Below are 57,030 nucleotides of genomic sequence, written 5' to 3' on the forward strand. Positions count from 1 at the left end.
GAGAATACCAAGGCGCTTGAGAGAACTCGGGTGAAGGAACTAGGCAAAATAGAACCGTAACTTCGGGAGAAGGTTCGCTCTTGACAGTGAAGTCCCTTGCGGATGGAGCAGTTGGGAGTCGCAGTGACCAGATGGCTGGGACTGTTTATCAAAAACACAGCACTCTGCAAACACGAAAGTGGACGTATAGGGTGTGACACCTGCCCGGTGCCGGAAGGTTAATTGATGGGGTTAGCGCAAGCGAAGCTCTTGATCGAAGCCCCGGTAAACGGCGGCCGTAACTATAACGGTCCTAAGGTAGCGAAATTCCTTGTCGGGTAAGTTCCGACCTGCACGAATGGTGTAACCATGGCCATGCTGTCTCCACCCGAGACTCAGTGAAATCGAATTCGCCGTGAAGATGCGGTGTACCCGCGGCTAGACGGAAAGACCCCGTGAACCTTTACTACAGCTTGGCACTGAACATTGAACCTACATGTGTAGGATAGGTGGGAGGCTTTGAAGGCGTGACGCCAGTTGCGCTGGAGCCGTCCTTGAAATACCACCCTTGTATGTTTGATGTTCTAACGCAGGGCCCTGAATCGGGCTCGCGGACAGTGCCTGGTGGGTAGTTTGACTGGGGCGGTCTCCTCCCAAAGAGTAACGGAGGAGCACGAAGGTTGGCTAATCCTGGTCGGACATCAGGAGGTTAGTGCAATGGCATAAGCCAGCTTAACTGCGAGACGGACAGGTCGAGCAGGTACGAAAGTAGGTCATAGTGATCCGGTGGTTCTGAATGGAAGGGCCATCGCTCAACGGATAAAAGGTACTCCGGGGATAACAGGCTGATACCGCCCAAGAGTTCATATCGACGGCGGTGTTTGGCACCTCGATGTCGGCTCATCACATCCTGGGGCTGAAGTCGGTCCCAAGGGTATGGCTGTTCGCCATTTAAAGTGGTACGCGAGCTGGGTTCAGAACGTCGTGAGACAGTTCGGTCCCTATCTGCCGTGGGCGTTGGATGATTGAAGGGAGTTGCTCCTAGTACGAGAGGACCGGAGTGAACGAACCTCTGGTGTTCGGGTTGTCACGCCAGTGGCACTGCCCGGTAGCTAAGTTCGGAATCGATAACCGCTGAAAGCATCTAAGCGGGAAGCGAGCCCTGAGATGAGTCATCCCTGACCCCTTGAGGGTCCTAAAGGGCCGTTGGAGACCACAACGTTGATAGGCGGGGTGTGTAAGTGCAGCGATGCATTGAGCTAACCCGTACTAATTACCCGTGAGGCTTAACCATACAACACCCAAGAAGTGTTCTAAGGCTTGTAGCAAATAGAACGAACTACTCAAAATTCAGTGATAACGACAAGCCACGAGCAACATCGTTATTCACGTCAGCTTTCTGGATTAAGAATTTGCCTGGCGGCCATAGCGCCGTGGAACCACCTGATCCCATGCCGAACTCAGAAGTGAAACGCGGTAGCGCCGATGGTAGTGTGGCATTCGCCATGCGAGAGTAGGACACTGCCAGGCACCCAATTTCAAGATTACGCCCAGCGTGGTCTTTACCGGTTAGTGTGCTGATATGGCTCAGTCGGTAGAGCGCATCCTTGGTAAGGATGAGGTCCCCAGTTCGATTCTGGGTATCAGCACCATTAAATAGAAAGCCTCCCTGAAAAGGGAGGCTTTTTTTCATCTGTCAGTTTTCTTATATCCCCCTACATTCCCTATTCCCGCAACCCCCTCTGCCTGCAGTCGACACAGTTTATCTGCTGATTTGAGTCCCGGTGTGTTACTCATGTGACTGCTATTGAGGGTTTTATCCAGATATTTAACCATGATTGATTGATGTAAAACGTTTTACATGTAAAATCCGGCGCGTTTTGCCTATTACGTGGAGAGAGAGCATGGCGCAGGATAACGAATACTGTTTGGGGGCGGTACCCGCCAAAGGGCGCAAAGGTGTGCTGTCGCTGATGCTGGTGATGCTAGGCCTGACCTTCTTCTCTGCCAGCATGTGGACCGGTGGTGCGCTGGGCACCGGGCTGGTGTTCGATGACTTCATCAAGGCGGTACTGCTCGGCAACTTGCTGCTGGGTATCTACACAGCCTGTCTCGGTTATATCGGTGCCTCAACCGGTCTCTCTACCCATCTGCTGGCTCGTTACTCCTTTGGGGTGAAAGGTTCCTGGCTGCCATCCCTGCTGCTCGGCGGTACTCAGGTCGGCTGGTTTGGCGTTGGCGTGGCGATGTTTGCCCTGCCGGTGCAGAAGGCGACCGGCATACATGTGAACTGGCTGATCGCCATTTCGGGCATTTTGATGACGGTGACCGTCTACTTCGGCATCTCCGCCCTGATGGTGCTGAGCTTTGTGGCCGTACCGGCCATTGCACTGCTTGGCGGCTACTCGGTCTGGCTGGCGGTGACCTCGACCGGTGGCATGGCTGCACTGCAGCAGGTACAACCAAGCAATCCCATCGAGTTCACCACGGCGTTGACCATGGTGGTCGGTTCCTTTATCAGTGCAGGAACCCTGACCGCCGACTTTGTCCGCTTTGGTCGCAAACCCTGGGGTGCCGTCATGATTACCATGGTGGCGTTTTTTTTGGGCAACACGCTAATGTTCGTGTTCGGTGCAGCTGGTGCGGCGGTAACGGGGCAGGCCGATATCTCGGAAGTGATGCTGATGCAGGGGCTGTTGATCTCCGCCATCCTGGTGTTGGGCCTCAATATCTGGACCACCAACGACAACGCGCTCTATGCCTCCGGCCTCGGTTTTGCCAACATTACCGGCCTCAAGAGCAAGCCCCTCAGCGTGATCAACGGCCTAGTCGGTACCGCCTGTGCCCTCTGGCTTTACAACAACTTTGTCGGCTGGCTGGCCTTTTTGAGTACGGCAATTCCGCCGATCGGTGGCATTATCATCATGGATTTCCTGCTCAATCGTGAGCGTTACCGTCAATTTGCCGATCAGCTGTTCGAGACGGTCCGCTGGCAGGCGCTGGTCGCTACGGCAGTCGGGGTGGCTGTCGGCAAGTGGCTACCGGGCATAGTGCCACTTAACGCGGTATTGGGCGCCGCCTTCACCTATTTCATTCTGGTTCGCCTCACCCAGCGGCCGGTTCTGGTACAGGAAGCTAACAAATGCTGATTCAACATATTCGTTTGGCCGATCGGGAAGGGTTGTGGCAGATCCGCTGTCAGGATGGGGTCATCACCGCCATCGAGCCCCATGACGAGCATGCCGTCGCCGGTCGGGTGCTGGACGGGGAGGGCGGTCTGGCGATCGCCCCCTTTATCGAACCCCACATTCACCTCGATACCACCCAGACAGCGGGCGAGCCGAGCTGGAACCTCTCCGGCACCCTGTTCGAGGGGATCGAGCGCTGGGCCGAGCGCAAGGCGCTGCTGACCCATGAGGATGTGAAACAGCGTGCCATCCAGACGCTGAAGTGGCAGATCGCCAACGGCATCCAGTTCGTCCGTACTCATGTCGATGTCTCCGACCCCAATCTGGTGGCGCTCAAGGCGATGCTGGAGGTGCGGGAGGAGATGAAGGAGTGGGTCGAGCTGCAGATCGTTGCTTTCCCGCAGGAGGGGATCCTCTCCTACCCCAACGGCAAGGCACTGCTGGAGGAGGCGCTCAAGCTGGGGGCCGATGTGGTCGGTGCTATTCCCCATTTCGAGTTCACCCGGGAATATGGTGTCGAAAGTCTGCACTACATCTTCGATCTTGCCGAGAAGTATCAGGTTCTGGTCGATGTGCACTGTGACGAAATCGATGACGAGCAGTCCCGTTTCATCGAGACGCTGGCAACTCTGGCCTACGAGCGGGGTATCGGCCACCGTGTCACTGCCAGTCACACTACCGCAATGCACTCCTACAATGGCGCCTATGCTTCCCGCCTGTTCCGGTTGCTCAAGATGGCAGACATCAACTTTGTGGCCAATCCGCTGGTGAACATTCACCTGCAGGGTCGGTTCGATACCTATCCCAAACGCCGCGGCATTACCCGGGTGAAGGAGATGCTGGAGGCGAACATCAACGTCTGCTTCGGTCACGACGACGTGTTCGATCCCTGGTATCCCATGGGCACCGCCAACATGTTGCAAGTGCTGCACATGGGGCTGCATGTCTGCCAGATCATGGGTTACGAGCAGATCAACGACGGTCTGAAGCTGATCAGCAGCCACAGCGCCCGCACCCTGAATGTGCAGGATCGCTATGGTATCGAGGTGGGCAAACCGGCCAACCTGTTGATCCTGCCCGCCGAGAACGGCTTCGATGCGGTGCGCCGTCAGGTGCCGGTGCGTTACTCGATCCGTCACGGCAAGGTGATTGCCCAGACCCGCCCGGCCCAGACCGAGATCGTGCTGGGTCAGCCCGAGTCCATCGATTTTCGCCGCTGAGATTTCAATCAGGCTGGATGTCGATTAGTTCCGCCTCTGGGCACAAGGGCCGCCATTGCGACATAATGGCGGTCTGACCCTGAGGGAGTGACACCATGCAAACCTGGTTCTATGTTGCTGCAGGGGGCGCCATCGGCGCCTGCCTTCGTTTTGGGATCGCCGAACTGATGGCCTTGCTGCTGGGGCGCCACTTTCCTTACGGGACTCTGGTGGTCAACGTGGTGGGCTCTTTCATCATGGGGGTGGCATTTGCCCTCATCAGTCACGGTCATGTGGTAGAACACCCGATGAAGCCGCTGCTGATGGTGGGGATCCTCGGTGCCCTGACCACGTTTTCTTCCTTTGCCCTCGATACGGTAGTGCTGGCTCAACATGGGGCCTATCTGAAAGCGCTGCTCAATATCGGTCTCAATCTCTTCCTCTGTCTGGCCATGGTGGTGCTGGGCATGCAGTTGGTTGCGAGCCGGGTTTAAGGTGTCCGGACGCCAGTGGCTCTGGTAAACTGGCGGCCATTCTTTGCTCTATGGGTGTTTAAGGGATGTCAGAACAAGCAACGACAACGCATTTTGGCTTTAAAACCGTGGCCGCGACCGAGAAGGAAACTCTGGTAGCAGGTGTCTTCCATTCGGTGGCAGCCAAGTATGATCTGATGAACGATCTGATGTCGTTCGGCATCCACCGCCTGTGGAAGCGCTTCACCATCGACTGTTCCGGTGTGCGCAAGGGTCAGAAGGTGCTGGATCTGGCCGGTGGTACCGGTGACTTGACCGCCAAGTTTTCCCGCATCGTAGGCGAGACCGGTCAGGTGGTGCTGGCGGATATCAACGACTCCATGCTGAAAGTGGGCCGCGACAAGCTGCGCAATCTGGGGGTCGCCAACAACGTCTCCTACGTGCAGGCCAATGCCGAGGCGCTCCCTTTCCCCGATAACCACTTCGACGTCATCACCATCGGCTTCGGTCTGCGCAACGTCACCGACAAGGACAAGGCGCTCGCCTCCATGTTCCGGGTGCTCAAGCCGGGTGGCCGTCTGCTGGTGCTGGAGTTCTCCAAGCCGGTCAGTGAAGTGATCGCCAAGCTCTATGACCTCTACTCCTTCAAACTGCTGCCGAAAATGGGCGAAATTGTCGCGAACGACAGTGAAAGCTACAAATATCTGGCAGAGTCCATCCGCATGCACCCGGATCAACAGACCCTGGCCGGCATGATGGAAAATGTCGGTTTCGAGCAGGTGGAGTACTTCAATCTGACTCAGGGTGTGGTCGCCCTGCACCGCGGTTACAAGTTTTAAGGTTGCCTATGCCGATGGATGCCATGGTCACCGCGGTGATCGAAACCAGCCTCAACCAGTTGCTGGCGCTGGACAAACAGAGCCCGGAGCGGCTGCGCAAACTGGTGGGCAAGGTGCTCAAGCTGGAGCTGCGTGAACTCAAGCCACTCTGGTTTGTCTTCTCCGAGCGTCGGCTGGATGTGCTGGCCCAGCATGAAGGGGAGGCCGATGCGGTGCTCAGCCTGTCGCTGACCGCCCTCGGTCTGCTGAAAGACCCGTCCGCCCTGACCCGCTATATCCGCGAGGAGAAGCTGGATCTGAGCGGTGATCCCCAGCTGGTACAGGCATTCAGCGTGCTATTGGGTGAGCTGGATATCGACTGGGAAGAGGAGCTGTCGCGCTATACCGGCGACGTGCTGGCCCACACCCTGTTCAGCGGTGCCCGTCAGGCCCGTCGCCTGCTCGGTCGCGAGCTGTGCCGCACCCGCAGCCAGCTGGCGGAATATCTGACCGAAGAGGCCCGCCTCGCCCCCGGTCCGCTGGAGGTGGCGAGTTTCAACGATGACGTCGAGGTGCTGGCCCAGCAGCTCAAGGCCGTCGAACTGCGGCTGGCCCGCTTCGAACAGCAGGTGACCTGATGACCCCGAAGGAGTTCAAACGCCTCTATCGCATCATCACCATCCTGCTGGAGCAGGGCATCGACGAACTGGTGCCGGCCCGCTATCAACCCTGGCCGGGTCGTCTGGCCCGTCGCTCCCTGTTCTGGCTCAAGAACAAGCAACCGGATCTCAGCCGCGGTGCCCGCATCCGCCTCGCCTTCGAGGCCCTTGGCCCCATCTTCATTAAGTTTGGCCAGATGCTCTCGACCCGCCGCGACCTGTTGCCGCCGGATATCGCCGAGGAGCTGGCCCTGCTGCAGGACAGGGTGCCCCCCTTCTGTGGTCAGGCGGCGCGCCAGCAGATCGAGCTGAGCCTGGGTTGTCCCATCGAAACCCTGTTTGACGACTTCGACGAGACGCCGCTGGCGTCGGCTTCCATCGCGCAGGTGCATACCGCCCGCTTGAAGGAGAGTGGTCGCGAGATCGTCATCAAGGTGATCCGTCCCGACATCGAGCCTGTCATCGAGGCTGACCTGCGGTTGATGCAGGCGCTGGCCCGTCTGGTGGCCCGCTTCGTGCCCCAGAGTGCACGACTGCGCCCCATCGAGGTGGTGGAGGAGTATCGCAAGACCATCCTCGACGAGCTGAATTTGATGCGCGAAGCGGCCAACGCCATCCAGCTACGGCGCAACTTCACCGGCTCCGAAGCGCTCTATGTGCCTGAAATCATCACTGATCTCTGCCGCGAGCAGGTGCTGGTGATGGAGCGCATCTACGGTATTCCGGTCTCCGACATTCCAGCGCTGGAAGCCAACGGCACCAACATGAAGCTGCTGGCCGAGCGCGGGGTAGAGGTTTTCTTCACCCAGGTGTTCCGCGACAGCTTCTTCCATGCCGATATGCACCCGGGCAACATCTTCGTCTCTTACGAACATCCGGAAAACCCGCTCTGGATCGGCATCGACTGCGGCATCGTCGGTACCCTCAATCGGGAAGACAAACGCTATCTGGCGGAGAACTTCCTCGCCTTCTTCAACCGAGACTATCGCCGGGTGGCAGAGCTGCACGTGGAGTCGGGCTGGGTGCCGGCAGATACCAAGGTGGACGAGTTCGAGTTCGCCATCCGCACCGTGCTGGAGCCCATCTTCGAGAAGCCGCTCTCCGAGATCTCGTTCGGTCACGTGCTGCTCAACCTGTTCAATACCGCGCGTCGCTTCCATATGACGGTGCAGCCGCAGCTGGTGCTGCTGCAAAAGACCCTGCTCTATGTGGAAGGGTTGGGGCGTCAGCTCTACCCGCAGCTCGATTTGTGGCAGACCGCCAAGCCGTTCCTCGAAAACTGGATGCACGAACAGGTCGGGCCCAAGTCGGTATTGAACGCTATCAAGGAGAAGGCGCCATTCTGGGCGGAGAAGCTGCCGGAGCTGCCGGAGCTGGTCTATGAGACTCTGCGTCAGACCCGTCATCAGCAGCGCCATTTCGACCAGATGTTTGCCGAGTTCCGCCGTCACAGCCGTCGGCAGGGGCAGGCCCGCTACCTCTTAGGGGTTGGAGCCAGCCTGCTATTGGCGGGTGTATTCTTGCTAACCCAAAAACAACACATTGAGTGGGGACAAGCCAGTCTCGCCGGTGCAGCCCTCTGCTGGCTGGTCGGCTGGTTGCGAACCCGTTCCCATTAATCAACAACCGCGCCGTCAGGCGCCTGTTCTGGAGAGAAAATCATGGGTGGTATCAGTATTTGGCAATTGTTGATCATCGCAGTCATCGTCGTGCTGCTGTTCGGAACCAAGAAACTGCGCGGCATTGGCGGTGATCTGGGCGCGGCGGTCAAAGGGTTCAAGAAAGCCCTCTCCGACGAGCCGGCTGATGCCAAGGCCGAGCAGAAAGATGCCGAGTTTCCCCCGAAACAGCTGAACGAAGCGGCCACTCAGAGCAGTGAGACCGCCAAGCAGAAAGACAAAGACCAGGCCTAAGCCATGTTCGATATCGGTTTTTGGGAGCTGGTCGTTATCGGTGTGGTAGCACTGGTGGTACTGGGGCCCGAGCGGCTGCCGGTTGCCATCCGCACGGCTACCCACTGGATCCGCCTCATTCGTTCGACCGCGAACTCGGTCAAGTCCGAGCTGGAGCAGGAGCTCAAGTTGCAAGAGCTGCACAACGACCTGAAGAAGGCGGAACAGTTGCAGATGAGCAACCTGAGCCCCGAGCTGCAGGAGTCCATCGAACAGCTCAAAGCGGCGGCCCAGTCGGTCAATCGCCCCTATCAGGTGGAGAACGAGATCCGTCCGCCGCGCCCTGAGCCGGTCGCCCAGGCTGAGCCTGCCACGCCGGTGGAGCCTGCGGTGCAACTGAGCCACGACGTGCCACCGGTCAATAGCCAGCGGGAGAGTGAGCCGGTGCCGGTCAGCGATTCCGCAGTAAAAGGGGAGGTGAAGCCATGAGTCAGGCCGAACAACCCCTGATCAGCCATCTGGTTGAGCTGAGAACCCGTTTGCTGCGCTCCATTACCGCCATCCTCGTGGTGTTTCTGGCTCTGATCTACTTCTCCAACAACATCTACGACTTCGTGGCCCAGCCGCTGCTCAGCCAGTTGCCGGAAGGGACCAGCATGATCGCGACGGATGTGGCGACCCCCTTCCTGACGCCGATCAAGCTGACGCTGGTGGTCTCCTTCTTCGTGGCGATCCCCTATCTGCTCTATCAGGCTTGGGCTTTTATCGCCCCCGGTCTGTACCAGCATGAGCGGCGCCTGATCATGCCGTTGGTGGTCTCCAGTGCCCTGTTGTTCTATGCGGGGATGGCGTTCGCCTACTACGTGGTGTTCCCGCTGGTGTTCGGTTTCTTCACCAGTACCGCCCCTGCCGGGGTGACGGTGGCGACCGACATCGCCAGCTATCTGGACTTCGTACTGACCCTGTTCTTTGCGTTCGGGGTGGCGTTCGAAATTCCGGTGGCCACCATACTGCTCTGCTGGACTGGCGTGACCACACCGCAAAACCTGAAGGAGAAACGTCCTTACGTTGTCGTCGGGGTGTTTGTGGTCGGCATGCTGCTGACACCGCCTGATGTCTTCTCCCAGACCCTGCTCGCCATTCCGATGTGGGCGCTGTGGGAGATAGGTCTGTTCTTCGCCCGCTTCTACGTGAAGAAAGAGGATGAAGAACAACAGGAACAACCGGATGGGGAGAGCTGAGGCTCTGTTCGTCACCTGTTTGCCGGACGGCGAGAGGATGACGACGTCCGCAGGAATAGCAGAGCGAGGGGAGCTGAGGCTCCCTTCCTCTTTTCATGCTCCCGTTCGAGGCGTATGGTAAGACCCCATTCGGTAGATGGTTTTCAAATACCTGATATGTATTCCTTTTGTTCGGAACGTCTCATTCCATGATCGATATCGGTTTAAACCTGACCAGCAGCCAGTTCGCCGGTGAACAGCCTGAGCTGGTGGCCCGTGCCCGTGCCGCCGGGGTGGAAGCGCTTATCCTCACCGGTACCGATCTGGCTGGCAGCTGCGAGAGCGCCGAGTTGGCCGCCCGCTGGCCGGGCTACTGCTTCTCCACCGCCGGGGTACACCCTCACGATGCCAAGAGTGTCGATGAGGCGACCCTGCCCGCCTTGCGCGAGCTGGCAGCCTTGCCGCAGGTGGTCGCTATTGGCGAGTGCGGCCTCGACTACAACCGCGACTTCTCCCCCCGTCCGGTGCAGGATGCGGTATTCGACGCCCAGCTGGCACTGGCCGCCGAGCTCGGGATGCCGGTGTTTCTCCACTGCCGCGATGCCCACGCCCGTTTTATCGAGATCCTCCGTCCCTGGTTGCCGAAACTACCGGGAGCCGTGCTGCACTGCTTCACCGGTTCCGATGAGGAGCTGGACGAGTGTCTGGCGCTGGGGCTGCATATCGGGGTGACTGGCTGGCTCTGCGACGAGCGCCGTGGTCAGCTGCTGCGCGAACAGGTAGCGCGTATTCCGGCCGGTCGGCTGATGATCGAGACCGATGCCCCCTATCTGGTGCCGCGAGATCTGAAACCGCGCCCGAAACGCAACGAACCCGCTTTTTTGCCGCACATCGCCCAGGTGGTGGCGGCCTGTCGTGGTGAAGCGCCCGAGGCCTTGCTGGCCCATACCCGGGCCACCTCCGCCGCGTTCTTCCAACTTCCTCTCCAGGAGTGATTCATGGCTACAACTCTTCCGGGCGCCTTTCCGGGCCGCCGCCTGCGCCGTCTGCGCAAACATGATTTCAGCCGTCGTCTGGTGCGCGAGAACGTACTGACCGTCAACGATCTCATCTATCCGGTGTTCGTGCTGGAGGGGGAGAACCGTCGGGAAGCCGTTCCCTCCATGCCGGGGGTGGAGCGTCTCTCCATCGATCTGTTGCTGGAGGAAGCAGCCGAGCTGGTGGAGCTGGGCGTACCTGCCATTGCCCTGTTCCCGGTCACTCCGCTGGAGAGCAAGAGCCTGATGGCGGAAGAGGCCTACAACCCGAACGGACTGGCCCAGCGCACCGTGCGTGCCCTCAAGGCCCGCTTCCCGGAGCTCGGGGTCATCACCGACGTGGCGCTCGATCCGTTCACCACCCACGGTCAGGACGGCATCATAGATGACGAAGGCTATGTGCTGAACGACATCACCACCGAGATCCTGATCAAGCAGGCGCTCTCCCACGCCGAAGCCGGGGTCGATATAGTCGCGCCGTCCGACATGATGGATGGCCGCATCGGTGCCATCCGCGCCGCGCTGGAAGAGAACGGCTTCATCAACACCCAGATCATGGCCTACTCCGCCAAGTACGCCTCCTGCTACTACGGCCCGTTCCGCGATGCGGTTGGCTCTGCCGGCAACCTCGGCAAGAGCAACAAGGCCACCTATCAGATGGATCCGGCCAACAGTAACGAAGCCCTGCACGAAGTGGCGCTGGATATTCAGGAAGGGGCCGACAGCGTGATGGTCAAGCCAGGTATGCCCTATCTGGACGTGGTTCGTCAGGTGAAGGATCAGTTCGGCGTGCCGACCTTCGCCTATCAGGTGAGCGGCGAGTACGCCATGCACATGGCAGCGATCCAGAACGGCTGGCTGAAAGAGAAGGAGACCATCATGGAGTCCCTGCTCTGCTTCAAGCGGGCCGGGGCCGATGGCATCCTCACCTACTTCGCCAAGCGCGTGGCGCAGTGGCTGAAGGAAGATGCCCGTTAAGCCGGGTTGAAGAGAGAAACGAGAGGGGGAGCCGATGGCTCCCCCTCTGTCGTTATGGCTCTCTTTTGGTCACGAGCGGCTGATTACAGCTTGGTCCAGGCATCGCTCCAGTGGCTGCCGGTACCCGGGGCATAGTGGCTGGTCGAGCCGCCACACCAGCCGCTGTACGGCCAGGGTTTGCACTCGTAGTCGCCACCGGCATTGCTGACCCGTTCACCACTCTGATAAGCGGTGCCCGCAACATAGGCCGGGTAGCTGCCGTTACCACCGTCACTGTCACCACCTGGAGCCTGTTCCACCAACGTCAGGGTGAAGCGGCGCTCGAAGCCCTGCTTGCTCCCCTCCGCCATGCCCGCCAGCAACAGCTCGTAACTGCCGGCCGCTAGGCCTGACTGCGTCAGCTGCAGGGAACCCTGACCATCGATCAGAGCGCTGCCGGTAGCGACCGGATTGCCATCCTGCAACAGGGTCGCGGTGACGGTCACCGGGTTGGCGGTGGTCAGCGTCAGGCTGAAGTCGAGCGCGCCGTTAACGATGGAATATTCAGACGCCAGGTCGGTGACGGTGAAGTCACTGCTGCTACCGGTCGTGGGCAGGATGAAGTCTCCGCTCAGGTAGGTCAGACCGGTCCAGCCGGAGCTGGTCAGCCAGTGCTTGCCATTGGTCTGATAGACGTTGGGCAACTGGGTGCACTGTTTGTTGTCATTGACGAAGCCGATACCGTAAAAGCCCGCCACATTCTTGTAGCAGAGCTGGCGACCATTCTGGTGCAGCACTGGTTGATCCAGCTTGCCCTTGTGGTGGAGTGACAGCCAGTCAAACTGGTTGATGGCCGAGACCAGCGGCACAAACTGGCCATCGGGCTGACGATAACGGATCAGGGATCCGGCATCACAGAGCAGACCATCAGCCTGCTGTTCGACGTAGCCGTAGTACTGCTCGCCATCCTGGAAGGTGAACCGGCAGAGATTGCCTTTCTCCGACTCCTTGGGGATCCAGCCCATCAGCAGTCGCTCCTGATTGTTCAGGGCCGCCAGCTGCCCGGCACTGAAGTCGCTGCCGTTGGCTACCCAGCCTTGCGGCATGGTGGAGAATTGCATGAAGTAGTGGTCGGTATAGTACATGTGGCTGTCAGCGCGGTGCTTGCGAGCCCCCTGGCTGACCGAGTTGTAGCGATAGATGTCGTTTTCCGGCTTGTGGAAACCGTTGAGATCATCGTCCAGATAGGGCAGGTCGCCCTTGCGGATATGGTAGTTGGCCATACCCGTCATCAAGGGATGCCAGCCGTGGCTGCCACGGGCAAACGCGCTCTCATGGCTGTAGGACTTCCCATCGAAGCCGTGGCCAAATTCGTGGGCAATGATGCCCCAGCCGCCGTAGTAGTGGCTGACAAAGTTAAAGGTATCGACCCCGGTGATGCCACCACTCCCCAGCCCACCCCCCATGGCGGTGATCCCCAGGTTGAGGTAGGGGCGCTTCATCAGGCTGTGGTAGTAGTAGTCATAATCGGCTGCCGTAAAGATCCCGTTCGGCACATAGCTGTTGCCGCCATTGCCGAACATCTCGTAGCCGTTCACCGCCTTGAAGTTGTACCAGACGTGTTTGAACTCCTCGGTCGAGACCATGTAGGCCAGGTTGGTGGCGATGATCAGCCATTCGCGGGCGTAGAGGGCATTGATGGGGCGCCAGGAGCCGCTGGTGTTGGTGGCGAAGCGCACGTTCCAGCTTGGCTTGAGGCGTGCCAGCTTCTGGGCAAACGGATCCGAGTTGGAGCTGAACCTGTGCTCGAACTGGGCGGGCAGATTGATGCTGTTGTCGAGCAGGTTGTTGAGATCAAACACACCATCGCGGCTGGCGCTGTTGAAGCGTCCCTGCTCGCCAAAGGCGCTCAGTGGCAGTGTGATTTGGGCATAGGCGGGCAGGCGATCGAGCTGGCCCAGGATCAGCCACTTGTTGATACCGTTCAGGCGTGACTCGATATTGATGTCATGCAGCTCTCTGGCGGCATAGTTGGTGATGCGCACCGTGTCGTTATCAAGCAGCTCGGTCTTGACCAGCGAATTGATGTTGACCGAACGCTGGGCGCGATCGATCAGCACCTCGTAGGGTTCGTCATTGCGCAGTATGTAGCTGACTGCGGCCGGCATCAGCTGATCGAAGATCAGCGGGCGAGCCGGCAACTGCTCGTCGGCCGTGAAGCTGATCTCCTTGCTCAGCAGCTGGTTGAAACCCAGGCCGCGCTCGTTGGCGGTGACAAGCGCCGATCCCGCCAGCTGGAGATCTTTCAGCGCCGCCACGGGCTGCTGGTTGATCTCCCGGACAGTAAAGGTCGGGTTCTTGAACTGAAAGTCGTTGGCGATCAGGGTATCGGCATCATGCCACTCGATGCGGTCCTTGAAGTTCACCACCAGCCGATCGCCATCCATGTCGATTTTTTGCAGATTGCTGTCGGCGATCACCTGCTCAGGCGCCAGCGGTGTGTTGCTGGCGATGGCATCAGCCAGTTTGCGCAAGTCATAGATGTAGTAGTTTTTGCCGGCGGTGTGGGCCAGGAGATAGTCACCCACCTGATGGAGTTGCACCAGACGGTGGCTGTATTTTCCTTCAAAGGCGAGCCGACCGGCGATGGGGGTCTTGAGGCTGTTCTCCGGCGTCACATCCTGCTGGCGGTAGACCTTGATCTCGCTCAGCGCATCTGCCACCAGCACGTAATCCTGATTGGCAAAGACGGCCTGGGCGCGGTGCAGGCTGTTGCTGCCGGAATCCCGACCGGTTCCCAGGGTGGTGACATGGCGATGTTCATCGGCCAGATCGAAGATATCGACCCGGTGCGAGTAGCGCGAGACCACGTAGAGCAGGTTGTTGCGGACAAACAGTTCGCTGACCTGGTTGTAGGCCGTGGCACTGCCGGTTGCGGTGCCGCGGATCTCGCCAATCTGCTGGCGGTTCGGGATATCGATAATGGCCACATGGCCCGGATTGCCGTTCTGGCTGACATAGAGCCGATCCTGATAGCGCTCGACCGCCGTAATCAGGCTGGCGTCCAGCCCCAGCTGGTCGGCCGTCAGCTCCTCGCCTTTGTCCAGATATTGCAGCGAGGTGGCAAACGAGTTGACGCTGCAGGAGCTGGTCTCCATCACCACCTGGGTGCGTTCGCCATTCTGGATCTGGCCGTGGGGGAAGTACTCCAGCAGACAGCCGTTGCCGTAGTCATAGTTGCCAAAGCGTTTGTTGACTGCTACGACCCCACCGTCGTACCAGGTCAGCTCCCACTCCTCATCGAAGAAATCAAAGACGTTACGAATGGCTGTTTCGTCGAAAAAGTGGGGTTTGGGCAGATCGAACAGGATGTGGTTATCCGCTGTCAGCGGGTAGAGCAGGCCGTTGATGGCAAGGTGTCGCTTGCCATCCTTGATGATCACGTTCTGCTCGTCAGCCGCACTCTGGTGCAGCGCGGCGAGGCGCGCCGTCATCTGTTCGTAGTGCTCCTGATAGGTTTGTTTGAAATAGGCTTGTTCGCGCTCATCGGCCACGACATGGGCCGACAGCAGCAAACCGAGCAGGGTGGCAAGCTTGGTGGTTCTTGGCATGGTGATTTCCTTATCTTGGTTGTTGTTGGACGTTTTTTGGTGCTTGGCAAGCATGTAAAAGAGAGGGGCTAACCCGTCCGGGTCAGTGCATCCTGCCCATCGGCAGCGTGGCCGACGGGCAAGATATGGGCGGGGGCCTGTCGGCCCCCGTTAGTGGTTGGGGCAAGGTCAGAGCTTGATCCAGGCATCGCTCCAGGCGCTGCCGGTACCCGGTGCATAATGGCTGGTCGAGCCGCCACACCAGCCGCTGTAGGGCCAGGGTTTGCACTCGTAGTTGCCACCGGCATTGCTGACCCGATCACCGGCCTGATAGCTGGTGTTGGGGGCATAGGCTGGGTAGTCACCTTCGCCACCGCCGCTGTTCTCTTCGGTCAGGGTGACCGGGAAGCGTTGCACCACCGGCTGCTGGCCATCTGCCAGACCGGTGATGACTACTTCGTAGCTGCCATCGGTGACATTGCTGCCCTGCAGTACCAGAGTGCTGGTGCCGTTCACTTGGCTGCTGGTGGTGCCGTGGCTGCGGCCGTTCTGCTCCAGGGTCGCGGTGATTTGGACCGGGTTGGCGGTCGTCACGTTGAAACGGATGCTGACCTGACCGTTGACTATGGTGTAGTCGGAGCCCATGGCGCTGACGGTGAAGTCGCTGCTGCCTTCGGCGGGTGGCGTTGTGCCGCCGCAGTCGCTGTCGCCCTGTACGCGCCAGACGCCCCAGTCACCCGTGGTGCCCGGCTCTTCGTTCTGGGTCCACCAGCCTGCCAGCCAGTTCTTGCCGTTGTGGCTGACGATGTCGCCACCCACGTAGACCTTCTTGGCATCCCAGCTGTTTTCACAGACGGCGCCCTGCTCCCTGACGGTCACGTTGCGCTGCTGGGTTACCTGCTGACCGGAGCTGTCGCTCACCTGATAGGTGAGGGTGTAGCGGCCGACCTTGCTGCTGTCGACGTTGCCGCTGACCTTGATTTGGGCGGTCAGGTCGCCATCTTCTTCATCATGGGCGCTGACGCCTGCCATCGGATCGAAAGCGGTACCCAGCTCCAGCGTGGTGTCGGTGACGCCGCTGAATACCGGCTTCATGCTGTAGACCTCGATGGTGCGTACCTGCTCGGTGACGTTGTTGTCGCGATCGCTCACCTTGTAGGTGAGGGGGTAGAGGCCGATGCGCTGGCTGTCTACCGAACCTTCCACCTGGATCTGGCCAGTCAGGTCGCCATCTTCCTTGTCGTTGGCGCTGACACCTGCCAGCGGATCAAAGGCGGTACCCTGCTTGATGCGGGTATCGCTCAGGCCGCTGAACACCGGCTTGCCGTTGTCGACCGGAGGCGTGATATCCTGATCGTGGATGAAGGGGCCGTAGCTCTTGATGAAGGATTCGTTGTAGGACTGACCGGCGGCGTTGCGGCCCATGTCCCAGTTGATGGACCAGGTCATCACGCCGCGCAGTGGTTGCCCCTCGCTCTTCAGGCGGTTGAAGGCGTTGTAGAGCTTCTGCGGATCCTGCACATAGCCGGTGGCGGCGGCGTCAATGTTGGTCGGAATACCGAACACCAGCTTGTCATGGGGGATCTTGTAGAAGCCGCGGGTACCGTTGCTCAGCGAATCCGCCATGTAGTAGATGAACTCTTCTTTCAGGGCATCGTTGTTCTGGGCAATCCAGCCGATCCCATCGATGTAGATACCGTCGCCACCCTGGTTGTAGAACTGAGGGTTGATCCAGTCGTAGTACCCTTCCAGATTGCGGATATAGGGGATGTAGGCGCCAGTCTGGGTCAGATAGGGGAACTCCGGCGCCATGGTGATGAGGAAGTTTTTCCCCTGGGCGCGGTAGTGATCCTTGACCAGACGCAGGGCCGCCGGGATCACGGTCTGGTTGTCGGCGGCGGTGATGGCGGCCTGTTCCAGATCGATATCCAGCCCGTCGAAGCCATAGGTCTCCACCAGACGGATGATCTCGTCGGCAAAGGCCTGCTCCTGACCCTTGCGCAGCTCGATGTGCGCATCGGCACCGCCCAGCGCCAGCAGCACGGCACGGCCCTGACGGTTCAGCTCTGCGATCTGCTCGATAAACTGGCTTTCGCTCATGCCGATGGCCGGGTCGAGCTTGAAGGTGGGGATGGGATCGCTGCCATAGACCTTCATGAAGGAGACATCGACCACGTTGTATTGCGGGTTGACCTGATCGAGCTTGACGCAGGGGGCGATACCGCCCTTGTAGCCCGAGCCGTCACACCAGTTGTGCCAATAGCCGACCACTACGCCGGACTGGGGGTTGACCATCGCCTGACCGGCACTGGCGGCATATGCCATGGGGGCGCCCATGCTGAGCAGGCAGCCAAGCAGGGATAATTTGAGTTTGTTCATCGTCTCTCCGTACGGTGCAAATGGGGCGTCGGTTGTGACCGGACGTCCCCGGGGGCAGCCCCGCTGTCATAGGTGTTTTCCCTTAGACCGGTGGCTTTGCGTCGCGCCCTTTCGGGTCACTTTGCCTTTTTCACCCGATTTCTGTGCAGCACAGAGAATCAAGTGACCTGCATGGCAGGTTGCCTATGATAGATGCTTGAAAATAAATTAATCAATAGTTGGTTTTGATTCTAATTGACTGAAAAATATTGATAATTTGTTACAGCTGCCACATTTTGTCCGTTTCCATGATTGAGCATGACGGTACTTGGCTGGCAGCTGTGGCGCCGGTAAATGGCGACTATTTGCCCCTTGAAAGTAGCGGTAAGAGCCAAAAAAGGCCCACAGATTCATCCTGTTACTGGCTGTTGATGGCAAAACTGCAGCAACGGCAGAGATCCGGGTCGCAATGGCTGGAAAAGTACAGGGTTGCGGCGGATTCCCGCTTGATTATTGCGTGGCTTGGCCACATGTTAGAAAGCCATACAGAGCTGCTAAAGCGGTCTGTTCAAGACCAAACAAGAGGTAACCGGGATGAATAACCCTTTGCTGACAATGGATTCGCTGCCCCCTTTCAGCCAGATCAAGCCGGAGCAGGTTCAGCCTGCCGTGATTCAGGCGATTGCTGACTGCAAGCAGAAGATCAGCGATGTGCTGGCCCAGCGTGATCCCCATACCTGGGATAGCCTGATTGCCCCGCTGGAAGAGGTAAATGACCGTCTGTCACGGATCTGGTCACCGGTCAGCCACCTCAACTCCGTACTCAACAGCGAAGCACTGCGCGAGGCCCATGACGCCTGCCTGCCGCTGCTCTCCGAATTCCAGACCTATGTCGGTCAGCATGAAGGGCTCTATCAGGCCTATCTGGCCCTCTCCCAGAGCGATGATTTCCCGCTGCTGAGCGGCGCCCAGCGCAAGGAGATCCAGAATACCCTGCGTGACTTCCGCCTCTCCGGCATCGGTCTGCCTGCCGAGGCGCAGCAGCGTTACGGCGAGATTCAGGCCCGCCTCTCCGAGCTGGCCTCCCGTTTCAGCAACAACGTGCTGGATGCGACCCAGGGCTGGCACAAGCTGGTGGTCGATGAAGCCGAATTGGCCGGTCTGCCCGACAGCGTGCGTGCCGCTGCCCGTCAGATGGCTGAACTTAAAGGCAAAGAGGGGTGGCTGTTCACGCTGGATATCCCCTCTTATCTGCCGGTGATGATGTATGCCGACAACCGCGAGCTGCGGGCAGAGATGTACGAAGCCTTCACCACTCGCGCCTCCGATCAGGGCCCCAATGCGGGCAAGTGGGACAACTCCGCCATCATGAGCGAGCTGCTCACCCTGCGCCGCGAACTGGCTCAGTTGCTGGGGTTCGCCAACTATGCCGAGCTCTCCCTGGCCACCAAGATGGCGGACAAGACCGAACAGGTGGTGAGCTTCCTCACCGATCTGGCGGCCAAATCCCTGCCGCAAGGCAAGGCCGAGCTGGAGGAGATTCGCGCCTTCGCCGCCGAGCAGCATGGTCAGAGCGAGCTGGCCGCCTGGGATCTCGCCTACTACGCCGAGAAGCTCAAACAGCACAAATTCTCCATCTCCGACGAGCAGCTGCGCCCCTACTTCCCCGCCAGCAAGGTGGTGAAGGGGTTGTTCGAAGTGGTGAAGCGGGTGTTCGGCATGAAGGTGCGCGAGCGCCTCGGCATCGACACCTGGCATCCTGACGTGCGCTTCTACGACATCTTCGATGCCGACGACGAGCTGCGCGGCAGCTTCTACCTGGACCTCTACGCCCGTGAGCACAAGCAGGGCGGGGCCTGGATGGATGTCTGTCTGGGTCGTCGCTACCGTCAGGATGGCTCGCTGCAAAAGCCGGTGGCCTACCTGACCTGCAACTTCAACGGCCCGGTGGATGGCAAGCCAGCGCTGTTCACCCACAACGAAGTGGTCACCCTGTTCCATGAGTTTGGCCACGGTATCCACCACATGCTGACCCGCATCGATGTGGCCGGTGTCGCTGGTATCAACGGCGTGGCCTGGGATGCGGTGGAGCTGCCGAGCCAGTTCCTGGAGAACTGGTGCTGGGAGTCCGAGGCGCTGGCCTTTATCTCCGGCCACTACGAGACCGGCGAGCCGCTGCCTGCCGATCTGCTGGAGAAGATGCTGACCGCCCGCAACTTCCAGGCGGCCATGCAGATGCTGCGCCAGCTGGAGTTCGCCCTGTTCGACTTCCGTCTCCATCAGGAGTTTGACCCGGCCAATCCGGCGCAGCTTCCGGCGCTGCTGGATGAGGTGCGCAGTCAGGTAGCAGTGATGACGCCACCGGCGTTCAATCGCTTCCAGCACAGCTTCTCCCACATCTTCGCGGGCGGCTATGCGGCGGGCTACTACAGCTACAAGTGGGCCGAAGTGCTCTCTGCCGATGCCTTCTCCCGCTTCGAGGAGGAGGGGATCTTCAACCCGGCGACCGGCCAATCCTTCCTGAAGAATATTCTGGAGAAGGGTGGCTCGAATGAGCCGATGGAGCTGTTCCGAGCCTTCCGTGGTCGTGAGCCCAAGGTGGATGCGCTGTTGCGACACAGCGGGATCGCTGCCTGAGATTCCTGACCCGCCGCCTGTGTGAGCTTCAACCAGGTACACTATTTTGCGGCATAGTGGGATCGAGTCGTGATTTCTGCGACAAAAAGGGACCTTTTGGTCCCTTTTTTCAAGGCTTTTTAATATCTTGCTGATTGCATATTTGCACTGCTCACAGCTCTTCAGTAGAGTCGTGTTCTAACCTTCAAGGAGAGAAAGCCACTTGCCATGAGGCGAGCACTCGATTCCGTCTATCAAATCATCTCAAGTCTGGCTCATTCGAGCGGCCAGGGATATTTCGATACCTTTGTGAGTGAAATCGCCGCTGCTGTGATGGCTGATGTCGTCCTGATCGCCAGCAGGGAATCAAATGCTACCCACCTGACGGTTCAGGCTGCCCATCCCTCCTCTCTTGACCCCGATACCCTGACGCTGCCAATCACTGACTCTCCCGATGCCATTACCTGGCAGGAGGGGGAAGCCTGGTTCAGCGATCGTCTGTTGCAGCTGTTCCCCGCGATGCCGCTTGCCGATGCGTGGCAGGCCCAGGCCTACGCCGGGATCGCCCTCAAGGATGCGGATGGCGAGACCATAGGCATCTGCTGCCTGCTCTATCGTCAGCCGCAGGCCAATATGACCAAGGTGATGGGGCTGCTCCGGTTGCTGGGGCCGCTGGCCGGTCGCGAACTGGCGCTGATGCTGCAACGCCAGCTGCCGCAACTCTTGCCTGATACCCCCCATGTGCTGCAGAGCATGCTGTTTCAGGCCCCGGTGGGGATCGGCAAGCTCGATCTCACCGGCCGCATTCTCTGGGCCAACCCGGCCATAGAGAAGATGTTGGGTTATCCCCTCGACGAGCTGCTTCATCGCTCCATCTCCGACATCAATCACCCGGAGGATTGGCAGCGCAGCCTTGAGTGCTACGAAGAGATCCGGCGCGGCGAGCGCAGCAGTTTCACCCAGGAGAAGCGCTACTTCTGCAAGGGGGGCGAGATCCTGTGGGGACGGGTGACTGTCACCCTGATCCGCGACGAGCAGCAGCAGCCGGACTACCTGATGGTGCTGCTGGAGAATATCGATCCCCTCAAGCGCCATGCGGAGCAGCTCAAGCTCTCCCACCGGGTCTACGACAACCTCTCCGAAGCGATTCTGGTGTGCGATGCCGACAGCCGCATCATCTCGGTCAACCCGGCCTTCGAGCAGATCACCGGCTACAGCAGCGATGAGGTGCGGGGCCAACGTCCCAGCATGCTCAAGTCCGGGCTGCACGATCAGACCTTCTATGCCGACATGTACCATGCGCTGGAGCGGGTGGGGGTGTGGCGTGGCGAGGTGTGGAACAAGCGCAAGAACGGCAAGCTCTATCCGCAGCAGCTGATGATCAGCACCCTGCGCGAAGCCGGCAAAATTCAGCAATATATCGCCATTTTCAGCGATCTTTCCCAGACCAAAGTGGCCGAGCAGAAGATCGCGACCCAGGCCAACTACGACAACCTCACCAGCCTGCCCAACCGCTGGTTGTTTGGCCGCTGCCTCACCCGCTTCTGCGAGCGGGGCGAGCGCTTCGCGCTCATGGTGCTCGACCTCAACAACTTCAAGGCGGTCAACAACAGCATGGATCACCATGCTGGCGATGCCCTGCTGCGGGAGGTCTCGGATCGACTGGTGAGCCGGGTGCGCACCGAAGATCTGGTGGCCCGCATCGGTGGCGACGAGTTCGCGTTCCTGGTGCCCGGCATCGTCACCCGCCGTCAGGCCGAGGTGTTTGCCAAGCAGGTGATTGGCAGCTTCGCCCGCCCCTTTATGCTGGCCAACCAGCATCTCTATGTGACCGCGACCATCGGCATGACCCTCTGCCCGGTCGATGGCAGCGAGAGCGACGAGTTGCTGCGCAACGCCGAACAGGCGCTGTTTGCGGCCAAGCGGCAGGGACGGTTGCTCGGTGCCTACTGCTCATCCATGCGGGAAGAGGTGCGCCAGCGCCACCAGATGCAGCAGGATTTGGCCGAAGCGATCAAGCTGGAGCAACTGACCATGGCCTACCAGCCGATCTGGGACAATCGCAGCGGACGGGTCGCCAAGCTGGAGGCGCTGGTGCGCTGGTATCACCCCCACTGGGGGCAGGTCTCCCCTGCCGAGTTCATTCCGCTGGCGGAAGAGGCTGGTCTGATTCAGGGGCTGGGGGCGCTGGTATTGTGGCAGTCGTGCCGGGATCTGGCGCGGTTGCAGCAGTCCGGTTTCCCTGATCTGCAGATGTCGATCAACCGTTCCACCATGGAGTTTCAGACCATCGACCCCGAGGCGAGTGAGTGGCTTAAGGTGATCCAGCACTTCGGGCTCGATCCTGCCGACATCGTCATCGAAATCACCGAATCTCTGCTGATGGAGAGCAGCGATCAGCACAGAGTGCGGATCGATGCCCTGCGCGAGGCGGGGTGCAAGCTGGCCATCGACGATTTCGGTACCGGCTACTCGGCCCTCAACTATCTGCGCACCTTCCCGGTCGATCTGGTCAAGATAGACCGCTCCTTCGTGCGCCATATCCCCTTCAATGAGCAGGATCGGATGCTGCTCGACGGCATCATCAACATAGTGCACAACCTCGGCATGCAGGTGGTGATCGAGGGGGTAGAGACCCGCGAGCAGCTCAACTTCCTCTGCCAGAAGGGGTGTGCCTTCACCCAGGGTTATCTGCTCAGCCGCCCGCTGGCCTATGACGATCTCATTGATTACCTCGCTCTCAACCGTCAGGGGATGAACCTCACTGTCGTGAGCTGATCCACCGCTTCTGTTATCATGGCCGCTTCTGTACGTGCCATGAGTCTGTCTCCTATGCCCCATATTCAGGTTTTCAGTGAAGTCCCCGCCCGTGATGGCGAGCTCGACGCCCTGCGTTTACGCCTTGCCGACGTGGAGTTTCCGGCTCCGTTTGCGCTGGTACTGACTGAAGATAGACTGGAACTGCGCAAGCTGGACGAGCCCAAGCTGGGTGCCGTCTATGTGGACTTCGTGGAAGGGGCGGTGGCACATCGTCGCAAGTTTGGTGGCGGTCGCGGTCAATCCATCGCCAAGGCGGTGGGGCTCAAGGCCGGTGCCACACCAACCGTGGTGGATGCTACCGCCGGGCTGGGGCGCGATGCCTTCGTACTCGCCTCTCTCGGTTGCAAGGTGACCCTGATCGAACGCAGCCCTGTGGTGGCTGCTCTGTTGCAGGACGGGCTGGCGCGGGCGGCACAGGATCCCGAGATTGGCCCCTGGGTCAGCGAGCGGATGCACCTGCTGCAAGGCCCGGCGGTGGACAACTTGCTGGCGCTGCCGGAGCGGCCCGAGGTGATCTACCTCGACCCCATGTTCCCCCACAAGCAGAAGTCGGCGCTGGTGAAAAAGGAGATGCGGGTGTTCCAGTCGCTGGTGGGGCCGGATCTTGATGCGGATGCCCTGCTGCCTGCCGCGCTCAAGATGGCGAACAAGCGGGTGGTGGTGAAACGCCCCGACTACGCCGGCTGGCTCAATGAACAGAAGCCCAGCATGGCCATCGAAACCAAGAGCAACCGCTTCGATGTCTATGTGATGGCGGCGCTGGCAGCGGGTTAACGGCCGGTGTGAGCCGCAGATGCAAAAAGGAGGGCCAACGTCATGTTGGCCCTCCTTTTTCATACTGGATTCAGTTGGTTGGCGCGAAGTGGATCAGCTTCTCTTCCCCTTGCCAGTTCAGGCGCAGGGTCGCCAGTTCTGCCAGACTGAGCCGCTCGCCACTGTGCAGCAGCAGATACTCGACCCCTTCGCTGGCTTCGATAGTGCGGATCTTGTCATCCCATTGGCGATCATCGCGGCTGGTGAGGGTCACCGGCAGTTGCCAGCTGGCAGCAATTTCGAGCCAGTCGTAGAGATCGCAGCTGATGGGTTGATAATCCGGCATGATCGGCTCCAAAACAGGCAGGTTGCTGAGTCAGGCTTCCTGTACGCGGGTCGGCCAGCCCATCTTCTGCTGGCGTTCCACTTCAAAGCGCAGCTCGCTGGCGCGCAGGTAGTGTTCATCCATCCAGCCCTTGGGCAGGGTCAGGGTCAGTGACTCCTCTTCTGCCTGCAGGGTGAAGCTGGGCACTGTGCCCTGGGTGCGGCGCATGCAGAGGATCAGCGCGATGCGCAGGATACGGGCCAGCCGGATCGCCTGACGACCGGTGACTGCACCCTGTTTCTCCAGCGGTTCCAGCTTGAATTCGTCCCGCTGGTTGAACAGCAGGGCCGACAACAGCTTCTTTTGCGCGGGAGTAAAGCCCGGCATGTCGATGTTGTCGATGATGTAGGCGGCGTGTTGCGGCGCCTTCTTGTACTCGATACAGAGGCCGATCTCGTGCAGCAGGGCCGCATAACGCAAGATCGGACGACCGTAGCGTTTGGAGAGTCGCCAGGCCGGTTGCAGCTGGTTGAACGCATCGACGGCGGTATCGCGTACTCGTTCGGCGTGCTCTTTATCCAGCTGATAGCGGCTGATCAGGCTGTCGGCGGTACGATCCCGGGCATCACAGTCGTGATTGTTGCCAAGCAGACCGTAGATCAGCCCTTCACGCAGGGCGCCCCCCGCGAGGGTCATGCTCTCGATATCGAGGGTTTCGAAGATGGCGATCAGGATGGCAAGACCGGAGGGGAATACGGTCAGCCGCTCGGCCGCCAGTCCTTCCAGTTGCAGCCGGTCGAGCTTGCCGCAGGCGATGGCCTGACCCATCAGCTCCTGGAGCTTGGGCAGGGTGACCCGCTCGCTCTTCCCTTGCGCCAGCATGATCTCTTGCAGCGCCTGCACCGTGCCGGAGGCGCCGACACAGGTACGCCAGCCGAGGGCGCGGTAATCGTCCGCCACCTTCTCCAGCACCGCCTTGGCGGCAGCAATCGCCTGCTCGAAACGGGCTTCGGAGAGCTCGCCATCACCGAAGTGATTGTTGAGCCAGGTGACGCAGCCCATGTGCAGGCTGTTGAGCAGTTTTGCTTCGCTATGTTCGCCGATCACCAGTTCGGTACTGGCACCGCCGATGTCGATCACCAGCCGGTTGCCTTCTCCGGCAGAGGTCCAGGAGACCCCTTCATAGATGGTCTTGGCCTCTTCCTCGCCCGAGATGATCTCGATGCTGTGGTTGAGTACCCGTTCAGCTTCGCTGAGGAACTCGTCGACGTTGGTGGCAAGGCGCAGTGTGGCCGTGCCCACCACTCGTATATTGTCGGCCGGAATGTCCTGCAATTGTTCGGAGAAGAGACGCAAACAGTCCCAGCCCCGCTCCATGGCGGCACGGCTGAGACGAAATTCCGGATCGAGCCCGGCAGCGAGGCGAACCTTGCGCTTGACCTTGGCGACGGTGCGCAGGGCACCGGCGACCTCGCGCACCACCAGCATATGAAAGCTGTTGGAGCCGAGGTCGATAGCGGCATAGAGAGGCGAGTTGTGCAACGGGCCTGTCCTTAGCTCTTGCGCGGCGGACGACGACGGTTGTTGCTGTTGCCACCGCCCTGACGATCCCGCATGTTGCGGTTCACCGGCTGACGGTTGCGGAACACCCGTTTCGGCGGGGTCACGTCATCCAGCAGCGCTTCACGGTCGTACTTGCTGACCGGAATGGCGTGGTGGATGTACTCCTCGATGGCCGGCAGGTTGAAGGCATAGTCTTCACAGGCCAGGCTGATGGAGTGACCGCTCTTGCCGGCACGACCGGTACGACCGATACGGTGTACATAGTCTTCGGCGTCGTCGGGCAGGTCATAGTTGAAGACGTGGGTCACGTCAGGGATGTGCAGACCACGGGCGGCCACGTCGGTGGCGACCAGAATATCGAGCGCACCCTTGGTGAAATCCTCGAGGATCTTCATCCGCTTTTTCTGCGGCACGTCACCGGTCAGCAGACCGACGCGGTGGCCGTCGTTTTCTAGCCAGGCATGGACGTCTTCACAGACATGCTTGGTGTTGGCGAAGACGATCGCTTTTTCCGGCCACTCCTCTTCCATCAGGGAGAGCAGCAGCAACATCTTGTCTTCGTTGGAGGGGTAGAACAGCTCCTCCTTGATCCGCACGCCGGTCATCTGCTCCGGCTCTACCTGCACATGTTCCGGGTGGTTCATGTGTTCGTAGGCCAGCTCCTGCACACGCAGGGAGAGGGTGGCGGAAAACAGCATGCTCAGGCGCTCGGTCGCGGGCGGCATGCGGCGAAACAGGAAGCGGATGTCCTTGATGAAGCCCAGATCGAACATGCGATCCGCTTCGTCCAGTACCACGACCTGAATGTTGCTCAGATCGATCACCTTGGACTTGAAGTAGTCGATGATGCGGCCAGTGGTGCCGATCAGGATGTCGACGCCCTGCTCCAGCACGGCCAGCTGCTTGTCGTAACCTTCGCCACCGTAGGCGAGGCCGAGTTTCAGGCCGGTAGAAGCGGCGATGCTGTCAGCATCGTTATAGATCTGTACTGCCAGTTCCCGGGTGGGTGCCATGATGATGGCTCTGGGTTGGTTAACCAGACGGGGCTTGGTCAGCGGGTGAGTCAGCAAATAGTTGAATGTCGCGGCCAGGAAGGCAATGGTCTTGCCGGTTCCTGTCTGGGCCTGACCGGCGAGGTCATGACCTTCTACCAGCAGTGGCAGAGACAGTGCCTGGATGGGCGTGCAATAGTGAAATCCCTTTGATTCCAGACCAGCCAGAACTTCGGGTTCGAGGCCCATTTGGGCGAATTTGTCGGTCGTTAAGTGTGTTTTGCTCATGGCGGTAGGTTATCAGGTTAGGCTTGCAATAATAAACAGGATCATTTCAAATAGGGCAACTATTGCCTTTGTTGATATGTCAATAAAGCCTTAATTACTGACTGGAGTTGGAGATGAGTGACAAGATTGTTCAGCTGAGCGATGCCAGCTTCGAGGCAGATGTAATCAAAGCCGATGGCGCCGTTCTGGTCGACTTCTGGGCCGAGTGGTGTGGTCCGTGCAAGATGATTGCCCCGATCCTGGAAGAAGTTGCCCAAGAGTACGAAGGTCGCGTGACCGTAGCCAAACTGAACATCGACCATAACTCTGATACTCCGCCCAAGTACGGCATTCGTGGTATCCCGACCCTCTTGCTGTTCAAGAATGGCGAAGTGGCAGCGACCAAGGTCGGTGCACTGTCCAAGACTCAGCTGAAAGAGTTCCTGGACGGCAACCTGTAATAATTAAAGAGGAGCGCATTGCAATAATGCGCTCCTTGTGTTTTATCACCTAGACGCTCATCCCGATTGGTGCTAGTTTATCGCTCGTTTGCTAACCTTTTTGCCTGACTCTTTGCTAACCACAGCCTGGCAATCAAATCCGATCAGCATCAATCCAGCAGACTGTCTCCTCATTTCAATCCTTGCTTACAGACTTTCACCACTATGAATCTGACTGAATTAAAGAACACTCCTGTGTCCGAGCTGGTCAAGCTTGGCGAATCCATGGGGTTGGAAAATCTGGCTCGGGCGCACAAGAAAGATATTATTTTTGCAATCCTCAAGGCGCACGCCAAGGGTGGTGAAGATATCTTTGGCGACGGTGTGCTGGAAATCCTGACCGATGGTTTCGGCTTCCTGCGCAGTGCAGACGGCTCCTATCTGGCAGGCCCTGACGATATCTACGTCTCCCCGAGCCAGATCCGCCGCTTCAACCTGCGTACCGGCGATACCATCTCCGGCAAGATCCGGCCACCGAAAGAGGGCGAACGCTACTTCGCACTGCTCAAGGTCAATGAGGTCAACTACGACCGTCCGGAAAACTCCCGCAACAAGATCCTGTTTGAAAACCTTACCCCCCTGCATGCCAACGAACGTCTGCGTATGGAACGGGGTAACGGCTCTACTGAAGATATCACCGCCCGTGTACTGGATCTGGCTTCCCCCATCGGTAAAGGCCAGCGTGGCCTGATCGTGGCGCCGCCCAAGGCCGGTAAGACCATGCTGCTGCAGAACATCGCCCAGAGCATCGCCTACAACCACCCGGACTGTGAACTGATCGTTCTGCTGATCGACGAGCGTCCGGAAGAAGTGACCGAGATGCAGCGCATGGTGAAAGGTGAAGTGATCGCTTCCACCTTTGACGAACCTGCTTCCCGTCACGTTCAGGTTGCCGAAATGGTGATCGAGAAGGCCAAGCGTCTGGTCGAGCACAAGAAAGATGTGGTGATCCTGCTGGACTCCATCACCCGTCTTGCTCGCGCCTACAACACAGTTATCCCGTCATCCGGCAAGGTACTGACCGGTGGTGTGGATGCCAACGCCCTGCACCGTCCCAAGCGCTTCTTCGGCGCCGCGCGTAATGTTGAAGAGGGCGGCAGCCTGACCATCATCGCCACCGCGCTGATCGATACCGGCTCCAAGATGGACGAGGTTATCTACGAAGAGTTCAAGGGTACCGGCAACATGGAACTGCACCTCTCGCGCAAGATTGCCGAGAAGCGCGTCTACCCGGCTATCGACATCACCCGCTCAGGCACCCGTAAGGAAGAGTTGCTCACCTCCGGTGACGAGCTGCAGAAGATGTGGATCCTGCGCAAGATTGTCCACCCGATGGGCGAGATCGACGGTATCGAGTTCCTCATCGACAAGCTGGCGATGACCAAGACCAACGACGAGTTCTTCGACGCCATGCGGCGCCAGCAGAAGTAAGTCCGGTCAGAAAATGACGAAACCGCGGCCCTGGTCGCGGTTTTTGTTTATCTGTTTTCCGGTCGCCCTAGTAGTATGAGATCCCGATGTCACATGGATGGAGACGTCATGAAGCCTGTTTTCTGGTTATTGCTGGGGTTGCTGAGTGCAATGCCAGCCTGCGCGCAGAGTGCACCGGTCGGGGTGACAGCCGAGACGTTGCAGACGCACCAGCGCTATCTGGCGGGCCGTCTGCAGGAGGGGCAATTTGCAGCCATCGACTCTCTGCTGGCGACCCTGAGTCGCGAGCGGCGGGAGTTCCTGCTGTTGCAGCTGCTGCGGGATATTCCCGCTACCACCCCTGCATCCCCTGCGTTGCAACAGTGGGTCGAGGCTCAGGCCGACAAGGCCCCCGAGTGGCTCATGGAGCAGCAGGTCGACGGTTTTCTGGTGCAGCAACCTGTCTATGATTTTGCCGCGCAGGCCCGTCAGTTGCTGGGGGAGTGGCAGTTGCAATCACTGATGCATCGCTATCGGCAGCTGCTTGCCCAGGGCAGCTTCCAGCTAAAGTCCATCTACTACAGCAGTAACCCCGATCTCGCCATGCAGCAGCAAGCCCTGTTGCTGGCCCTCGACACCTTGCCGCAGCCGATCTGGATGCGGGAGGCGCAAGCGCTGGCCAGCCAGAATATCTATCTGCCCGACAATCACCTGTTGTTCCATCTGTTGCAGCGCACCGGCGAACCGGCGCTCTATAGCATGCTGTGGCGGCGGCCGGCAGATCAGGATGCGCTGCGCGCACTCTCCACCATTAACCGCTTTCATCACGGCAGTGCTGCCAGCGATCTGCTGATTGCCGCCAGTGGCAACGAGGGGTTGAAGGGAGCCGCCCTGCGGCAGCTGAGCGCACTCTCCCCCTTGCCGCCGCAAGCCCAGAAATACCTGCTGGCGGAACTCTCCAACCGTCAATACGGGGCGCTGGTGGCCGGTCTGTTGATGGAGGTGGACGAGCCCCAGCTGCTCTCTGCACTGGCCAGACGCCTCGGCCATCGTGACGTGCCACCCATTGCACCGAGTCTGCTACCCGATTCGGGTACACCCGATGGGCAGCCAGGGTTATAATGCGTGACCTCCTGAACCCGGTTGGGAACTTGCATGAAATACAAGGATTTGCGTGATTTCATCGCGCAGCTGGAACAAAACGGACAACTCAAGCGGATCACCCGCGAGATAGATCCCTATCTGGAGATGACCGAGATCAGCGATCGCACCCTGCGTGCGGGTGGCCCGGCTCTGCTGTTCGAAAATCCCAAAGGCTACACCATGCCGGTGCTGACCAACCTGTTCGGTACCCCGGATCGGGTTGCCATGGGCATGGGCCAGCCCGATGTGGGCGCCCTGCGTCAGGTCGGGGTCTGGCTCTCCTATCTCAAGGAGCCCGAGCCGCCCAAGGGATTCAAGGAGCTGATGGAGAAGCTGCCGATCTTCAAGCAGGTGCTCAACATGCCGACCAAGCGCCTCTCTTCCGCCCCCTGCCAGCAGGTGGTGCAGGAGGGAGAGGCGGTCGATCTCGACCAGATCCCGATCCAGCACTGCTGGCCCGGCGATGTGGCGCCGCTGGTCACCTGGGGCCTCACCATCACCCGCGGCCCCTACAAGAAGCGCCAGAACCTCGGCATCTATCGCCAGCAGAAGATCGCCAAAAACAAGCTGATCATGCGCTGGCTGGATCACCGTGGCGGTGCCATCGATTTTCGCGAGTGGCAGGAGGCCCATCCCGGTGAGCGATTCCCGGTGGTGGTGGCGCTCGGTGCCGATCCGGCGACCATTCTCGGCGCGGTGACGCCGGTGCCGGATACTCTCTCCGAATATGCCTTTGCCGGTCTGCTGCGCGGCAGCCGTACCGAAGTGATCAAGGCCATCAGCTGCGATTTGGAGGTACCCGCCAGCGCCGAGATTGTGCTGGAAGGGTATCTGGAGCCGGGTGAGATGGCGCCGGAAGGCCCCTATGGCGACCACACCGGTTACTACAACGAGGTGGACGAGTTCCCAGTCTTCACCATCACCCACATCACCAAGCGGCGCGATGCCATCTATCACAGCACCTACACCGGCCGTCCGCCCGATGAACCGGCGGTGCTGGGTCTGGCGCTGAACGAGGTGTTCGTGCCGCTGCTGCAGAAGCAGTTTCCCGAGATTGTGGACTTCTATCTGCCGCCGGAGGGGTGCTCCTACCGGATGGCGGTGGTGACCATCAAGAAGCGTTACCCGGGCCACGCCAAGCGGGTGATGCTGGGGGTCTGGTCCTTCCTGCGCCAGTTCATGTACACCAAGTTCGTGGTGGTGTGTGATGACGACGTCAACGCCCGCGACTGGAAGGATGTGATCTGGGCCATTACCACCCGGATGGACCCGGCACGGGACACCACCTTGATCGAGCACACCCCGATCGACTATCTGGACTTCGCCTCGCCGGTCTCCGGCCTCGGCTCCAAGATGGGGCTGGATGCCACCAACAAGTGGCCGGGCGAGACCAATCGGGAGTGGGGTCAGCCCATAGTTCAGGATGAGGCGGTGAAGCAGAAGGTTGATGCCATCTGGGATGAGCTCAATATCCTCGGATGAGGCAAACATGACAGCTTTGCTGCAAAAAGTGATGCGATCCGCACTGATTTGAGTATTCTCGACTGACGGGGCCAGGGCTGCTGGTCGTCACTCCATAGTGAAACAATGAGCGAAGCGGGCCGAGCGAGCCCGCCACAAGGACAAGAATGCAACGTATCAAATGCCGCGTAGAGGAACTGCGCGAATATGTCGACACCATCTGGCATGTGGCCCTGACGCCGCAGCAAGCTATCAGCTTCAAGCCGGGCCAGTATCTGCTGGTGGTGATGAGCGATTCGGACAAGCGCCCCTTCTCCATCGCCAACTCGCCGACCCGCCCGGGCGTGCTGGAGCTGCAAATTGGTGCCACTCCCGAAAACGCCTACGCCGGTCAGGTGCTTGCCCGCATGCGCGAGCAGGGGGAGATCGAGGTCGAATTGCCGGCTGGCAAGGCGTTCCTGCGCGATGAATCTCCCCGTCCGCTGATCCTGATGGCGGGCGGCACCGGCTTCTCTTACGCCCGCTCCATTCTGGAGTACCTGATCGACACGGGCAGCAAGCGTCCGGTGTTCTTCTACTGGGGTGTGCGTCAGGCTCACTGGCTCTACGAACTGGAGCAGATGCAGCAGTGGGAGCGTGACTATGCGCCGCTCACCTTTATCCCGGTGGTGCAGGAGCCTGACGCTGACTGGACTGGCAAGAGCGGGCTGGTGCACAAGGCGATCATGGATGACTTCGTCAGCCTCCACGACTACGACATCTATGTCGCCGGCCGTTTCGAGATGGCGGGTGCCGCGCGGGAGGAGTTCAAGATCCTCGGCGCCGAGCCGGAGCGCATCTTTGGTGATGCCTACGAATTTATCTGACGGGATCCCCGCTTGGATGACGCAGCCCCCGGTTTTGCCGGGGGCTTTTTTTTGTGGCTGCCGCAGTATCGGATCGCCCTGAATGGTTGGATTATCGCGGCGTTATCCCATTATTTTTCAATATTTTGACTATGAATGGCTACTAATCAAACGTAGCTGATGGCATCTTTGTGGGGGATTGACAAGAGCATCCATAGAGCAAGCACAAGGAGGCGCAGTGTTGAGTGAAGAGGGCAGGGCATCTGCGGAGGATGACAGGGGAGAGACCGGCTCTGTCGAGCGGGTCGCAACGCTGATCCCGTCCCCTCATGGCGGTGAAATGGCTCGTTTGCAGGCAGAGATCGCCGCTTTGCAGCATGAAAACGGCCTGTTGCAGGAGAAGCTCAGTGCCGCCCTCGATGGCACCGGCATCTGTCTCTGGCAGGGCACCATTCCCACCGGCGAGCTGCGGGTCTTCAATCTGCAGAACTTTCAGGCCGGTGACATGGCTCCTCATTTCGATCAGTGGAGCGCCAAGCTCCATCCCGACGATCGCGCCCATGCCATGGGTAGCTACTTTGCCCACCTTGAGGGGAAAACCCCCTTCTATGAAGCCGAATACCGCACCATCAGCCCGGCCGGAGAGATCACCTGGCTGTGGGATAGGGGACGGGTCGTCGATCGGGATGGCGATGGCAAGCCGCTGCGGATCATGGGCTCCCATATCGATATCACCCAGCGCAAGGCTTATGAGCAGCGACTGGCGGAGCGTGCCAACAACGACGCGCTGACCGGCTTGCTCAACCGGCAGGGGTTTGGCAAGGCGTTTGCCCAGCTGCAGCCGCAAGGAGCGGGGGCGCTGCTCTTTATCGATCTGGATGATTTCAAGGGGATCAACGACCAGCTGGGCCACGCCTGCGGCGATCTGGTGTTGCAGCAGATGGCGGACTGGTTGCGCCTTATTATGCCTGGCTCGGCGCTATGTGGCCGTTACGGCGGCGACGAGTTTGTGGTGCATCTGCACCGGGATGTGTCGAGCCATGGCCTGGCGCAACTGGCTGACGCCCTGATCAGCCGGATGCACGGCTATGTGCCCAAACCCGGTTGCCCGCAACGGGTGGGGCTGAGTATCGGCATCGCCCTTTGGGAGGAGGAGCCATTGAGCTTCCGACAGGCATTGGAGGTGGCCGACCGTGCCATGTATGAGGCCAAGGCACGCGGCAAGCGGGCCTGGTATCTGCTTCAGGTGTGATGCTTTTTACAGGTTCAATTCAAAGCAAAAACCCCAGCCGAGCTGGGGTTTTTGTTATTCGCCTTTGGCGCCGAGCTGCTGCTCGAGCTGAGCCAGCTTGCTTTCGAGGGCGGCCAGTTTTTCACGGGTACGCAGCAGCACCTTGGTCTGCACGTCGAACTCTTCGCGGCTGACCAGATCCAGCTTGCCCAGCTGGGCCTGCAGTACCTGACGCATCTTCTTCTCGGCCTCTTCACCCATGCTGCGAATGCCGGGCGGCAGGGAGTTGTGCACCTGCTTGGCGATCTCTTCCAGTTTCTTCGGGTCGATCATGATGTCCTCCTTAAGCGTTGGCGGACATTCTACCGACAATTCCCTCACTTTGCCGAGATCGCGGCGGCTTTTTACCATTTGTGCTGGCAAGCAAACGCCGCCCTTCGGGGCGGCGTTCTCGTTTCTGCGGCTGCTGAAAAATCAGCCCGGCTGGTGGTTGCGATCCAGCCAGCCTTGCAGCAGGCCGACCAGCAGGCCGGTCAGGTGGGCGATGTTGGCGGTGCTGGTGCCGAGCATGTCGAAGAAGCCGAGCACCATCCAGAACAGCATAAAACCCATCAATGCCGGTGGCAGAGTGAGGCCACAGGCGGGTTGCAGCTTGCTGCGCAGCCAGCAGTAGCCGAGCAGGGCATAGACCACGCCGGAGAGGCCGCCAAACAGCGGGCCGCTGGCAAAAAACTCGGCGATATTGGGCAGGGCGGCGCCCACCAGCAGCAGGATCAGCAGCTTGCCGCTGCCGAGGCGCTGCTCGATCTGGCCTCCCAGATACCACCACCAGAGCAAGTTGAACACCAGATGGAGCACCGAGAAGTGGATCAGGGCGGGGGTGAAATAGCGCCACGCCTGCCAGTCGGTGAACTGGGCTAGCGTCGGGTGGAATGCCAGTTCATCGTAGATGGGCAGGCCGATGGCCTCGATCCCGTAGATGGCGAGACAGGCGATGATGACCACCAGCGTCAGTGGCCCCGCCTGATGGAGGAAATCGGTGATGGGGTCCGTCATCCCCTTGCTGTAGTCGATGCGGGCATCGGCGCGGCCGGATTGCCAGGAGGCCTCCATGTAGCGCGGGTGGCCCGGCTCGGCCAGAAAGCGCTTCACCTCCAGCTGGGCCTGAGCGAGGCGTTGCTCGTCCGCCAGCCAGATGGTGACCCCCAGCTCGGACTGGGTCAGCTCGCAGGAGATGCCCAAGGTCGCCAGATAGTCTACCAGCGCCTGTGCCATGCGGGCGTTGTCGAGCACCAGCAGCTGGATCATGCCTCGCCTGCCTCGATGGGAAACTCCCGGCGCCACGCCTCGAAGCCGCCATCCAGACTGTAGACCTCGTCATAACCCTGTTGCAGCAGGTATTGGGCCGCCCCCTGACTGCTGTTGCCGTGATAGCACATCACGATGACCGGGGTATCGAAATCCACTTCATTCATAAAGCGCACCAGCGTGCCGTTGGTAAGGTGGAAGGCGCCGACCGCGTGGGCCGCTTCAAAGGATTGCGGGTCGCGAATATCCACCAGACGGGCTTCACCCGAGCTCAGTTTCTGGTAGGCATCATGGGCATTGATATGGGCAAACTGGTCCATCGGGATGTCCTGCGAATAGGTTGATTACGGGCCAGTGTACCGCAAGCTTGGGCGCAAACTAACCCCACAAAAGATAAGGGAGCCAGCGGCTCCCTTGTTGATATGGCATGCGGGGCAGTGGGTTAACCGCCCAGATAGGCCTGCCGCACTGCCGGGTTGGCCAGCAGGGCGGCGCCCGTGTCTTGCAGCACCACGTGGCCGTTCTCCAGCACATAGCCGCGGTCGGCCAGCTTGAGCGCCTGGTTGGCGTTCTGCTCCACCAGAAAGATGGTCATCCCCTTCTGCCGCAACTGTTCGATGGTGTCGAAGATCTGCTGGATGACGATGGGGGCCAGCCCCAGCGAGGGTTCATCCAGCAGCAGCAGGCGCGGTTTGCTCATAAGGGCGCGGCCGATGGCCAGCATCTGCTGCTCGCCGCCGGACATGGTGCCCGCCCGTTGTTGCAGGCGCTCGTGCAGGCGCGGGAACAGGGTAAACACCTGATCCAGCAGGCCATGCTGCTCGGCCTTGTCGACGAAGAAGGCGCCCATCAGCAGGTTCTCCTCCACCGTCAGGCGGGCGAAGATGCGACGCCCCTCCGGCACCACGGCGATATCCTTGCGCATGATGCGGGCGGTGGTGAGGGAGCTGATCTGTTCCCCCTCAAACCAGATGGAGCCGCTGCTGGGCTTGGGTTCGCCGCAGAGGGTCATCAGCAGGGTGGTCTTGCCTGCGCCGTTGGCGCCGATCAGGGTGACGATTTCCCCCTCTTTCACCTCGACGCTGACATCGTGCAGTGCCTGAATTTTGCCGTAGTGGGTCGATACGTTGCGAAGTTCTAACATCTTTTTGTCCTTACGACTCGCCCAGATAGGCCTTGATCACTGCCGGGTTGTTGCGGATCTCATCCGGCTTGCCGTGGGCCAGCGGGGTGCCCTGACTGACCACGAAGATGCGGTTGGAGATGCCCATCACCAGCTTCATATCGTGCTCGATCAGCAGCACCGAGACCCCGAATTCGTCCCGCAGGCTCATGATGAGCTCGTCCAGCTCGTCGGTCTCCTTCGGGTTGAGACCGGCGGCCGGTTCGTCCAGCATCAGCAGCTCGGGACGGGTCGCCATGCAGCGGGCGATCTCGAGGCGGCGCTGCTGACCGTAGGCCAGATTACCGGCGGCGCGGTTGGCAAGATCCTTGAGGCCCACTTTATCCAGCCAGAAGGCGGCCCGCTCCAGCCCCTCCTGCTCGGCACGGCGGAAGGCCGGGGTCTTGAACAGACCGGCGATAAAGCTGGTGTTGAGGTGCTGGTGCTGGGCAACCAGCAGGTTCTCCACCGCTGTCATCTCCTTGAACAGCCGCACGTGCTGGAAGGTACGCACAATCCCCTTGCGGGCGATGAGGTGGCCGGGCAGCCCCTGGATCTCCTCACCCTTGTAGCGGATGGTGCCGCCGCTCGGGCTGTAGAAGCCGGTCAGGCAGTTGAAGATGGTGGTCTTGCCCGCGCCGTTGGGGCCGATGATGGAGATCACCTCGCCCTTGTCGATATCCAGTTTGACCCCGTTGACGGCCAGCAGGCCCCCGAAGCGCATCGACAAATCAGAGACTTCCATTAACTTCTGATGAGTACTCATTTCTTCAACTCCAGATGCGGACGGGTCATCGGCAGCAATCCTTGTGGCCGCCAGATCATCATGAACACCATCAAGAGGCCGAACATCAGCATGCGATACTCGTTGAATTCGCGGGCCAGCTCCGGCAGCACCGTCATCACGATGGCAGCCAGCACCACCCCGATCTGGGAGCCCATGCCACCCAGCACCACAATCGCCAGCACAATGGCCGATTCGATAAAGACGAAGGATTCCGGGCTGATAAAGCCCTGCCGCGAGGCAAAAAAACTACCCGCAAAACCGGCGAAGGTAGCGCCTATGGTGAAGGCGGTCAGCTTGATGATGGTGGGGTTGAGTCCCAACGATTTGCAGGCGATCTCGTCTTCCCGCAGCGCTTCCCAGGCGCGGCCAAGGGGCATGCGCAGCAGGCGGTTGATGACGAACAGGGTCACCACCACCAGCACCAGCGCCATCAGGTAGAGGAAGATCACCTTGTGGTTGGCGTTGTAGGTAATGCCGAAGAAATTGTGGAAGGTATCAAAGCCCCCATCCTTGACGGTGCGGTTGAACTCCAGACCCCCCAGCGTCGGCTTGGGGATGCCGGAGATCCCGTTCGGGCCGCCGGTCAGGGTAGTCATGTTGTTGAGCAGGATGCGGATGATCTCGCCAAAACCCAGGGTGACGATGGCCAGATAGTCCCCCCGCAGCCGCAGCACCGGGAAACCGAGCAGGAAGCCGAAGGTCGCGGCCATCAGCCCGGCGATGGGCAGGCACTCCCAGAAGCTCAGTCCGAAGTAGGTGTTGAGCAGGGCATAGCTGTAGGCGCCGACCGCGTAGAAGCCGACATAGCCGAGATCGAGCAGACCGGCGAGGCCGACCACCACGTTCAGCCCCAGCCCCAGCATGATGTAAATCAGGGTGAGGGTGGCGAGATCGATGGCGCCGCGAGAAGCCATAAAGGGCCAGCTCACCGCGAACAGCAGCACCAGCACGGCGGTGAGGTTATAGAGCTTGGGCGCCTCTTCCGGGCTCGGCAGCACCAGCTTGGTGAAGCCGACCGAGAAGCCGCTGATGGAGGCCTGAAACAGCTTGGCGATCTGGCCGCGCAGCATCTGGAACCAGAAAACGAGGGTGGCGCCCCCCAGTAGCCAGGCCAGCGACACATCGAGGCGGCTCACTACCTGCAGGCTGGAGCCATCGGTCTCCAGCTTGAAGCCGAGCAGCCAGAAGGAGAGCACCAGCAACACCAGGCTGGCGATACAGGCGTGGATAAATTGATGTTTCATCACACTTTCTCCACTTCCGGACGACCCAGAATGCCGGTCGGCATAAAGAGCAGCACAAAAATGAGCAGGGCAAACGCCATCACATCCTTGTACTCGGTGCTGAGATAACCGGCGGTGAGCGCTTCAACCACGCCGAGCAGCAGGCCGCCCAGTACGGCGCCCGGAATGCTGCCGATACCGCCCAATACAGCGGCAGTGAAGGCCTTCAGACCGGCCATAAAGCCGAGGTAGGGGTTGATGACGCCGTAATACATGCCGAGCAGCACCCCGGCGACGGCGGCCAGCGCGGCCCCCAGCACGAAGGTGATGGAGATGACCACGTGGGTGTCTATCCCTAACAGGTTGGCCATCTTGATATCTTCCGAACAGGCGCGGCAGGCGCGGCCCATGCGGGAGCGGCCGATGAACTGGGTCAGTGCCAGCATGGTGATGAAAGTCACCACGAAGATAATCAGCTGCATATAGGAGAGGCTGGCCTGAAAACCATCTTCACCCCCCAGGGTCCAGCCACCGGAGATCAGGCTGGGCATGGCGATATCCCGTGAGCCCTGCGCCATTCGCATCATGTTCTGAAGGAAGATCGACATGCCGATGGCGGAGATGAGGGGGATCAGCCGGTTGCCACCGCGCAGTGGCCGGTAGGCGACCCGCTCGATGCTCCAGCCATAGGTGCCGGTGATGATGATACTGACCAGGAAGGCGCCCCCCAGCAGTAGAAAGGTGCTGTCGATGCCCATCATCATGAGCCCCGCCATCACCATAAAAGCGACATAGGAGCCGATCATGTAAACCTCGCCGTGGGCGAAGTTGATCATGCCGATGATGCCATAGACCATGGTGTAGCCAATGGCGATCAACGCATAGGTGCTGCCTATGGTTAATCCGTTCAGCAGTTGCTGAACCAGATAGAGGAGGTGTTCGGACATACTGCGTTCCCTGTACTTGCCCGCAAAGAGAGGAGGGGGTGAGCGTACTCACCCCCGATCGGCAGATTATTTGACTTGGCTGGAAGTACCGTCAGCGTGCCACTGGAACACACCGAATTCGAAGCCTTTCAGGTCACCGTTCGGTGCCCAGGTCAGGGGGCCCATCACGGTATCGATCGGCGCAGCCTTGATGGCGGTGGCAACGGCAGCCGGGTCATCTTCACCCGCCTTGGCGATACCGGCTGCCAGGGTTTGCACCGCTGCATAGGTGGTCCAGACGAACGGGCCGGAGGAGTCCTGACCCTTGGCCTTGAACGCCGCCACCAGCGGGGCGTTGGCAGGTACCAGATCGTATTTGTTCGGCAGGGTCACCAGCAGGCCTTCGGAAGCCGGGCCACCGATGGCGGAGATATCCTTGTTACCCACCCCTTCCGGGCCCATGAACTTGGCTTTCAGCCCCTTCTCGCCAGCCTGACGCAGGATCAGACCCAGCTCAGGGTGATAGCCGCCGTAGTAGACGAAATCGACGTTCTCTTTCTGCAGCTTGGCGATCAGGGCGGAGAAGTCCTTGTCACCGGCGGTGATCCCTTCAAAGGCCACCACTTTCACGCCAGCCTTGTCGAGCGCCGCTTTGACGCTGGAAGCGATCCCTTCGCCATACTGCTTCTTGTCGTGGATAACGGCCACGCGCTGGGGTTTGACCTGCTCGATGATGTACTTGGCGGCAGTCGGGCCCTGATCGCTATCCAGGCCTATGGTGCGCAGGGTCAGCTGGTAACCGCGCTCGGTGATCTTGGGGTTGGTGGAGGCAGGGGTGACCATCAGGATCCCCTCGTCTTCATAGATGTCGGAGGCGGGCAGGGTGTTGTCGGAGCAGAGGTGACCGACCACGAACTTGACGCCGTCGTTCACCACCTTGTTGGCAACGGCCACCGCCTGTTTGGGATCGCAGGCATCGTCATAGACGACCGCTTCGATCTGCTTGCCATTGATGCCGCCAGCCTTGTTGATCTGCTCGACCGCCATCTTGCCGCCGGTGAACTGCATGTCCCCGTACTGGGCGACCGGGCCGGTGACCGGGCCTGCGATACCTATCTTGATGGTGTCTGCCGCGTGGGCGATGGAGATCGATCCAAACAGAGCCAAAGAAACCGCTGCGCCAACTGTGATTTTGCTCAACTTATGCATTGATTCGTCCCTTAATCAGTGGATTGTTTCATTTCCGTGTGCCATTCCGGATCTACATCCCGTGCATCCGGCTATAGGTATGGTTCTATCATTCCTCACGGGGCAATAACAAGCTGTTAAAGATACTAACCAGAGGGGGTTGGATGGGTGGATTTTGAAATAAATGACCTGTTATTTTCGGCTAATTAGAGCTTAATTTTGATTTGTTGACTTAACATCTTGGTAACGAGAGGCGATTGCGACAAACGCCAGAGGATTAATCTGGCGATATTTTACTCTGACAGCGCTCCCATTTTGACCACAATCCATTTGCGCAAACAGAAATGAGCGCCTAAATTAGCCGGCATTGACAATTCCGTGGCAGAGCTCGTTAAAACCAAGCCTTTATTCGGGAAATCTGCTAATGTTCCGCCTTTGACAGTCAGGAGACAGAGATGGCCACTATCAAGGATGTCGCCTCGCGCGCAGGCGTATCCATCTCCACCGTCTCACATGTGCTCAACCACACTCGGCGGGTCAGCGAAGACGCGACCCAGAAAGTGATTGAGGCGGTGGCAGAACTCAACTACGCGCCCAACTCGGTAGCGCGCAGTCTTAAAATAAATTCGACCAAGACCATTGGCATGCTGGTGACCACCAGCGTAAACCCCTTCTTCGCAGAAGTGGTGCAAGGGGTTGAAGCGTACTGCTTCGAACAGGGCTACAGCCTGATCCTCTGCAACACCGAAAACCAGCCGCCTCGCCAACAGCATTACCTGAGAATGCTGATGGAAAAACGGGTGGATGGCCTGCTGGTATTGGGTACCGATATCGACACCCCGTTGCGTGACATGCTGCGCATCCACAAGAACGTGCCGCAGGTGGTACTGGATTGGGGCACGGAGTGCGATTTCGCCAACGTCATCAACGACAACGCCCGCATCGGCGCCCGCATGGCCGTACGCCATCTGCTGGAGCTGGGGCACCGCGATATCGTCTGCATCACTGGCCAGCTCTCCAAGCCGACCACTCAGCAGCGACTGGACGGGGTACGTGATGCGCTGGGCGAGCACGGTCTGACCCTCAAAGATGAACAGGTCTTCGAAGGGGACTACGAGAGCCAGAGCGGCTTCGATGCCATGCAGCGCATCCTGGCCCTGCAGCCTCGTCCGACCGCGGTCTTTGCCTTCGACGATCCCATGGCGATCGGCGCTATTTGCGCTGCCTGGGAAGCCGGAGTCAAGGTGCCGGACGATATCTCCATCATCGGCTACGACGATGTGGAGATGGCGCGCTTCTCCAGCCCGCCGCTGACCACCATCCGTCACCCGAAGGCCGAACTGGGCCAGCTGGCGGTGAAGCATCTGGTCAGCCGGATCCGCAACAAGGAGCTGGAAGTGGAATCGATGACGGTACAGCCCGAGCTGATTGTCCGTCGCTCGGTCAAACCGCTGCGTTAATCCGCACCCGTTGCCAAAACGAAAAACCCCCTCTGTCACGAGGGGGTTTTTGTTTATGGGCGGGTTACTTTCAACCTGTGGCTCGCAGTGCCGAGCTCGGCCTTGTGAGTGAATATTCCCCCCGTTTGACCCACCTCGCATTTTGCCTGTTAATCGTTTGATCAATATCAACAAAGGGTTAAGTTCTGATGGACTCCCGACTTAACCGTTCCATCCTGTAGGTTGGGTATGACTGTCAAGGATGGTGTCTTATGTTCCCCCCTCGCAAGCTGGGTCACCAGATCACGCTGCTGGCAATTGGCGGCATCGTATTGCTCGCCGTGGTGCTGCTTACCTTTAATCTGTTTGAAAATCGCCAGCGGGCGCTCGCGGCCGAGCAGGCTGCACTGCGTAGCCAGCTCCAGAACGTGGAAGCGGTGATCAAAAACACCAGCCATGAAACCGTGCTGGCGGCGACCCTGATCGCCCAGCGGCCGGATGCAGCCAAAGCGGTGGCCGACAAGGATTGGCAGACCCTCGCCAATCTGTTTGATCCGCTCTGGCCCGCCATCAAGGTGCAGGGGATCGAGCAGTTCCAGTTCCACCTGCCGCCAGCAACATCTCTTTATCGGGTACACAAGCCTGAAAAGCACGGTGATGACCTCTCTGCCATTCGCCCCACTGTGGTTGAGGTGAATCGCGAGCATCATGCCGTTGGCGGACTGGAGATTGGCGTGGCGGGTACCGGTTTGCGCGGGGTCGTGCCGGTCACCTTCAACGGGCAGCCGGTTGGTTCGGTGGAGTTCGGTCGTGCCCTGGATGAAAAGCTGTTTGGCCAACTGCTGGACAAGCAGGTGCAGCTCGCCATCTATCTGTTTGAGCAGGGCAAACTGGTGACGCTGGTTGGCACATCCCGGCTTGGTGAGGCGATGGAGTGGTATCAGCCGGTACTGGCCGGTGAGGAACGTTTCGTCAATATGACGCAGCAGGGGAGTGATTTGCTGGTGATGGCGGCCCCCCTGCGCGATTACTCCGGCAAGGCGGTCGGTATCATCGAGTTGACCCGGGATCACAGTCTGGTCGCGGCCGATCTGGCTCGTCAGGGCTGGCAGATGGCGATCATCTCTCTGGTAGGGGCTCTGGTGATTGCCATGGTGATGGCGCTTGCACTCAATCGCATCAATCGACCGCTGCTCGACAGCGTCAAGGCGCTGGAGGCGCTGGCCAATGGCTCCGGCGATCTCGGCAGCAAGCTGCCGGTGGCGGGGCCGGAGGAGATCCGCCGCCTCGGGTCGGCGTTCAATGGCTTTGTTGCCAAGATCCGCGACACCATCAGCCAGCTCACCGCCACTCTGGGCGAACTGGCTGGCGAGAGTGAGCGGTTGTCGCGCAGTGCGGCGGGCAACCTTGGCAGTATGACGCGCCAGCAGGAACAGACCACCCAGCTCGCCACCGCCATGACCGAGATGACCAGCACGGTACACGAGGTGGCCAACAACACGGCACAGGCGGCCGAAGCGGCCAACGAAGCGGACAATCAGGCGGTCACCGGTGATGAGGTAGTGCAGCAGAGCGTCAACATGATCGAACAGCTGGCGGAGGAGATCGCCAGTGCGGGCAACACGGTGAAAGAGGTTGCCAAGGCCAGCGAGCAGATTGGCTCTGTGCTGGCGGTGATCCAGTCCATCGCCGAGCAGACCAACCTGCTGGCCCTCAACGCCGCCATCGAGGCGGCCCGGGCCGGTGAACAGGGGCGCGGTTTTGCGGTGGTGGCCGACGAGGTGCGCTCGCTGGCCGGGCGCACCCAGCACTCCACCGCCGAGATCCGCGGCACCATCGAGCAGTTGCAACGGGCGGTGGGCACCACGGTGACCCTGATCGAACACAGCGTCTCGCGAGCGGGGGCGTCGGTGGAGCGGGCCAATCAGGCGGGAGAAGCCCTCGGCCGGATCAAGGGGGCGGTCAACAGCATTCGCGACATGAACACCCAGATCGCCGCCGCTTCGGAGGAGCAGTCCTCGGTGAGCGACGAGATCACCCGCAATATCGTCAGCGTCCACGAGATCTCCCAGGCCACCACGCTGGTGGCGCGGGATACCGCCCATATTGCCAGCCATGTGGCGACCCTGGTGGACAAGCTGGGGGATCTGGCCGGGCAGTTCCAGGATGGTTCCAACGTGCGGATGGTGCTGAGTCGCGCCCGCGCCGCTCACATGGGCTGGAAGACCCGGGTGCGCGCCTATCTGGATGGGCAGGAGGGACTGTCGCGCAGCGAGGCGGTCAGTGACAAGGAGTGCCGCCTTGGCCACTGGTACTTCAGCGAAGGGCAGGCATGCTGCGGCGATCAACCCGCCTTCAGGGCGATGGCCGCCCCGCACGCCAGACTGCATCAGGTGATCCAGCAGATTATCGAGCTGAAAAATCAGCACAAGCATGAAGAGGCAGAGGCTCTCTATCGCGAGATCGAGCAGAACTCAGAGCAGGTAGTGGGCTGCATCGATCAGCTGCTGCGGGAGATGACCAAACCGGAGCGTTAATGACGAGCGGATCGGATAGCCAAAGGGCTGACAGCGATGTCAGCCCTTTTTCATGGTGCGGGTCTGGGGCGAGGTTACTGCTCCTGACTCTCATCCTGATAACGGGCGGCGGTGATGAACTGGCCGAAGGTTTCACACCAGACGATCACGCTGTTGTAGCGGGCCGGATCGATCGTGGCGGGCAGCGGCACGATAAAGTTGTCGAAGGTCTTCACCGGCCCGACTCGCACCATCTGATCCTTTAGGCGGGCAAAATCGGCTTCAGTCTCGACAAACTCGGGGGAGAGGTAGAGCTGGTAGTCCGGCCCAGGGGCCAGCTTGCCCATCAGGCTGACGGCATCCGGCCCTATGCTCACCTTGCCCTCCCCCCAGTGCAGCCGATCGCTGTCTTTCAGCTCCCGGCGAAAGGTGCCGTGGAATCTCGCTTGCTGCTGGCTGGCCGCGACCTGCTCGGTATCAGGGGCGGGTGGCGCGATCAGGATCGGCAGGGTGTAGACACCGGCGGCAAAGCCTGCCGCCGCGACCAGCAGATGGGTGCCCAGCAGCAGGGCCATGGTTTTGCGTTTCATGATATCTCGGTCGTTGATGAACAGGTGCCAGCATCATAGCAGTGGTGCTGGCTAAACCGCTTGTCATCCAGCGCTATGGAGCCGGATGTTTGCGCAGCCGCAGTTGATATGGCTTACAAGCTGGCGAAATCCACTTCGGGCAGGGTTTCGAAGCCGGGGCGGGCAAACAGATAGCCCTGCATCAGGCTGATGCCCATCTCCCGCAGACAGGCCATCTCTTCGCGGGTTTCGATCCCCTCCGCCAGCGGGGTGATCTGCAGCTCGGCAAACAGTGCCATACAGTGGCGCACTATGGCTTGCCGGGTCGGGTCATGGTCGATGCCGCGCAGCAGGTGCATATCGAGCTTGACGATGTTGGGGTGAAAATCGGCCAGCAGGTTGAGGCCCGAGTAACCGGCGCCAAAGTCATCGATCGCCGTCTTGAAGCCAAGCGCCTGATAGTGATCGACGATACCGCGAAGATGCTGGCTATCCTGCACCTGCTCCACCTCGGTCAGCTCGAACATGATCTGCTCGATGGGGAAGTGGTGCTCGCGGGCCGCCTGCAGGGTGGTGCGGATGCAGCGCTCCGGGCGGTAGACCGCATTGGGCAGAAAATTGATGCTCAGCATCCCCTTCATCCCGAGCCGTGCCGCCAGCGCGATGGCCTTGATGCGGCACAGCTGATCGAAGCGGTAGCGGTTGTCGTCGTTGACCCGGGCAATCACGCTCTGCGCCGGTTCGTTGTTGAGCCCTCGCACCAGCGCCTCGTAGCCGAAGATGGTGCGCTGGCTGCAATCGACGATGGGCTGAAAGGCCATGGTGAAGTCGAAGTCGAGATCTGCTTTCTCCTGACATCGCTGGCAGATGGCGGGGGACGGGGCGGCAGGTATATCCATGACGTTCCTCTGATTGGGCGTGGCGGCGCTGGGGACTGTCTCAAATGATAACAGCTCATTACCCCCTGTAGGTTCGATTAGCGAAGCGTAATCGGACGATCGAGAGGCTTTGATTGCGGTTGTTGCTGTGAAGCCGGATCGGCCAGCTGGAGGGGAAATTCGGCTGGCTGTTATCGCGGGAGAATCGATTTACGCGAATGTCCGATTACGCCTGACGGCTAATCGAACCTACGGTCCTAAAGTAGCGTAAACAAGACACCGGTTTGAGGCCGGTGTCAGGTGATAACTAGATCTGTACATACGAGGTGAAGGCTATTTTCCTGTAGTAAATTCCTGTATATCAAGAAAGGTGGTTTCTTGTTGTTTTTGGTGTTCTTCCAAAATAGCTCTACTTCTTTTTGCTTGAATATTCCCCCAAAGAAGGAAACTAGGTGATGTTAATGTTGACAGTACAATGGCTAAGGCTATTTGCCAAAATGAAAATGCTATCTCTGGTAAATAACCAAGGCAGGACAACAAAAGCATTATTGCTGAAGTTATTAACAGGCCAACAATTTTTGCAATTTGAGATAGTTTTTCTAAACGCTGAAGTTGCTCATTCTTTTTCTCTGCAAATTTTTGTGCGCATCGACTATCTTTATAATTAACACCTAAATTCAGCTCAAGATTTTTCTCAAGTTCATCGGATATTTTTTTCAAGCGCTCAACGGCTTGATTTCTCAGGCTATCCCACATGGAAAAAACAAGATTAAGACCAACCGCGACTTCAAATAATGAGGAAAAGTTACTAAGCAAATATAGCGTTGATGTGCTAGCTTGGCTCATTTTTTGAACTCTCCACCATTGAGAATAAAGTCCTTTAATCCATTAAAATAGTTATTTAATAGTTCAGAACTATTTACATCAAAAAAATTAACATATAGAGACTCTGTGAAATCTGGTGATGTAAAATCACCTACAATAAGAGTCTCGTTATCTCCTAGTAGTAAACTTTTAATTTTATGAGGTTTCCCTTCCTCAAGAGTACTTATCATTTTTTGATTAATAGAGAGGATCTCTATCTTACTTTTATTCTCTTTATGGTAGATGGTAGATGATTTCACTCTCTCTTTTTCATTCGTTATGATTGATATTTTTGCATCTTTTTCAGATAAGAAGTCAACAATGTTTCTTTCTACATCGCTATGTGTAAGTGAATTAAACAGAGTGTTTGGGTTTTCATTATTAAATATCAGCACTGATTTTATATGTTTATCACTTCTATTGAATGTCAAACTAATTGCTAATTTTAAAGCATCAACACTTTCAATTCTGATTGGTAGATTTTTGTTTTCTATAGAGCAATTCTTCATCATTGCAAGTCGCTCAGGATTACCCATTTCTATTACCTGCTCATTGAGTTATTAACACCACAATCATATCAGAATTTAGCACGATAAAAGAATAGTGAAAATTAGAACATTCTCATTTTTCATCGTATGTAAGAGCCAAAATCGATTATATCTTAAGTGCGCATGTAGCGATCATTTTCCTTAAATTGTGGTTCTATTGCATTTCTAATCGCTGTGTATTCAATAAAAAAACGGCGCCTTAACGGCGCCGTTTTTTATATCACTCACCCAACCAAGATCACTGCAGCAGGGAGATATCCGCGACTTGCAGGAACAGGTTGCGCAGGTTGTTCAGCAGCGCCAGACGGTTGGCCTTGAGGGCCTCGTTATCGGCCATCACCATGACTTCGTTGAAGAAGGTGTCGACCGGCTCGCGCAGGGCGGCCAGACGGGTGAGGGCAGCCTGATAGTCACCGGCGGCGAACAGCGGGGCCAGTTCGGCTTGCAGTTCGGCAACCTGGGTGGCCAGTGCCTTCTCGGCGGCATCGACCAGCAGTTCCGGTTTGACGGCAGTCGGCAGTTCGCCTTCGACCTTGGCCAGAATGTTGCTCACGCGCTTGTTGGCGGCAGCCAGTGCCAGTGCGGCATCCAGCGTGCGGAAGTGGCTGACGGCCTTGACGCGACGGTCGAAGTCGAGCGGACGGGTCGGGCGGCGGGCCAGTACGGCCAGCACCACGTCGGCACCGATGCCTTCGTCCTGATAGGCGGCGCGGAAGCGGCCCAGCATAAAGTCGACCACGTCGGTAACGACGGTTTTGTTGGTCAGCTTGTCGCCGTAGACGCGTACCGCTTCTTCAACCAGTTCAACCAGATCCAGATCCAGCTGCTTTTCGGTCATGATGCGCAGGGCACCGATGGCGGCGCGACGCAGGGCGAACGGGTCTTTGTCACCCTTCGGCAGCATGCCGATGCCGAAGATACCGGCCAGGGTGTCGAACTTGTCGGCCAGCGCGACGGCGCAGGCAACCAGACCGGACGGCAGGGCATCACCGGCAAAGCGCGGCATGTACTGCTCGTTGAGGGCCACGGCGACCGCTTCGTCTTCGCCATCGTGACGGGCGTAGTGCATCCCCATGACACCCTGGGTGTCGGTGAACTCGCCGACCATGTTGGTCATCAGGTCACACTTGGAGAGCAGACCGGCACGCTTGGCCTGAGTGACATCGGCGCCGATACGCTCGGCGATAAAGCCGGCGACGGTTTCGATGCGCTCGACCTTGGCCTTGACGGTGCCGAGCTGTTGCTGGAACAGCACGGTTTCAAGGCGCGGCAGGCGGGAGGCCAGGGTCTGCTTGAGGTCGGTCTTGAAGAAGAACTCGGCGTCAGAGAGACGGGGGCGAACCACCTTCTCGTTGCCGCTGATGATCTGGCTCGGGTCTTTGGACTCGATGTTGGTGACGAAGATGAACTTCGGCAGCAGCTTGCCGTTCTTGTCGTAGACCGGGAAGTACTTCTGGTCACCCTTCATGGTGTGAACCAGCGCCTCGGCCGGCACGGCCAGGAACTTCTCTTCGAAGTTGGCGGTCAGCACCACCGGCCACTCGACCAGTGCGGTCACTTCTTCCAGCAGGGCGTCGTCCAGATCGGCTACGCCACCGAAGGCGGCAGCGGCCGCTTCGACGTCAGCCTTGATCTTGGCCTTGCGCGCCATGAAGTCGGCAATCACCATGCCGCGCTCCTGCAGGATCTGCGGGTACTGGCTGGCGTTGTCGATGGTGAATTCGCTCTCACCCATAAAGCGGTGACCGCGAATGGTGCGGGCAGAGTCGATACCCAGAATGTGGGCGGGAACCAGCTCCCCATCCAGCAGCAGGGTCACGGTGAAGACCGGACGCACGAACTGGATGGTCTTGTCGCCCCAGCGCATCATTTTCGGGATCGGCAGCTTGGCCAGTGCAGAGGCAACCAGCTCACCCAGCAGATCGACGGCCGGACGGCCTTCGACCTTGGCGGTGTGAACCAGCCACTCGCCCTTGTCGGTGACCAGACGCTCGGCCTGCTCAACGGTGATGCCGTTGCCACGGGCCCAGCCTTCGGCAGCCTTGGTCGGCTTGCCTTCGGCATCGAACGCCTGCGCTACGGCCGGGCCGCGCTTCTCGACGCTCTTGCTCGGCTGTTCGCCAGCCAGCTCGCTCACCTTGAGTGCCAGACGGCGCGGTGAGGCAAACCACTCGACGTTGCCGAAGGCCAGATCGGCCTTGGTCAGTTCGGCTTTGAAGTTGTCGGCAAAGGCTTCGGCCAGGGAGCGCAGGGCTTTGGGCGGCAGCTCAGCAGTACCGATCTCTACCAGAAATGTATGTTGTGCCATGTCCGTTCCTTAACCTTGCTTGTTCTCACTGCGCTGACACATAGGGAAGCCCAGCGCTTCGCGGGAGGCGTAGTATGCCTCTGCCACGGCCTTGGTCAGGGTGCGAATGCGCAGGATGTAGCGCTGACGCTCGGTGACCGAGATGGCCTTGCGGGCATCCAGCAGGTTGAAGGAGTGAGCGGCTTTGAGGATGCGCTCGTAGGCAGGCAGCGGCAGCGGTTTTTCCAGTGCCAGCAGATTCTGGGCTTCCTTCTCGTACTGCTCGAAGCAGTGGAACAGGAACTCCACATCGGCGTGTTCGAAGTTGTAGGTGGATTGCTCCACTTCGTTCTGGTGGAACACGTCGCCGTAGGTGGTCTTGCCCAGCGGGCCGTCAGACCAGACCAGATCGTAGACGCTGTCTACGCCCTGAATGTACATGGCCAGACGCTCGAGACCGTAGGTGATCTCGCCGGTGACCGGCTTGCACTCGAGGCCGCCAACCTGCTGGAAGTAGGTGAACTGGGTCACTTCCATGCCGTTCAGCCACACTTCCCAACCCAGACCCCAGGCACCCAGAGTCGGGTTTTCCCAGTTGTCTTCCACGAAGCGGATGTCGTGGATTTCAGGATCCATGCCCAGCTCTTTCAGGGAGCCCAGATAGAGTTCCTGAATGTTGTCGGGGGAAGGCTTGATGATCACCTGGAACTGGTAGTAGTGCTGCAGGCGGTTCGGGTTTTCACCGTAGCGGCCGTCAGTCGGACGGCGGGACGGTTGCACGTAGGCGCAGGCGATGGGCTCCGGGCCCAGGGCACGCAGACAGGTCATGGGGTGGGAAGTACCGGCACCCACTTCCATATCCAGCGGCTGAATGATGGTACAGCCCTGGCGGGACCAATAGTCCTGCAGCTGCAGGATCAGGCCCTGAAAGGTTTTGACATCGAATTTTTGCATAATTTTTTTCGCGCGAAGTGAAAATCAGAGCAAGATTTGCTGAATGTGAACCGAGGGAGTATACCGTCTGGCATGGTCGGATAATAGGCGAAATTGCAGCGGATTCGCGGGATGGTGCTGCGCTCTGGCTGGTCGGGCGGGATGTCCGGTATATGATGTGAGCAGTGCCGCCTGCAGAGTGGGCAGGGGCGGGCAAACCGCTGAAATGACGAGGGAGAGAAAATGGAACTGCGCTGCGCCTGGGTGACCAAAGACCCGGAATACATTGAATACCATGACAAACAGTGGGGCAGGCCGGTCTATGACGCCCGCGAGCTGTTTGCCAAGCTCTGCCTCGACGGCCAGCAGGCGGGGCTGTCGTGGATCACCATCCTTAAGCGTACCGAGAGCTACTACCGCGCCTATGCCGACTTTGATCCGGTGCAGATTGCCCGCTTCGACGAGCAGGATGTAGAGCGGTTGATGCAGGACACCGGCATTATCCGCAACCGGCTCAAGGTGCAGTCGATCATCATAAATGCCCGCGCTTATCTGGCGTTGCAGGAACAGGGGATCGACTTCGCCGACTACCTGTGGGGCTTTGTTGGCGGCGCCCCCATCGTCAACCAGCGGCAGGGCAACGGCGATATTCCGGCGACCTCGCCGGAGTCGGATGCCATGTCGAAAGCGCTCAAGAAGCTCGGCTTCAACTTCGTTGGCAGCACCATCTGTTACGCCTTTATGCAGGCGGTGGGGATGGTGAACGATCATCTGGTCAGCTGTCCTTGCCACGCCGAGTGTCAGTTATCGCGCTGACAGTCCGCCGGTTGGCCAAAAAAACACCACTCTCGCCATCTGTTCAGGCTTGCGTCAGACAATGGCGTGCCAGCGCGTTACAATCCGGCCCCCGGCATGGTGCCGGATTGTTTTCACAGAGGTTTTTTCATGCGAGCCAAGATCCTGGTGCCAGCTCTGGCACTGACCGTTGCCCTGAGCGGCTGTACCACCAACCCCTACACAGGTGAATCCCAGACCTCCAAAGGTGCCTGGGGCGCGCTGGCTGGCGCCGCTGCCGGTGCGGCCGTAGGTGCGCTCTCCTCCAGCAAGGGTGACCGCAAGAAGGGCATCCTGACCGGCGTTGCTGCCGGCGCGGCGCTGGGCGGCGGTATCGGCTACTACATGGACGTGCAGGAAGCCAAGCTGCGCGAGAAGCTGCAGGGCACCGGCGTCAGTGTGACCCGCAATGGCAATGAGCTGATCCTCAACATGCCGAACAACGTCACCTTCGACAGCTCCAGCTCCCAGCTGAAAGCGGCCGGTGCCAACACCCTCTCCGGCGTGGCCATGGTCGTTGCCGAGTTCGACAAGACCCGCCTGAACGTGGTCGGTCACACCGACAGCACCGGTTCCCGCGATCTGAACATGAAGCTTTCCCGGGATCGTGCCGATGCCGTTGCCGCCCAGCTGATTGGTCAGGGCGTAGCAGGTAGCCGCATTTCCACCACCGGCGTGGGCCCGGATCAGCCGGTTGCTACCAACAGCACCGCTGCTGGCAAAGCCCAGAACCGCCGCGTGACCATTACCCTGACCCCGACCGCCTAAGTCGTTCAGGTTTCGGTAACGAAAAGGCCCCGCCAGTGATGGCGGGGCCTTTCTATTGGCGCCGTGGCGAGCAATGACGCCTTGTTGCTTGCTCCCTTCTCCCCTCGTGGGAGAAGGGGCGGGGATGAGGGGGATAAGCGCCTCTTAGACTGCCGCAGTCAGCTGCACTTCCACCTTGTAGCCTTCGTGGGCGAGGCGGGCTTGTACGCAGGCACGCACGGGTGCGGTGCCAGCCGGGATCCAGGCATCCCACTGCTCGTTGAAGGCCGCGATGTCACCAATGTCCTTGAGATAGATATTGGCCATCAGAATTTTGTCGACGCCGGAACCGTTGGCTTCCAGCAGGCGCTGCAGGCTTGTCAGCACTTCGCGGGTCTGCTGGTGGATGTCGGCCTCTTCGCTGACGGGCACTTCCACCACGTAGAGGGTGCCATTGTGGATGACCACGTCTGACCAACGCTGGGTGGTGCCGATTCGGGTAATGGTTGTCATGGAGTGCTCCGGTACGGGGGCTTATTGACCCTTGCGGATCAGATAGCGGTAGGGGGCCTGCTCTGTCTCGCTGGCGACCAGGGTGTGATCCATAAAGCGGCAGAAACTGGGGATGTCGCGGGTGGTTGAGGGATCGTCGGCGCTGACCAGCAGGGTCTCGCCATCCGCCATCAGCCGCACTTTCTTGCGAACCATCATAACGGGTTCCGGGCAACGAAGCCCGATTGCGTCCAACTCATGAGTTGCGCCGCAGAATAAATCACTCATCTATTATCAACCTTCAACCTATTCGGCTACCAATGATACTCAGGGCTAAAAAATAATCAAACAAACGCCCCATCAACCAGCATATGTAACCGAAATGTTATTCAGCCCTATCCAGCTTGCGCCGGACGAGTAATATAAAAATTGAACCATATTCAACAAGGAGGTGAATATGCAGGTCTCCTACGGCAGATTACAAGCCTATGCAGGCATGGGGTTCTTGTCCTTCGCCATGATAGTGATGGGCAGTCCGATCGGGAATACCGGTACCTGGTTCGGCTCCATGGTGATGGTCGGGTTGGGGCTCTGGATCGAGCTCAGCGATTACTATGACGAGGATGAGGACGAGAACGATCAATCCTGAATCGGATGACGATTCAGCAACAAAGGCGGAGCAATTCCGCCTTTGTCATTTCTGCCGTTTGGCAATGTACCCGGATCAGCGGGTCGAGCGCATCGCCCGCTCCAGATGCAGCGCCGTCTGCTCCGGGTTGGCCTTGGGATCGTTGAAGAAGTTGCTCAGCACATCGAGGATTGCCTGCCGCATATTGGTCGGCGTCGCCATCCCTTCCGCCATGCTGGGCAGCAGGTTGTCCTGCTTTTCCGCCAGCAGGAAATCCTGATAGGAGCGGACGGCGCAGCGGTCGAATTTGCTCATGTCGGGATTGGTCAGCGCCGGGATCGACCCCTTCACTCGATTGAACTCCTCCTGGAATTTTGGCGTCATCAGCAGCTGGGCCAGATCCCCCTGCGCCTGCAGCTGGGCTGGATCCCGTTGTTTGAACATGGCGATGGAGTCGAGGTTGTAGCTGAACAGTCCGGCGCTGCCCGGGCTCGGCAGACAGGCGATATCCTCGCCCGGCCGGTAGTTGCCCGCGCTCAGCTCCCCTTTCACCCAGTCCCCCATCACCTGCATGGCGGCGCCACCGCTCTCCAGCAGATTGGTGGCCTGATGCCACTTCAGCCCGGCGTATTTTTGCGGCACATAGGCGCGCAGCTGCTGGAAACGGGTCAACACCCGCACCATGTCGGGGCCGGTCAGGGTGGCGCTGTCCTGCTCGAGGAACGCCTTGCGATAGAATTCTTTTCCGCCCTCACCGAGTGCCACCGTTTCAAACAACACCGCCAGCTGCCAGGGCTCGTTGCCAATGGCGAGCGGGGTGATGCCCCGTTTTTTAAGCTGGTCGGCGACGGTGACAAACTGGGCCCAGTCGGTGGGCGGAGTCAGCTTGTTGCGCTCGAAGATCTTGCGGTTGAGCCACAGCCAGTTGACCCGGTGGATGCCGGTGGGCACCGCCATCAGGGCGCCATTCTGGCTGAGGGTGGCACGCACCATGGGCGGCATCTGACTGTACCAGCCGAGGTGTTCGGCCATCGGGCTGAGATCGCGCAAAAAGCCGAGTCCGGCCCACTCCTTGAGCTCATAGCCCTTGAGGTGGGCCGCTTCGGGCGGGTTGGCGGCCAATGCCCGGCTCTTCAATACCGTCATGGCGCTCTTGCCACCGCCGCCCTGTACCGCGAAGTCGTTCCACTGGTTGCCCTGTCTGGTCCACTCGGATTTGAGTACTTCGACCGCTTTCGCTTCGCCGCCGGAGGTCCACCAGTGCAGTACCTCCACCTGGGAGGCGGCAACGGGAGCAGAGAGCAGGGCGATGACAGAAAAAGACAACCACTTCATAAGGTTACTGCCTTGGTAGGGAGAGCGTGGCCTGCAGGCCACCTTGCGGACGGTTTTCCAGCACCAGATCGCCGCCGTGGGCGTGGGCTATGTTGCGGGCGATGCCAAGGCCGAGGCCGGTGCCAGCCTGATCCGTGCTGAGCCGGTAATAGGGTTCGAAGATGCGCTCGAACTGATCGTCCGGCAGGCCGGGGCCCTCATCCATGATAAAGAGGATCAGCATCTCCTCGTCATCCATGATGATGATGCGCACCTTCTGGCCGTACTTGATGCCGTTATCTACCAGATTGCCGATACAGCGTTTGAGCGCCAGCAGCTTGCCGCGATAGGGCCACTTGCAGTGGCCTTCGATGGTCAGCCGCTCGTCGTGCAGGTTCATCGACTCCGCCATCTGTTCAAGCAGGGCGTTGATGTCGATCTCCTCGATATTCTCGTGAATGTCGGTCTCTTTGACCGTCTGCAACGCCCCTTTCACCATCAGCTCCAGTTCGTCGAGATCCTTGTTGAACTTGGCGATTTGCACCTCGTCGTCGAGCAGTTCGACCCGCAGCCGCAGTCGGGTGATAGGGGTCTTTAGATCGTGGGAGATGGAGCTGAACAGCCGCTCTCTATCGTCGATATAGCGACGAATGCGGTGCTGCATGATGTTGAAGGCGCGGGTGGCCGCCACGATTTCCGACGCTCCTTCCTCTTTGAGCGAAGGCTGGTCGATATCCTTGCCGAGATTGACCGCCGCCTTGGCGAGACGGCGCAGCGGGCGGGTCTGCCAGCGCACCAGCATAAAGGTGAAGAAGCAGAGGAACACCGTCATCAGGGCGATGAAACGCACCTGGTTGCTCGGCATCACGGTATCGTCGAGGGTCATGTAGGGGGCGGGCAGCAGGGCCGCCAGATAGAGCCACTCCCCCTTTTCAATCTCGATCTGGGTCACCAGCACCGGCGGATTGAGCGGTTCCAGCGACAGTGTGTAACGGGCCCAGGAGGAGGGGAGATCCGCCAGCAAGGTGTCGTTGTTGAAGACGTGGAGGTCATCGGGTCGGGAGAAATCCACCTTGATCGCCATGGCGTCGGAGAGCTTGCGGGTCAGCACCCCGTGCACCTCCTCCAGTACCTGCGTCTTGCGTTCGCTGTCGGGGATGGCGTTGATGTGGATCTCTTCCTCATTGAGCGAGACGAAGAAGCGGCTGCCCCCCATGTTGCGCAGCTGGTCCAGCGCGATATGGCGATACTGCAGCGGCAGGGATTTGAAGAAGTTGACGGTGGAAGCGGCAGACATGGCGAGGTTGCGGGTGGTGCTGAGCATCCCCTCCAGTTCCCGCTTCTGGATCTGCTGCATCCAGATGCCGGTCAGAATGGTCTGGGAGAGCAGGATGGCCAGCAACAACAGCAGGATCATCCGTGACAACAGGGAGCGGGGCACCAGTGCCCCCCAGGACCACTTGTTGCTCATGGCAGCTCGTGCACCTCGGCAATCAGCATGTAGCCGCTACCGCGAATGGTCTTGATGATGCGCGGGCTCTTGCCGTTGTCGCCCAGCTTCTGGCGCAGACGGCTGATCTGCACGTCGATGCCGCGCTCCATCGGCAGGCTTTCGCGGCCGCGGGTGGCATCCGAGATGGTGTCCCGATCCAGCACCACGCCGGGCTGTTGCAGGAACATGCCGAGCAGCATGGCGTCGCTGCCGGAGAGATCCAGCAGGCTGCCATCATCATGGGTCAGCTGGTGGCTCAGGGTGTCGAGGGTCCACTCGGCAAAACGCAGGCGGCGGCTCGGCTCTTTCTCTTTTTCCGGCTGGCGGAATTCGGCGCGGCGCAGCAGCGCCTTGATGCGGGCCTGCAGTTCGCGGGGGCTGAACGGCTTGGCGATATAGTCGTCGGCACCGAGTTCCAGGCCGATCACCCGATCCGCTTCGTCGGAGGCGGCGGTCAGCATGATGATGGGCACCTGGGAGTCACGACGGATCTGCTGGCAGAGGGTAAAACCGTCCTCGCCGGGCATCATGATGTCCAGAATAATCAGGTCCGGGCTGTGCTGGGCGAGTTGCTGGCGCATCTCGTTGCCCTCCGCCGCCGTCAATACCTGAAAGCCCGCCCGGGTCAGGTACTCATTGAGCAGCTCGCGGATCTCTTGGTCGTCATCGACGATCAGCAGTTGTTTGCTCATTGACATATGTATGTGCATCCACCCATTTTTTTGTGCAGATTGAACCTGTCGGGGGAGTAAAAAGCAAGCAAGCCCCCTATCTAATGTGAGGTTTAAGGCAATAACAGCCTATTGATAAGATTAAAACGAAAAAAGGCCGACCCAAACGGGACGGCCAACAGACAGCTTCTGACCACTGACGAGCACCCCGTGTGGCGATCGTCACAGACTTGAAAAGGGGCCAGTCAGACTGGCCCCGAAAAGGGACAACTCTCAGTAGTGCATCCCGTCGATCCGGTTGGTTATCACACCCGTTCAAACACGGTGGCGATGCCCTGGCCCAGACCGATACACATGGTGGCAACCCCCAGGGTGGCATCCTTCTCCTCCATCAGATTGATGAGGGTAGTGGAGATGCGGGCGCCGGAGCAGCCAAGCGGGTGACCCAGCGCAATGGCGCCGCCGTTGAGGTTCACCTTCTCGTCCACCTGATCCTGCAGACCCAGATCCTTCACGCAAGGCAGCGACTGGGCGGCAAACGCCTCGTTCAGCTCGAACAGGTCGATATCACCGACAGTCAGACCGGCACGCTTGAGCGCCTTCTGGGTGGCCGGCACCGGGCCGTAACCCATGATGGCGGCGTCACAGCCAGCGATGGCCATGGCACGTACCTTGGCGCGCGGCGTGAGGCCGAGGGCCTTGGCGCGATCCGCGCTCATCACCAGCATGGCGGCGGCGCCATCGGACAGCGCCGAGGAGCTGCCGGCGGTGACGGTGCCGTTGACCGGATCAAACACCGGGCGCAGCTGGCTCAGGGTTTCGACCGTGGTCTCCGGACGGATCACCTCGTCATAGTCGTAGAAGAAGCGGGCGCCGCTGGCGTCATGGCCTTCCAGCCCGACGATCTCCTTGGCAAAACGTCCTTCCA

50 protein-coding genes, 1 tRNA gene, 2 rRNA genes and 1 riboswitch (2 of these 54 cut by a window edge) are annotated in these 57,030 nt (G+C 59.4%); of the genes, 28 read left to right on the forward strand and 25 right to left on the reverse strand.

Features of this window, described 5'->3' with window-relative positions; all coding sequences use genetic code 11:
- From ACTG2S_RS01730 to hemB, 14 genes are all read left to right on the forward strand, one after another.
- Positions 1-1,273: ribosomal RNA gene (locus ACTG2S_RS01730) — 23S ribosomal RNA — on the forward strand; it begins 1,617 nt to the left of the window's first position.
- Between the two features lie 121 nt (positions 1,274-1,394).
- A 5S ribosomal RNA gene (gene rrf, locus ACTG2S_RS01735) occupies positions 1,395-1,509 on the forward strand.
- A 46-nt stretch (positions 1,510-1,555) separates the two neighbouring features.
- Positions 1,556-1,631, forward strand: a tRNA-Thr gene (locus ACTG2S_RS01740).
- Between the two features lie 252 nt (positions 1,632-1,883).
- Complete coding sequence (gene codB, locus ACTG2S_RS01745; protein ID WP_439981911.1) at positions 1,884-3,128, forward strand: cytosine permease; 1,245 nt, start codon at positions 1,884-1,886, stop codon at positions 3,126-3,128.
- Entirely contained in the window at positions 3,122-4,387 is a 1,266-nt protein-coding gene (locus tag ACTG2S_RS01750) for a cytosine deaminase (protein ID WP_439981912.1), read from the forward strand. Before codB ends, ACTG2S_RS01750 begins: the two co-directional genes overlap by 7 nt.
- Before the next feature lie 95 nt (positions 4,388-4,482).
- Positions 4,483-4,860, forward strand: coding sequence for a fluoride efflux transporter CrcB (gene crcB / locus ACTG2S_RS01755; protein ID WP_005339378.1), 378 nt, complete (start codon positions 4,483-4,485; stop codon positions 4,858-4,860).
- A 65-nt stretch (positions 4,861-4,925) separates the two neighbouring features.
- A complete protein-coding gene (gene ubiE, locus ACTG2S_RS01760; protein WP_005342396.1) occupies positions 4,926-5,678 on the forward strand; it encodes a bifunctional demethylmenaquinone methyltransferase/2-methoxy-6-polyprenyl-1,4-benzoquinol methylase UbiE in 753 nt (250 codons plus the stop codon).
- Positions 5,679-5,686: 8 nt separating this feature from the next.
- Positions 5,687-6,295 carry a ubiquinone biosynthesis accessory factor UbiJ gene (locus tag ACTG2S_RS01765; protein WP_069528557.1) on the forward strand — a complete coding sequence of 203 codons (609 nt, stop codon included), beginning with the start codon at positions 5,687-5,689 and terminating at the stop codon, positions 6,293-6,295.
- The gene (ubiB, locus tag ACTG2S_RS01770) at positions 6,295-7,935 is read left to right on the forward strand and encodes a ubiquinone biosynthesis regulatory protein kinase UbiB (protein ID WP_005339383.1); all 1,641 of its coding nucleotides are present in this window, start codon (positions 6,295-6,297) and stop codon (positions 7,933-7,935) included. The genes ACTG2S_RS01765 and ubiB overlap by 1 nt, the downstream gene beginning before the upstream one ends.
- A gap of 42 nt (positions 7,936-7,977) precedes the next feature.
- On the forward strand, positions 7,978-8,229 hold the full coding sequence (gene tatA, locus ACTG2S_RS01775) for a Sec-independent protein translocase subunit TatA (RefSeq protein WP_005339385.1): 252 nt from the start codon (positions 7,978-7,980) through the stop codon (positions 8,227-8,229).
- Positions 8,230-8,232: 3 nt separating this feature from the next.
- Complete coding sequence (gene tatB / locus ACTG2S_RS01780) at positions 8,233-8,697, forward strand: Sec-independent protein translocase protein TatB (protein WP_005342398.1); 465 nt, start codon at positions 8,233-8,235, stop codon at positions 8,695-8,697.
- On the forward strand, positions 8,694-9,449 hold the full coding sequence (gene tatC / locus ACTG2S_RS01785; RefSeq protein ID WP_005339388.1) for a twin-arginine translocase subunit TatC: 756 nt from the start codon (positions 8,694-8,696) through the stop codon (positions 9,447-9,449). The genes tatB and tatC overlap by 4 nt, the downstream gene beginning before the upstream one ends.
- A gap of 188 nt (positions 9,450-9,637) precedes the next feature.
- On the forward strand, positions 9,638-10,423 hold the full coding sequence (locus ACTG2S_RS01790) for a TatD family hydrolase (protein ID WP_201988141.1): 786 nt from the start codon (positions 9,638-9,640) through the stop codon (positions 10,421-10,423).
- A gap of 3 nt (positions 10,424-10,426) precedes the next feature.
- A complete protein-coding gene (hemB, locus tag ACTG2S_RS01795; protein ID WP_005357271.1) occupies positions 10,427-11,443 on the forward strand; it encodes a porphobilinogen synthase in 1,017 nt (338 codons plus the stop codon).
- Positions 11,444-11,526: 83 nt separating this feature from the next.
- Here hemB and ACTG2S_RS01800 read toward each other — a convergent pair whose 3' ends face one another.
- Together ACTG2S_RS01800 and ACTG2S_RS01805 are read right to left on the reverse strand one after the other, a co-directional pair.
- Entirely contained in the window at positions 11,527-15,033 is a 3,507-nt protein-coding gene (locus ACTG2S_RS01800; protein ID WP_429212195.1) for a hypothetical protein, read from the reverse strand.
- Positions 15,034-15,201: 168 nt separating this feature from the next.
- A complete protein-coding gene (locus tag ACTG2S_RS01805) occupies positions 15,202-17,391 on the reverse strand; it encodes an immunoglobulin-like domain-containing protein (RefSeq protein ID WP_439981914.1) in 2,190 nt (729 codons plus the stop codon).
- Positions 17,392-17,441: 50 nt separating this feature from the next.
- A riboswitch (cyclic di-GMP riboswitch) is annotated at positions 17,442-17,527 on the reverse strand.
- A 437-nt stretch (positions 17,528-17,964) separates the two neighbouring features.
- Between ACTG2S_RS01805 and prlC the strand changes: the two genes are divergently transcribed.
- The 3 genes from prlC (at position 17,965) to ACTG2S_RS01820 (ending at position 23,580) form a co-directional block, all read left to right on the forward strand.
- Positions 17,965-20,007, forward strand: a complete 2,043-nt coding sequence (prlC, locus tag ACTG2S_RS01810) for an oligopeptidase A (protein WP_274161388.1) — start codon at positions 17,965-17,967, stop codon at positions 20,005-20,007.
- A gap of 207 nt (positions 20,008-20,214) precedes the next feature.
- Positions 20,215-22,764 carry a putative bifunctional diguanylate cyclase/phosphodiesterase gene (locus tag ACTG2S_RS01815; protein ID WP_139410875.1) on the forward strand — a complete coding sequence of 850 codons (2,550 nt, stop codon included), beginning with the start codon at positions 20,215-20,217 and terminating at the stop codon, positions 22,762-22,764.
- 54 nt (positions 22,765-22,818) lie between these two features.
- Complete coding sequence (locus ACTG2S_RS01820) at positions 22,819-23,580, forward strand: class I SAM-dependent methyltransferase (RefSeq protein WP_376870081.1); 762 nt, start codon at positions 22,819-22,821, stop codon at positions 23,578-23,580.
- A 70-nt stretch (positions 23,581-23,650) separates the two neighbouring features.
- On the opposite strand, the gene ACTG2S_RS01825 is transcribed toward ACTG2S_RS01820, so the two are convergent.
- Genes ACTG2S_RS01825 through rhlB form a run of 3 tightly spaced genes read right to left on the reverse strand, consistent with a single transcriptional unit; the run spans position 23,651 to position 26,727 of the window.
- Positions 23,651-23,905: a Rho-binding antiterminator gene (locus ACTG2S_RS01825; RefSeq protein WP_202005422.1), complete on the reverse strand. Its 255-nt coding sequence runs from the start codon at positions 23,903-23,905 to the stop codon at positions 23,651-23,653.
- A gap of 30 nt (positions 23,906-23,935) precedes the next feature.
- Positions 23,936-25,426 carry a guanosine-5'-triphosphate,3'-diphosphate diphosphatase gene (gene gppA, locus ACTG2S_RS01830; protein ID WP_245148509.1) on the reverse strand — a complete coding sequence of 497 codons (1,491 nt, stop codon included), beginning with the start codon at positions 25,424-25,426 and terminating at the stop codon, positions 23,936-23,938.
- 11 nt (positions 25,427-25,437) lie between these two features.
- Positions 25,438-26,727, reverse strand: coding sequence for an ATP-dependent RNA helicase RhlB (gene rhlB / locus ACTG2S_RS01835; RefSeq protein ID WP_005339414.1), 1,290 nt, complete (start codon positions 26,725-26,727; stop codon positions 25,438-25,440).
- A gap of 113 nt (positions 26,728-26,840) precedes the next feature.
- Here rhlB and trxA point away from each other — a divergent pair, with 113 nt between their 5' ends.
- The 6 genes from trxA to ACTG2S_RS01865 all read left to right on the forward strand — a co-directional run bounded on the left by trxA (position 26,841) and on the right by ACTG2S_RS01865 (position 33,317).
- Positions 26,841-27,167 carry a thioredoxin TrxA gene (gene trxA / locus ACTG2S_RS01840; RefSeq protein WP_005339416.1) on the forward strand — a complete coding sequence of 109 codons (327 nt, stop codon included), beginning with the start codon at positions 26,841-26,843 and terminating at the stop codon, positions 27,165-27,167.
- 204 nt (positions 27,168-27,371) lie between these two features.
- Positions 27,372-28,637 (forward strand): transcription termination factor Rho, encoded by a 1,266-nt coding sequence (gene rho / locus ACTG2S_RS01845; protein WP_005339417.1) that lies wholly within the window; start codon positions 27,372-27,374, stop codon positions 28,635-28,637.
- Between the two features lie 108 nt (positions 28,638-28,745).
- Complete coding sequence (locus ACTG2S_RS01850; protein WP_151286472.1) at positions 28,746-29,738, forward strand: hypothetical protein; 993 nt, start codon at positions 28,746-28,748, stop codon at positions 29,736-29,738.
- 33 nt (positions 29,739-29,771) lie between these two features.
- Positions 29,772-31,241, forward strand: coding sequence for a 4-hydroxy-3-polyprenylbenzoate decarboxylase (gene ubiD, locus ACTG2S_RS01855; protein WP_005357294.1), 1,470 nt, complete (start codon positions 29,772-29,774; stop codon positions 31,239-31,241).
- Positions 31,242-31,387: 146 nt separating this feature from the next.
- Complete coding sequence (fre, locus tag ACTG2S_RS01860; protein ID WP_042054686.1) at positions 31,388-32,086, forward strand: NAD(P)H-flavin reductase; 699 nt, start codon at positions 31,388-31,390, stop codon at positions 32,084-32,086.
- Between the two features lie 217 nt (positions 32,087-32,303).
- Positions 32,304-33,317: a GGDEF domain-containing protein gene (locus ACTG2S_RS01865; protein WP_439981916.1), complete on the forward strand. Its 1,014-nt coding sequence runs from the start codon at positions 32,304-32,306 to the stop codon at positions 33,315-33,317.
- Between the two features lie 54 nt (positions 33,318-33,371).
- Here the strand turns inward: ACTG2S_RS01865 and ubiK are convergent, their stop codons facing one another.
- The 8 genes from ubiK to ACTG2S_RS01905 all read right to left on the reverse strand — a co-directional run bounded on the left by ubiK (position 33,372) and on the right by ACTG2S_RS01905 (position 39,911).
- Positions 33,372-33,629 carry a ubiquinone biosynthesis accessory factor UbiK gene (ubiK, locus tag ACTG2S_RS01870; protein ID WP_005339429.1) on the reverse strand — a complete coding sequence of 86 codons (258 nt, stop codon included), beginning with the start codon at positions 33,627-33,629 and terminating at the stop codon, positions 33,372-33,374.
- 141 nt (positions 33,630-33,770) lie between these two features.
- Complete coding sequence (gene glpG, locus ACTG2S_RS01875) at positions 33,771-34,604, reverse strand: rhomboid family intramembrane serine protease GlpG (protein ID WP_005342430.1); 834 nt, start codon at positions 34,602-34,604, stop codon at positions 33,771-33,773.
- Positions 34,601-34,924, reverse strand: coding sequence for a thiosulfate sulfurtransferase GlpE (glpE, locus tag ACTG2S_RS01880; protein WP_201948262.1), 324 nt, complete (start codon positions 34,922-34,924; stop codon positions 34,601-34,603). Before glpE ends, glpG begins: the two co-directional genes overlap by 4 nt.
- A 122-nt stretch (positions 34,925-35,046) precedes the next feature.
- Positions 35,047-35,748 carry an ABC transporter ATP-binding protein gene (locus ACTG2S_RS01885; RefSeq protein WP_005342433.1) on the reverse strand — a complete coding sequence of 234 codons (702 nt, stop codon included), beginning with the start codon at positions 35,746-35,748 and terminating at the stop codon, positions 35,047-35,049.
- 10 nt (positions 35,749-35,758) lie between these two features.
- Complete coding sequence (gene livG, locus ACTG2S_RS01890; RefSeq protein ID WP_005357323.1) at positions 35,759-36,532, reverse strand: high-affinity branched-chain amino acid ABC transporter ATP-binding protein LivG; 774 nt, start codon at positions 36,530-36,532, stop codon at positions 35,759-35,761.
- Positions 36,529-37,797, reverse strand: coding sequence for a high-affinity branched-chain amino acid ABC transporter permease LivM (locus ACTG2S_RS01895; protein WP_005355922.1), 1,269 nt, complete (start codon positions 37,795-37,797; stop codon positions 36,529-36,531). The genes livG and ACTG2S_RS01895 overlap by 4 nt, the downstream gene beginning before the upstream one ends.
- Positions 37,797-38,723, reverse strand: coding sequence for a high-affinity branched-chain amino acid ABC transporter permease LivH (gene livH / locus ACTG2S_RS01900; RefSeq protein WP_005339439.1), 927 nt, complete (start codon positions 38,721-38,723; stop codon positions 37,797-37,799). Before livH ends, ACTG2S_RS01895 begins: the two co-directional genes overlap by 1 nt.
- Positions 38,724-38,789: 66 nt before the next feature.
- Positions 38,790-39,911, reverse strand: coding sequence for a branched-chain amino acid ABC transporter substrate-binding protein (locus ACTG2S_RS01905; RefSeq protein WP_236297790.1), 1,122 nt, complete (start codon positions 39,909-39,911; stop codon positions 38,790-38,792).
- A 434-nt stretch (positions 39,912-40,345) separates the two neighbouring features.
- On the opposite strand from ACTG2S_RS01905, the gene ACTG2S_RS01910 reads away from it, so the two are divergent.
- Both ACTG2S_RS01910 and ACTG2S_RS01915 read left to right on the forward strand, forming a co-directional pair.
- Positions 40,346-41,350 (forward strand): substrate-binding domain-containing protein, encoded by a 1,005-nt coding sequence (locus tag ACTG2S_RS01910; RefSeq protein ID WP_005355925.1) that lies wholly within the window; start codon positions 40,346-40,348, stop codon positions 41,348-41,350.
- A gap of 251 nt (positions 41,351-41,601) precedes the next feature.
- The gene (locus tag ACTG2S_RS01915) at positions 41,602-43,866 is read left to right on the forward strand and encodes a methyl-accepting chemotaxis protein (protein WP_274161386.1); all 2,265 of its coding nucleotides are present in this window, start codon (positions 41,602-41,604) and stop codon (positions 43,864-43,866) included.
- A 74-nt stretch (positions 43,867-43,940) separates the two neighbouring features.
- On the opposite strand, the gene ACTG2S_RS01920 is transcribed toward ACTG2S_RS01915, so the two are convergent.
- The 6 genes from ACTG2S_RS01920 to glyQ form a co-directional block, all read right to left on the reverse strand.
- Positions 43,941-44,435, reverse strand: a complete 495-nt coding sequence (locus ACTG2S_RS01920; RefSeq protein WP_274161385.1) for a DM13 domain-containing protein — start codon at positions 44,433-44,435, stop codon at positions 43,941-43,943.
- A 113-nt stretch (positions 44,436-44,548) separates the two neighbouring features.
- Positions 44,549-45,313: an EAL domain-containing protein gene (locus ACTG2S_RS01925; protein WP_274161384.1), complete on the reverse strand. Its 765-nt coding sequence runs from the start codon at positions 45,311-45,313 to the stop codon at positions 44,549-44,551.
- A 312-nt stretch (positions 45,314-45,625) separates the two neighbouring features.
- A complete protein-coding gene (locus ACTG2S_RS01930; protein ID WP_143182627.1) occupies positions 45,626-46,138 on the reverse strand; it encodes a hypothetical protein in 513 nt (170 codons plus the stop codon).
- Positions 46,135-46,692: a hypothetical protein gene (locus tag ACTG2S_RS01935; protein WP_274161383.1), complete on the reverse strand. Its 558-nt coding sequence runs from the start codon at positions 46,690-46,692 to the stop codon at positions 46,135-46,137. The genes ACTG2S_RS01930 and ACTG2S_RS01935 overlap by 4 nt, the downstream gene beginning before the upstream one ends.
- 250 nt (positions 46,693-46,942) lie before the next feature.
- Positions 46,943-49,012, reverse strand: a complete 2,070-nt coding sequence (gene glyS / locus ACTG2S_RS01940) for a glycine--tRNA ligase subunit beta (RefSeq protein WP_274161382.1) — start codon at positions 49,010-49,012, stop codon at positions 46,943-46,945.
- Positions 49,013-49,021: 9 nt separating this feature from the next.
- A complete protein-coding gene (gene glyQ, locus ACTG2S_RS01945; RefSeq protein WP_005339464.1) occupies positions 49,022-49,945 on the reverse strand; it encodes a glycine--tRNA ligase subunit alpha in 924 nt (307 codons plus the stop codon).
- A 222-nt stretch (positions 49,946-50,167) separates the two neighbouring features.
- Here glyQ and ACTG2S_RS01950 point away from each other — a divergent pair, with 222 nt between their 5' ends.
- Both ACTG2S_RS01950 and ACTG2S_RS01955 read left to right on the forward strand, forming a co-directional pair.
- Entirely contained in the window at positions 50,168-50,740 is a 573-nt protein-coding gene (locus ACTG2S_RS01950) for a DNA-3-methyladenine glycosylase I (protein ID WP_274161381.1), read from the forward strand.
- Positions 50,741-50,869: 129 nt separating this feature from the next.
- Positions 50,870-51,526 carry an OmpA family lipoprotein gene (locus ACTG2S_RS01955; RefSeq protein WP_005339468.1) on the forward strand — a complete coding sequence of 219 codons (657 nt, stop codon included), beginning with the start codon at positions 50,870-50,872 and terminating at the stop codon, positions 51,524-51,526.
- A gap of 144 nt (positions 51,527-51,670) precedes the next feature.
- On the opposite strand, the gene ACTG2S_RS01960 is transcribed toward ACTG2S_RS01955, so the two are convergent.
- Positions 51,671-52,018, reverse strand: a complete 348-nt coding sequence (locus tag ACTG2S_RS01960) for a RidA family protein (protein WP_033112855.1) — start codon at positions 52,016-52,018, stop codon at positions 51,671-51,673.
- A 21-nt stretch (positions 52,019-52,039) separates the two neighbouring features.
- A complete protein-coding gene (tusA, locus tag ACTG2S_RS01965; RefSeq protein WP_005339470.1) occupies positions 52,040-52,285 on the reverse strand; it encodes a sulfurtransferase TusA in 246 nt (81 codons plus the stop codon).
- Positions 52,286-52,454: 169 nt separating this feature from the next.
- On the opposite strand from tusA, the gene ACTG2S_RS01970 reads away from it, so the two are divergent.
- On the forward strand, positions 52,455-52,646 hold the full coding sequence (locus ACTG2S_RS01970) for a hypothetical protein (protein ID WP_005339471.1): 192 nt from the start codon (positions 52,455-52,457) through the stop codon (positions 52,644-52,646).
- Positions 52,647-52,721: 75 nt separating this feature from the next.
- On the opposite strand, the gene ACTG2S_RS01975 is transcribed toward ACTG2S_RS01970, so the two are convergent.
- The 4 genes from ACTG2S_RS01975 to fadA form a co-directional block, all read right to left on the reverse strand.
- On the reverse strand, positions 52,722-53,960 hold the full coding sequence (locus ACTG2S_RS01975) for an ABC transporter substrate-binding protein (RefSeq protein WP_439981918.1): 1,239 nt from the start codon (positions 53,958-53,960) through the stop codon (positions 52,722-52,724).
- Positions 53,961-53,964: 4 nt separating this feature from the next.
- On the reverse strand, positions 53,965-55,410 hold the full coding sequence (locus tag ACTG2S_RS01980; protein WP_439981921.1) for an ATP-binding protein: 1,446 nt from the start codon (positions 55,408-55,410) through the stop codon (positions 53,965-53,967).
- Positions 55,407-56,129, reverse strand: coding sequence for a response regulator (locus tag ACTG2S_RS01985; RefSeq protein WP_005339475.1), 723 nt, complete (start codon positions 56,127-56,129; stop codon positions 55,407-55,409). Before ACTG2S_RS01985 ends, ACTG2S_RS01980 begins: the two co-directional genes overlap by 4 nt.
- A gap of 278 nt (positions 56,130-56,407) precedes the next feature.
- Positions 56,408-57,030 carry the 3' portion of an acetyl-CoA C-acyltransferase FadA gene (gene fadA / locus ACTG2S_RS01990; RefSeq protein WP_005355952.1) on the reverse strand. Its footprint extends 541 nt past the window's final position, so the window shows 623 of its 1,164 coding nt (coding positions 542-1,164); its start codon lies off the right edge, out of view; its stop codon occupies positions 56,408-56,410.

The organism is Aeromonas sp. 82P (genome assembly GCF_051919365.1).
GTDB classification, from domain to species: domain Bacteria; phylum Pseudomonadota; class Gammaproteobacteria; order Enterobacterales; family Aeromonadaceae; genus Aeromonas; species Aeromonas veronii.

Coding starts and splice junctions, on each gene's coding strand:
- codB (WP_439981911.1), top strand. CDS start 1,884: ATGGCGCAGGATAACGAATACTGTTTGGGGGCGGTACCCGCCAAAGGG.
- ACTG2S_RS01750 (WP_439981912.1), top strand. CDS start 3,122: ATGCTGATTCAACATATTCGTTTGGCCGATCGGGAAGGGTTGTGGCAG.
- crcB (WP_005339378.1), top strand. CDS start 4,483: ATGCAAACCTGGTTCTATGTTGCTGCAGGGGGCGCCATCGGCGCCTGC.
- ubiE (WP_005342396.1), top strand. CDS start 4,926: ATGTCAGAACAAGCAACGACAACGCATTTTGGCTTTAAAACCGTGGCC.
- ACTG2S_RS01765 (WP_069528557.1), top strand. CDS start 5,687: ATGCCGATGGATGCCATGGTCACCGCGGTGATCGAAACCAGCCTCAAC.
- ubiB (WP_005339383.1), top strand. CDS start 6,295: ATGACCCCGAAGGAGTTCAAACGCCTCTATCGCATCATCACCATCCTG.
- tatA (WP_005339385.1), top strand. CDS start 7,978: ATGGGTGGTATCAGTATTTGGCAATTGTTGATCATCGCAGTCATCGTC.
- tatB (WP_005342398.1), top strand. CDS start 8,233: ATGTTCGATATCGGTTTTTGGGAGCTGGTCGTTATCGGTGTGGTAGCA.
- tatC (WP_005339388.1), top strand. CDS start 8,694: ATGAGTCAGGCCGAACAACCCCTGATCAGCCATCTGGTTGAGCTGAGA.
- ACTG2S_RS01790 (WP_201988141.1), top strand. CDS start 9,638: ATGATCGATATCGGTTTAAACCTGACCAGCAGCCAGTTCGCCGGTGAA.
- hemB (WP_005357271.1), top strand. CDS start 10,427: ATGGCTACAACTCTTCCGGGCGCCTTTCCGGGCCGCCGCCTGCGCCGT.
- ACTG2S_RS01800 (WP_429212195.1), bottom strand. CDS start 15,033: ATGCCAAGAACCACCAAGCTTGCCACCCTGCTCGGTTTGCTGCTGTCG.
- ACTG2S_RS01805 (WP_439981914.1), bottom strand. CDS start 17,391: ATGAACAAACTCAAATTATCCCTGCTTGGCTGCCTGCTCAGCATGGGC.
- prlC (WP_274161388.1), top strand. CDS start 17,965: ATGAATAACCCTTTGCTGACAATGGATTCGCTGCCCCCTTTCAGCCAG.
- ACTG2S_RS01815 (WP_139410875.1), top strand. CDS start 20,215: ATGAGGCGAGCACTCGATTCCGTCTATCAAATCATCTCAAGTCTGGCT.
- ACTG2S_RS01820 (WP_376870081.1), top strand. CDS start 22,819: ATGCCCCATATTCAGGTTTTCAGTGAAGTCCCCGCCCGTGATGGCGAG.
- ACTG2S_RS01825 (WP_202005422.1), bottom strand. CDS start 23,905: ATGCCGGATTATCAACCCATCAGCTGCGATCTCTACGACTGGCTCGAA.
- rhlB (WP_005339414.1), bottom strand. CDS start 26,727: ATGAGCAAAACACACTTAACGACCGACAAATTCGCCCAAATGGGCCTC.
- trxA (WP_005339416.1), top strand. CDS start 26,841: ATGAGTGACAAGATTGTTCAGCTGAGCGATGCCAGCTTCGAGGCAGAT.
- rho (WP_005339417.1), top strand. CDS start 27,372: ATGAATCTGACTGAATTAAAGAACACTCCTGTGTCCGAGCTGGTCAAG.
- ACTG2S_RS01850 (WP_151286472.1), top strand. CDS start 28,746: ATGAAGCCTGTTTTCTGGTTATTGCTGGGGTTGCTGAGTGCAATGCCA.
- ubiD (WP_005357294.1), top strand. CDS start 29,772: ATGAAATACAAGGATTTGCGTGATTTCATCGCGCAGCTGGAACAAAAC.
- fre (WP_042054686.1), top strand. CDS start 31,388: ATGCAACGTATCAAATGCCGCGTAGAGGAACTGCGCGAATATGTCGAC.
- ubiK (WP_005339429.1), bottom strand. CDS start 33,629: ATGATCGACCCGAAGAAACTGGAAGAGATCGCCAAGCAGGTGCACAAC.
- glpG (WP_005342430.1), bottom strand. CDS start 34,604: ATGATCCAGCTGCTGGTGCTCGACAACGCCCGCATGGCACAGGCGCTG.
- glpE (WP_201948262.1), bottom strand. CDS start 34,924: ATGGACCAGTTTGCCCATATCAATGCCCATGATGCCTACCAGAAACTG.
- ACTG2S_RS01885 (WP_005342433.1), bottom strand. CDS start 35,748: ATGTTAGAACTTCGCAACGTATCGACCCACTACGGCAAAATTCAGGCA.
- livG (WP_005357323.1), bottom strand. CDS start 36,532: ATGAGTACTCATCAGAAGTTAATGGAAGTCTCTGATTTGTCGATGCGC.
- ACTG2S_RS01895 (WP_005355922.1), bottom strand. CDS start 37,797: ATGAAACATCAATTTATCCACGCCTGTATCGCCAGCCTGGTGTTGCTG.
- livH (WP_005339439.1), bottom strand. CDS start 38,723: ATGTCCGAACACCTCCTCTATCTGGTTCAGCAACTGCTGAACGGATTA.
- ACTG2S_RS01905 (WP_236297790.1), bottom strand. CDS start 39,911: ATGCATAAGTTGAGCAAAATCACAGTTGGCGCAGCGGTTTCTTTGGCT.
- ACTG2S_RS01910 (WP_005355925.1), top strand. CDS start 40,346: ATGGCCACTATCAAGGATGTCGCCTCGCGCGCAGGCGTATCCATCTCC.
- ACTG2S_RS01915 (WP_274161386.1), top strand. CDS start 41,602: ATGTTCCCCCCTCGCAAGCTGGGTCACCAGATCACGCTGCTGGCAATT.
- ACTG2S_RS01920 (WP_274161385.1), bottom strand. CDS start 44,435: ATGAAACGCAAAACCATGGCCCTGCTGCTGGGCACCCATCTGCTGGTC.
- ACTG2S_RS01925 (WP_274161384.1), bottom strand. CDS start 45,313: ATGGATATACCTGCCGCCCCGTCCCCCGCCATCTGCCAGCGATGTCAG.
- ACTG2S_RS01930 (WP_143182627.1), bottom strand. CDS start 46,138: ATGAGCCAAGCTAGCACATCAACGCTATATTTGCTTAGTAACTTTTCC.
- ACTG2S_RS01935 (WP_274161383.1), bottom strand. CDS start 46,692: ATGGGTAATCCTGAGCGACTTGCAATGATGAAGAATTGCTCTATAGAA.
- glyS (WP_274161382.1), bottom strand. CDS start 49,012: ATGGCACAACATACATTTCTGGTAGAGATCGGTACTGCTGAGCTGCCG.
- glyQ (WP_005339464.1), bottom strand. CDS start 49,945: ATGCAAAAATTCGATGTCAAAACCTTTCAGGGCCTGATCCTGCAGCTG.
- ACTG2S_RS01950 (WP_274161381.1), top strand. CDS start 50,168: ATGGAACTGCGCTGCGCCTGGGTGACCAAAGACCCGGAATACATTGAA.
- ACTG2S_RS01955 (WP_005339468.1), top strand. CDS start 50,870: ATGCGAGCCAAGATCCTGGTGCCAGCTCTGGCACTGACCGTTGCCCTG.
- ACTG2S_RS01960 (WP_033112855.1), bottom strand. CDS start 52,018: ATGACAACCATTACCCGAATCGGCACCACCCAGCGTTGGTCAGACGTG.
- tusA (WP_005339470.1), bottom strand. CDS start 52,285: ATGAGTGATTTATTCTGCGGCGCAACTCATGAGTTGGACGCAATCGGG.
- ACTG2S_RS01970 (WP_005339471.1), top strand. CDS start 52,455: ATGCAGGTCTCCTACGGCAGATTACAAGCCTATGCAGGCATGGGGTTC.
- ACTG2S_RS01975 (WP_439981918.1), bottom strand. CDS start 53,960: ATGAAGTGGTTGTCTTTTTCTGTCATCGCCCTGCTCTCTGCTCCCGTT.
- ACTG2S_RS01980 (WP_439981921.1), bottom strand. CDS start 55,410: ATGAGCAACAAGTGGTCCTGGGGGGCACTGGTGCCCCGCTCCCTGTTG.
- ACTG2S_RS01985 (WP_005339475.1), bottom strand. CDS start 56,129: ATGTCAATGAGCAAACAACTGCTGATCGTCGATGACGACCAAGAGATC.